General features: G+C 59.7%; 50 protein-coding genes and 1 tRNA gene (2 of these 51 cut by a window edge). 19 read left to right on the top strand and 32 right to left on the bottom strand.

The window, feature by feature from the left end; genetic code table 11:
• The 4 genes in view from RD1_RS04710 to RD1_RS04695 are tightly spaced (at most 30 nt apart) and all read right to left on the bottom strand, a layout consistent with a single transcriptional unit that may run on beyond the window.
• Window positions 1-2,371, bottom strand: partial view of a putative virulence factor gene (locus RD1_RS04710; RefSeq protein ID WP_011567308.1) — the 5' portion only. It extends 329 nt beyond the left edge of the window; the window shows 2,371 of its 2,700 coding nt (coding positions 1-2,371); its start codon is at window positions 2,369-2,371; the stop codon falls past the left edge of the window.
• Between the two features lie 30 nt (window positions 2,372-2,401).
• The gene (locus RD1_RS04705) at window positions 2,402-5,521 is read right to left on the bottom strand and encodes a virulence factor SrfB (protein ID WP_105880318.1); all 3,120 of its coding nucleotides are present in this window, start codon (window positions 5,519-5,521) and stop codon (window positions 2,402-2,404) included.
• The gene (locus RD1_RS04700) at window positions 5,518-6,807 is read right to left on the bottom strand and encodes a hypothetical protein (protein ID WP_011567306.1); all 1,290 of its coding nucleotides are present in this window, start codon (window positions 6,805-6,807) and stop codon (window positions 5,518-5,520) included. The genes RD1_RS04705 and RD1_RS04700 overlap by 4 nt, the downstream gene beginning before the upstream one ends.
• 12 nt (window positions 6,808-6,819) lie before the next feature.
• Complete coding sequence (locus tag RD1_RS04695; RefSeq protein WP_011567305.1) at window positions 6,820-8,661, bottom strand: trypsin-like peptidase domain-containing protein; 1,842 nt, start codon at window positions 8,659-8,661, stop codon at window positions 6,820-6,822.
• 397 nt (window positions 8,662-9,058) lie between these two features.
• Between RD1_RS04695 and RD1_RS04690 the strand changes: the two genes are divergently transcribed.
• A complete protein-coding gene (locus RD1_RS04690; RefSeq protein WP_011567303.1) occupies window positions 9,059-10,384 on the top strand; it encodes a peptidoglycan-binding domain-containing protein in 1,326 nt (441 codons plus the stop codon).
• Between the two features lie 196 nt (window positions 10,385-10,580).
• On the opposite strand, the gene mscL is transcribed toward RD1_RS04690, so the two are convergent.
• The 6 genes from mscL to RD1_RS04660 all read right to left on the bottom strand — a co-directional run bounded on the left by mscL (window position 10,581) and on the right by RD1_RS04660 (window position 16,472).
• On the bottom strand, window positions 10,581-11,009 hold the full coding sequence (gene mscL / locus RD1_RS04685; protein WP_011567302.1) for a large conductance mechanosensitive channel protein MscL: 429 nt from the start codon (window positions 11,007-11,009) through the stop codon (window positions 10,581-10,583).
• 169 nt (window positions 11,010-11,178) lie between these two features.
• On the bottom strand, window positions 11,179-11,628 hold the full coding sequence (locus RD1_RS04680) for a YtoQ family protein (protein WP_011567301.1): 450 nt from the start codon (window positions 11,626-11,628) through the stop codon (window positions 11,179-11,181).
• A gap of 56 nt (window positions 11,629-11,684) precedes the next feature.
• Window positions 11,685-14,084, bottom strand: a complete 2,400-nt coding sequence (gene pheT / locus RD1_RS04675) for a phenylalanine--tRNA ligase subunit beta (RefSeq protein WP_011567300.1) — start codon at window positions 14,082-14,084, stop codon at window positions 11,685-11,687.
• Window positions 14,085-14,140: 56 nt separating this feature from the next.
• Window positions 14,141-14,542, bottom strand: a complete 402-nt coding sequence (locus tag RD1_RS04670) for a hypothetical protein (protein ID WP_050759056.1) — start codon at window positions 14,540-14,542, stop codon at window positions 14,141-14,143.
• Window positions 14,539-15,612 carry a phenylalanine--tRNA ligase subunit alpha gene (pheS, locus tag RD1_RS04665; protein WP_011567299.1) on the bottom strand — a complete coding sequence of 358 codons (1,074 nt, stop codon included), beginning with the start codon at window positions 15,610-15,612 and terminating at the stop codon, window positions 14,539-14,541. The genes RD1_RS04670 and pheS overlap by 4 nt, the downstream gene beginning before the upstream one ends.
• A gap of 191 nt (window positions 15,613-15,803) precedes the next feature.
• Window positions 15,804-16,472 carry a PhoP regulatory network YrbL family protein gene (locus RD1_RS04660; RefSeq protein ID WP_011567298.1) on the bottom strand — a complete coding sequence of 223 codons (669 nt, stop codon included), beginning with the start codon at window positions 16,470-16,472 and terminating at the stop codon, window positions 15,804-15,806.
• On the opposite strand from RD1_RS04660, the gene RD1_RS21130 reads away from it, so the two are divergent.
• On the top strand, window positions 16,356-16,616 hold the full coding sequence (locus RD1_RS21130; protein ID WP_171960008.1) for a hypothetical protein: 261 nt from the start codon (window positions 16,356-16,358) through the stop codon (window positions 16,614-16,616). The genes RD1_RS04660 and RD1_RS21130 overlap by 117 nt on opposite strands.
• 280 nt (window positions 16,617-16,896) lie before the next feature.
• Here the strand turns inward: RD1_RS21130 and rplT are convergent, their stop codons facing one another.
• A complete protein-coding gene (rplT, locus tag RD1_RS04655; protein ID WP_011567297.1) occupies window positions 16,897-17,262 on the bottom strand; it encodes a 50S ribosomal protein L20 in 366 nt (121 codons plus the stop codon).
• A gap of 12 nt (window positions 17,263-17,274) precedes the next feature.
• Window positions 17,275-17,475, bottom strand: a complete 201-nt coding sequence (gene rpmI / locus RD1_RS04650; RefSeq protein ID WP_011567296.1) for a 50S ribosomal protein L35 — start codon at window positions 17,473-17,475, stop codon at window positions 17,275-17,277.
• Window positions 17,476-17,715: 240 nt separating this feature from the next.
• Here rpmI and RD1_RS04645 point away from each other — a divergent pair, with 240 nt between their 5' ends.
• Complete coding sequence (locus RD1_RS04645) at window positions 17,716-18,462, top strand: hypothetical protein (protein ID WP_011567295.1); 747 nt, start codon at window positions 17,716-17,718, stop codon at window positions 18,460-18,462.
• Window positions 18,463-18,496: 34 nt separating this feature from the next.
• On the opposite strand, the gene pyk is transcribed toward RD1_RS04645, so the two are convergent.
• Entirely contained in the window at window positions 18,497-19,945 is a 1,449-nt protein-coding gene (gene pyk, locus RD1_RS04640) for a pyruvate kinase (protein WP_011567294.1), read from the bottom strand.
• Window positions 19,946-20,167: 222 nt separating this feature from the next.
• Here pyk and RD1_RS04635 point away from each other — a divergent pair, with 222 nt between their 5' ends.
• Entirely contained in the window at window positions 20,168-20,479 is a 312-nt protein-coding gene (locus RD1_RS04635; RefSeq protein WP_011567293.1) for a DUF1244 domain-containing protein, read from the top strand.
• A 77-nt stretch (window positions 20,480-20,556) separates the two neighbouring features.
• On the opposite strand, the gene RD1_RS04630 is transcribed toward RD1_RS04635, so the two are convergent.
• From RD1_RS04630 to dgcN, 4 genes are all read right to left on the bottom strand, one after another.
• Window positions 20,557-21,006 (bottom strand): MaoC family dehydratase, encoded by a 450-nt coding sequence (locus tag RD1_RS04630; protein ID WP_011567292.1) that lies wholly within the window; start codon window positions 21,004-21,006, stop codon window positions 20,557-20,559.
• 65 nt (window positions 21,007-21,071) lie between these two features.
• Window positions 21,072-21,938, bottom strand: a complete 867-nt coding sequence (locus RD1_RS04625; RefSeq protein WP_011567291.1) for a D-amino-acid transaminase — start codon at window positions 21,936-21,938, stop codon at window positions 21,072-21,074.
• Entirely contained in the window at window positions 21,935-22,900 is a 966-nt protein-coding gene (gene dgcA / locus RD1_RS04620; protein WP_011567290.1) for an N-acetyl-D-Glu racemase DgcA, read from the bottom strand. The genes RD1_RS04625 and dgcA overlap by 4 nt, the downstream gene beginning before the upstream one ends.
• 38 nt (window positions 22,901-22,938) lie before the next feature.
• A complete protein-coding gene (gene dgcN / locus RD1_RS04615; RefSeq protein WP_011567289.1) occupies window positions 22,939-23,940 on the bottom strand; it encodes an N-acetyltransferase DgcN in 1,002 nt (333 codons plus the stop codon).
• A gap of 259 nt (window positions 23,941-24,199) precedes the next feature.
• Here dgcN and RD1_RS04610 point away from each other — a divergent pair, with 259 nt between their 5' ends.
• Window positions 24,200-25,156: an L-malyl-CoA/beta-methylmalyl-CoA lyase gene (locus tag RD1_RS04610; RefSeq protein WP_011567288.1), complete on the top strand. Its 957-nt coding sequence runs from the start codon at window positions 24,200-24,202 to the stop codon at window positions 25,154-25,156.
• Window positions 25,157-25,171: 15 nt separating this feature from the next.
• Here RD1_RS04610 and RD1_RS04605 read toward each other — a convergent pair whose 3' ends face one another.
• Window positions 25,172-25,624, bottom strand: coding sequence for an Lrp/AsnC family transcriptional regulator (locus tag RD1_RS04605; protein WP_011567287.1), 453 nt, complete (start codon window positions 25,622-25,624; stop codon window positions 25,172-25,174).
• A 72-nt stretch (window positions 25,625-25,696) separates the two neighbouring features.
• Here RD1_RS04605 and RD1_RS04600 point away from each other — a divergent pair, with 72 nt between their 5' ends.
• Window positions 25,697-26,293 (top strand): LysE family translocator, encoded by a 597-nt coding sequence (locus RD1_RS04600; RefSeq protein ID WP_011567286.1) that lies wholly within the window; start codon window positions 25,697-25,699, stop codon window positions 26,291-26,293.
• Window positions 26,294-26,351: 58 nt separating this feature from the next.
• A complete protein-coding gene (locus RD1_RS04595; protein ID WP_011567285.1) occupies window positions 26,352-27,314 on the top strand; it encodes an acetyl-CoA carboxylase carboxyltransferase subunit alpha in 963 nt (320 codons plus the stop codon).
• 32 nt (window positions 27,315-27,346) lie between these two features.
• Here RD1_RS04595 and RD1_RS04590 read toward each other — a convergent pair whose 3' ends face one another.
• Together RD1_RS04590 and RD1_RS04585 are read right to left on the bottom strand one after the other, a co-directional pair.
• Entirely contained in the window at window positions 27,347-27,997 is a 651-nt protein-coding gene (locus RD1_RS04590; RefSeq protein WP_044032947.1) for a GntR family transcriptional regulator, read from the bottom strand.
• Window positions 27,998-28,046: 49 nt separating this feature from the next.
• Window positions 28,047-28,736, bottom strand: coding sequence for a M48 family metallopeptidase (locus RD1_RS04585; RefSeq protein ID WP_011567283.1), 690 nt, complete (start codon window positions 28,734-28,736; stop codon window positions 28,047-28,049).
• 132 nt (window positions 28,737-28,868) lie between these two features.
• Here RD1_RS04585 and RD1_RS04580 point away from each other — a divergent pair, with 132 nt between their 5' ends.
• Together RD1_RS04580 and RD1_RS04575 are read left to right on the top strand one after the other, a co-directional pair.
• Window positions 28,869-29,195: a TIGR02300 family protein gene (locus tag RD1_RS04580; protein WP_011567282.1), complete on the top strand. Its 327-nt coding sequence runs from the start codon at window positions 28,869-28,871 to the stop codon at window positions 29,193-29,195.
• Between the two features lie 69 nt (window positions 29,196-29,264).
• Window positions 29,265-29,340, top strand: a tRNA-Ala gene (locus RD1_RS04575).
• A gap of 109 nt (window positions 29,341-29,449) precedes the next feature.
• Here RD1_RS04575 and RD1_RS04570 read toward each other — a convergent pair.
• Both RD1_RS04570 and RD1_RS04565 read right to left on the bottom strand, forming a co-directional pair.
• Window positions 29,450-30,652, bottom strand: a complete 1,203-nt coding sequence (locus tag RD1_RS04570) for an NADH:flavin oxidoreductase/NADH oxidase family protein (RefSeq protein ID WP_011567281.1) — start codon at window positions 30,650-30,652, stop codon at window positions 29,450-29,452.
• A gap of 74 nt (window positions 30,653-30,726) precedes the next feature.
• Entirely contained in the window at window positions 30,727-31,041 is a 315-nt protein-coding gene (locus tag RD1_RS04565; RefSeq protein WP_011567280.1) for an ArsR/SmtB family transcription factor, read from the bottom strand.
• A gap of 209 nt (window positions 31,042-31,250) precedes the next feature.
• On the opposite strand from RD1_RS04565, the gene RD1_RS04560 reads away from it, so the two are divergent.
• Window positions 31,251-32,579 carry a c-type cytochrome gene (locus tag RD1_RS04560; protein WP_011567279.1) on the top strand — a complete coding sequence of 443 codons (1,329 nt, stop codon included), beginning with the start codon at window positions 31,251-31,253 and terminating at the stop codon, window positions 32,577-32,579.
• Window positions 32,580-32,585: 6 nt separating this feature from the next.
• On the opposite strand, the gene RD1_RS04555 is transcribed toward RD1_RS04560, so the two are convergent.
• Window positions 32,586-33,524 (bottom strand): aminotransferase class IV, encoded by a 939-nt coding sequence (locus tag RD1_RS04555; RefSeq protein ID WP_011567278.1) that lies wholly within the window; start codon window positions 33,522-33,524, stop codon window positions 32,586-32,588.
• A gap of 218 nt (window positions 33,525-33,742) precedes the next feature.
• Here RD1_RS04555 and RD1_RS04550 point away from each other — a divergent pair, with 218 nt between their 5' ends.
• Window positions 33,743-35,836: a DEAD/DEAH box helicase gene (locus RD1_RS04550; protein WP_044032946.1), complete on the top strand. Its 2,094-nt coding sequence runs from the start codon at window positions 33,743-33,745 to the stop codon at window positions 35,834-35,836.
• 212 nt (window positions 35,837-36,048) lie between these two features.
• On the opposite strand, the gene RD1_RS04545 is transcribed toward RD1_RS04550, so the two are convergent.
• From RD1_RS04545 to RD1_RS04530, 4 genes are all read right to left on the bottom strand, one after another.
• Window positions 36,049-37,101 carry a fatty acid desaturase gene (locus RD1_RS04545; RefSeq protein ID WP_011567276.1) on the bottom strand — a complete coding sequence of 351 codons (1,053 nt, stop codon included), beginning with the start codon at window positions 37,099-37,101 and terminating at the stop codon, window positions 36,049-36,051.
• A gap of 227 nt (window positions 37,102-37,328) precedes the next feature.
• Window positions 37,329-38,597 carry an ABC transporter permease gene (locus RD1_RS04540; RefSeq protein WP_011567273.1) on the bottom strand — a complete coding sequence of 423 codons (1,269 nt, stop codon included), beginning with the start codon at window positions 38,595-38,597 and terminating at the stop codon, window positions 37,329-37,331.
• On the bottom strand, window positions 38,594-39,400 hold the full coding sequence (locus tag RD1_RS04535) for a taurine ABC transporter ATP-binding protein (protein ID WP_011567272.1): 807 nt from the start codon (window positions 39,398-39,400) through the stop codon (window positions 38,594-38,596). The genes RD1_RS04540 and RD1_RS04535 overlap by 4 nt, the downstream gene beginning before the upstream one ends.
• A gap of 112 nt (window positions 39,401-39,512) precedes the next feature.
• On the bottom strand, window positions 39,513-40,514 hold the full coding sequence (locus RD1_RS04530; protein ID WP_011567271.1) for a taurine ABC transporter substrate-binding protein: 1,002 nt from the start codon (window positions 40,512-40,514) through the stop codon (window positions 39,513-39,515).
• Between the two features lie 649 nt (window positions 40,515-41,163).
• Here RD1_RS04530 and RD1_RS04525 point away from each other — a divergent pair.
• Window positions 41,164-42,555, top strand: coding sequence for an aspartate aminotransferase family protein (locus tag RD1_RS04525; RefSeq protein WP_011567270.1), 1,392 nt, complete (start codon window positions 41,164-41,166; stop codon window positions 42,553-42,555).
• Between the two features lie 90 nt (window positions 42,556-42,645).
• Here the strand turns inward: RD1_RS04525 and RD1_RS04520 are convergent, their stop codons facing one another.
• Together RD1_RS04520 and ppk2 are read right to left on the bottom strand one after the other, a co-directional pair.
• Window positions 42,646-42,885, bottom strand: a complete 240-nt coding sequence (locus RD1_RS04520; protein WP_011567269.1) for a YdcH family protein — start codon at window positions 42,883-42,885, stop codon at window positions 42,646-42,648.
• A 23-nt stretch (window positions 42,886-42,908) separates the two neighbouring features.
• The gene (ppk2, locus tag RD1_RS04515; RefSeq protein WP_011567268.1) at window positions 42,909-43,799 is read right to left on the bottom strand and encodes a polyphosphate kinase 2; all 891 of its coding nucleotides are present in this window, start codon (window positions 43,797-43,799) and stop codon (window positions 42,909-42,911) included.
• Window positions 43,800-44,034: 235 nt separating this feature from the next.
• Here ppk2 and RD1_RS04510 point away from each other — a divergent pair, with 235 nt between their 5' ends.
• From RD1_RS04510 to RD1_RS04485, 5 genes are all read left to right on the top strand, one after another.
• Complete coding sequence (locus RD1_RS04510; RefSeq protein ID WP_011567267.1) at window positions 44,035-45,516, top strand: PLP-dependent aminotransferase family protein; 1,482 nt, start codon at window positions 44,035-44,037, stop codon at window positions 45,514-45,516.
• 93 nt (window positions 45,517-45,609) lie between these two features.
• Complete coding sequence (gene xsc / locus RD1_RS04505) at window positions 45,610-47,388, top strand: sulfoacetaldehyde acetyltransferase (RefSeq protein WP_011567266.1); 1,779 nt, start codon at window positions 45,610-45,612, stop codon at window positions 47,386-47,388.
• Between the two features lie 416 nt (window positions 47,389-47,804).
• Window positions 47,805-50,624: a molybdopterin oxidoreductase family protein gene (locus RD1_RS04495; protein ID WP_011567264.1), complete on the top strand. Its 2,820-nt coding sequence runs from the start codon at window positions 47,805-47,807 to the stop codon at window positions 50,622-50,624.
• Between the two features lie 85 nt (window positions 50,625-50,709).
• Complete coding sequence (locus tag RD1_RS04490) at window positions 50,710-51,468, top strand: 4Fe-4S dicluster domain-containing protein (protein ID WP_011567263.1); 759 nt, start codon at window positions 50,710-50,712, stop codon at window positions 51,466-51,468.
• Complete coding sequence (locus RD1_RS04485) at window positions 51,468-52,340, top strand: dimethyl sulfoxide reductase anchor subunit family protein (RefSeq protein ID WP_011567262.1); 873 nt, start codon at window positions 51,468-51,470, stop codon at window positions 52,338-52,340. The genes RD1_RS04490 and RD1_RS04485 overlap by 1 nt, the downstream gene beginning before the upstream one ends.
• 86 nt (window positions 52,341-52,426) lie before the next feature.
• On the opposite strand, the gene dapA is transcribed toward RD1_RS04485, so the two are convergent.
• On the bottom strand, window positions 52,427-53,302 hold the full coding sequence (gene dapA / locus RD1_RS04480) for a 4-hydroxy-tetrahydrodipicolinate synthase (RefSeq protein WP_011567261.1): 876 nt from the start codon (window positions 53,300-53,302) through the stop codon (window positions 52,427-52,429).
• 126 nt (window positions 53,303-53,428) lie between these two features.
• Between dapA and RD1_RS04475 the strand changes: the two genes are divergently transcribed.
• Window positions 53,429-55,402 (top strand): lytic transglycosylase domain-containing protein, encoded by a 1,974-nt coding sequence (locus tag RD1_RS04475; protein ID WP_044032943.1) that lies wholly within the window; start codon window positions 53,429-53,431, stop codon window positions 55,400-55,402.
• A 1-nt stretch (window position 55,403) separates the two neighbouring features.
• On the opposite strand, the gene mnmD is transcribed toward RD1_RS04475, so the two are convergent.
• Entirely contained in the window at window positions 55,404-56,105 is a 702-nt protein-coding gene (gene mnmD, locus RD1_RS04470; protein WP_011567259.1) for a tRNA (5-methylaminomethyl-2-thiouridine)(34)-methyltransferase MnmD, read from the bottom strand.
• 63 nt (window positions 56,106-56,168) lie between these two features.
• Between mnmD and RD1_RS04465 the strand changes: the two genes are divergently transcribed.
• Entirely contained in the window at window positions 56,169-57,200 is a 1,032-nt protein-coding gene (locus RD1_RS04465) for an NAD(P)/FAD-dependent oxidoreductase (RefSeq protein ID WP_011567258.1), read from the top strand.
• Between the two features lie 17 nt (window positions 57,201-57,217).
• Here the strand turns inward: RD1_RS04465 and RD1_RS04460 are convergent, their stop codons facing one another.
• On the bottom strand, window positions 57,218-57,671 hold the 3' portion of the coding sequence (locus RD1_RS04460) for an NADPH-dependent FMN reductase (RefSeq protein ID WP_011567257.1). 89 nt of this gene lie beyond the right edge of the window; 454 of the gene's 543 nt are visible here — the last part of the coding sequence; its start codon lies beyond the right edge, outside the window; the stop codon is at window positions 57,218-57,220.

Genomic DNA, 57,671 nt, shown 5'->3' with positions numbered 1-57,671 from the left:
GTGGTGCCTGTTTGTCAACAGTCAGCCCGTAGTCAATCGCCTTGAGCAGGGTTTTCATCTCCGATGCAACATCGGTGCGCCGGAAGCCGTGCACCAGTTCGCGCACCAGATCTGCCGCCGCCTCAGGCGTCAGGCTGAAGGTCGCCAAGCGGTCTGCATCCTCGCGCAACTGGCTCAGATGTTCGATCCAGATATCAATGGCGGTGTTGGCCTGAAAATCCTCTGACGACATGGTGCGGATCAGCGACGCTGTCTTGGCGGTTACATCGGTCTCGGCCTCAGCGGCTGCGGGCGCCGGTTTGCCCGGGCGGTTTGGCCTTCCGGGGCGCGAGGGGCGTGATGCGCCACCGGGGCGTGGCGGGGATGCAGCCCCGCCGCTGGATGTGCTTTCCATCGCGGAAGAACCCACCGCCTGACTGATCCGGATGGAGCTTGGCACCCGGCTGATCCGGTCCTCGATCGCGTCCTGATCCACACAAAGCGCGTTTATGAAGGCCCCGAAACGGTGACTTTGCAGCGTCAGCTCAAGGCAGTCGATGATCTGCGCGGCAGCTTCGCGCTTTTCTTCGATCCGCGTTTCGATATCGTCAGACACATAGAGATCGCGCAATTCCCCCAGAACGTCGTTGGTCATCTTGTCCAACTGGGCCGAGATTTGGCCCATCTTGCTTTCCGGCTTGCAAACCTTCGTCAACTCCTGCGTCAGATAGCCCACACCCCCATCATTCAGGGTCAGGGCCGCGTCCCAAGCGACTTCCGGCTCCTTGAAATGCGCGCGCACCGCATCCGTGGACAGACACCCTTCCTTGAGCTCCGCCACCCGATCCAGTTTTTCCGCGCGGATTTCCTTTTCCGTCTCATCCTCATTGTAATTGATCAGACCTTCGACGAAATAGTTCGGATTACGCAGCCAGTAGCAGTTCTGGAACGGCTGGCTGGGCGTCCATTTATGCACCCAACTGTCGCGTAATTTGCCAAACGCCTTGAGCAGGGAGGCATCCATCCGCCGCTCGAAGCGTTCGGTCGAAGAACCGCCCGACGCGCTTTCACCCAGATGTTTGTCAAACTTGGTCATGACAAAAAACAGGATGCAGTCGTTCTTGGCCCGTTCCTGCGGCGTGGCCCCATGAGTCATGGAGATCCAGTTTTCGACCAGCCCCGGCAGGCTGACCGTGTCCATATTGCTGTCGGGCACGCAGAGCAGCATGGAGGTGATTTCCTGATTTGCCACGTAGCGGTCAAAGAGATAAGCGACCTTGCCGCGCAACAGCATATTTGTCACGCCCTCTTCGGGGTTTTCCAGCGTCTTGGTCAGCGGCAATTCAAAGCGGTTGCGCGCCCCCGGAAAATCCAGCAGGTCCGTTTCGGCAAAGAAATCTGACGGCTGCTCCGCCATCGGAAAGACCAGTTCGGCCGCAAGCGCACAGACCACCGCGCGGTTCATCTGCGCCACTTTGCCCGAAGGCGTGCGGATCGGCAGCGTGTCCTCGTTTTCAGGCCCGAAGAGCCCGCCGAGCGTGTTGACGTCAATGATCGACGTCTCGCGCGGTTGCAGCGCCTCAAGCGGGGCGTAGACCTCTTCGGCGTTGTCGATCAGCGTCAGGGCCGAGGACAGTTTGACATAAAGGTCCGTCAGTGGCTGATACCCACCCCAGAGGATCGACAGAAAATCGCCACGGTCCTTGATCGACATATTGGGCGCAAGGCTCGCCGCCTCATCCCAGAACCCGCGCAGATGGCTGGCATAGGCGACCTTGCCGAATGTGTTTTCGACGTATTCGGCGATTTCATAGACCTCTTCGAACGACAGGCCCGGCACCTCACCCGCCCCGGCCTTGCCTGCATGGGCAGCAAAATGCGCCTTGAGGTCTTCGGGTTCGGGCGGCGTCTCGGACTGATCGCCATCCTCGTAAAAACTGTTGATGATCGTGCGCGCGATATCGGCCTCGGACAACAGGTTCAGCTGGATCGGAAATCCATCGGGTGTTGCGGCCTTGGTCATCGTGAACCGTGTGACCAGACCGGTGGATTCCCCATCCCCTGCCGGGTTCACCTGAGAGATGTAATCAAGTTGCCCGCCGGGGCCGTTGAAATCCGCCGTAAGCCGCCCGTCAGAAGGTCGCGCCAACACCGACACCAGAAAGGATTTACCCGCCTGCGAGGGACCGAAAACGCTCACCGACATATTGGTGCGGGCCGATTTGCCCAGCCGTTCGGCGCGCCGCGCGCTCTTGCGCAGCAGCTTGGTCAGGCTCTTGTGCCGCGGCCCTACAGTTTCGGCGTTTTCTGCGTGGTTGACCCAGGCCAGTGCGTCGCGTGTCAGTTGCGACACCTCTACGCAGCGCTCTGCAAGTATATTGTTCTCAGACATCGCACCGCACCATTTCAAGCTTGCACATTCTCATATTCTGTAGACCCCGGTATCGATCCAATAGTCATCGTCAAAGCCGAGGGTTTGCAGTTTCAGAACCAGTTCGCTGGCCTTCATCTCATCGCCCTCCCCATCCAGCACTTCGGCAATCTTGAAGGCCTCGCGCAGGCTTTCACGCCGCAGCTTGGCCACGGATGTCTGCGCCTCATCATCGTCGCCTTCATCCTTTTCCAACGTCACCTGATAGGGTGTTGGCCGTTTCTGCGCGCCCGGTGCATTGCTGTTGTTGAAATCCAGCCGGAACAGCGGCGTCGTCGTCCAGCGCTCCAGATCAAGCTGGCGTGACCCGATATGAACCGGCGAAAACATCTTGAGCGTCGCCGTCTGATCGCCGGACTTGCCCTTCTTATCCAGATCAATGTCGGAAAACAGCACGCGTTCGCGCAGGATTTGCCCGTTGCGGTCCATCTCGCCAATGAACCGCGCGGTGGAGCGCATCTGAAACGCTTCGGTCGTGACCTTGAAATTCGGAATGCGGCTTTCCGCCAGCGCAATCAGCATGGCCCCCACCGCAACGGTGGATTTCGGATCCCCGATGCGTTGCGTTACGGGATCGCGGAACGGATACCAGCGCCCGGTCTTGTATTTATGCATCGAAATCAGGCGGTGCGGTGGCACGACCATCATCTCCTCGACAATCGAGCGGACAGCCGGCAGTCGCGATGGCCGCCCGGTCAGCAGCACGATATCACAGCCCAGATGGTCAATGACCTCGCACATATTGCTGAGGACCTTCTGGAACACTTCACGCGAAATAGCATCCACATCCTCGCGCGACGTGCTGAGCACGATATCTGAAAGGCTCCAGTTGTCAGCGCCACATTCCGCCGCTGCGCGTTCAAGATAGCTGAGCACTTCCAGCGGGGTGAACGCCTCCAGCTCTTCTTCGCCCGCATCCTCGGGGGGCACCTCAAGGCCCAGCACCTCGGCAGGGTTCAGATCAATCCGGTCAAATTCTTCGGAGGCTTCCGAAACAGACAGAATGGCCTCGGCCAGCGGCACCAGCACACGCACGGAAAACTGGCGGCGCCGCTGCACCGCCTGTTGGTCCTGACCGCCACGGTCCCCGCCAAAGAGTTCCCGCATCTTTTCCGCGACATAAGAACCACCCGCCGCTTCGATGCTTTCCTGCAGGCGCGGGATCACGATGGCGCTGACCACCCGGTGGACCAGATCATCACCCGCCACCCGGAACCCCTCGCGGAAGGTCTGTTCGGGGTGCAGCACGCGGTTGGCCTCGCCCCGGTAGGTCGTGACCATCAGATCGGTCGTACCGCCGCCAATATCGACGCAGGCCAGCCTGAGCGTCGGCACCGCCTCCTTCTGGCCTTCAAGCTGGCGCTCCTTGCCTTTGAGCGTCAGGAAGGTGTCAATGCGGCCTTCGAATTTCTGCGTCAGCTCGCTGTAAAGATAGACAAGCTGCGTGCAACTGGCCTCGTCCCATTCGATTTTCAACTCGGGCTTGCCGGAAATCGAATTCTTGGTGCTGTCGGTGATGCCCAGCATGGACCAGACAAGCTGCAATGCGCCTTCCGTGCGGGACCGCATGATCGCCTGTTCCTGAATGGAGGTCGCGGTGGGCAGGCTGAGGATGATCCGGTTCAGCCTGCGCGGCAAATCGCTTTGCGCGCGGCGCGACCGTGACGCAGGATCGTTTACCTGAATAAGCGCATGCGCAATGATCTCCGCCAGCATGAACCCATAGAGCGACGAGCGCGAAAACCGGGGCCGGATCGCCGCCGTGGTGCTGGCGGTCCCGGCGGTGCGCAGACCGCTCTCAATGTCTTTTTGCAACTGCTTGATGACATCGCCTGCTTCATTCAGGTGGCGCATGGCCGCGCGCACCGCCTTGGGCAGGTTGTTGACATCCATGTGGTCATGAAACCGCCAGTCCTGCGAGACCGCCGCATCATCCCACAAATAGCGTTTGGGCGAGGAAAGACCCGATACCGTTTCGGTGCCTTCTTCTCCCTGCACCAGTCGAACGGCTTCGGGGCCGAGACGCACAAAGCTAGGCCATAAAAACCCGTTGCGCCGCCCCGACCGGCTGGCAAAGCGTTCATCGCCAAAGCGCAGTTCGGCAAACTCCACCCGGCTTTGGAACAGGCCGGAATACATGAATTCAGGGCGCGACAGATCGCGGATTTCCAGCGGAAAGGAGCGCGCCAGATCAACGCGGCTTTCGCCCGCGAACTGCTCGATCAGGATGCCGCAGGTGCGGCTGTTGCCGATGTCGAGCACCAGATCAACCGCGACCGGCGTGACCGCGTCCCGGTCCGCGACGGTATTCACAAACCGCATCTTGGGCGGCGACACGGCCTGCTGCACGAGGTTGAGATAGGCCAGATACCGCGCCCAGTGCTCAAACTGATGCGGCAGGTTTTCTTCCAGCACGGTACGCCCGGGACGCGCCGCGCGCTTGTAGCTCATGAAGAGTTCCTTGAGCCAATCCGATACCCAGACCTGCAAATCAATCAGGCTGCCGTCTTCGGCTTCCTCAAGGCGGCGCAGGAACCAGTCCATATGCGCAGGCTCCGACACAAGGCGGAAATCGCGCGGCTTTTCGGCATCCGCCACTTCGGGTGCGATGTAGTGCGAGGGCTGCCCACCCGCCATCAGGTTGGTATCAAGTGCGAGTTGCACGCGGTGGGTATGGCCCGTTTCGGGATCGGGGGTTTCAAGTTCAACAATCCGCATGCGTGCCCAGCTTGAGGGACCGGGATCAGAACGCTCTTCGCCGCTGGGTCCGCGCTGGCTTTTCATCCGCAGCACAGGCACCGGCACCCATTTTTCCAGGAATGGCTCCAGCGCCGCGATGGGCCGGATCGAATAGGCATCATCGGTTTCAAGTGCTGCCTCAAGGATGGGCAGGTCGCGTTCGTCATTGCCACTGAGCGGGATCAGCGTGCGTTCCACCTCGCCCGCTTCCTCGCGGGTCACGCGTTCAATAAATTTGGAGGCCTTGATCTCAAGCGCGTCCAGATCAAAACCGAAATCAAGCATCTGCACCCCGCTATAGGGCACAAGCGTGATCTCTTCCCCGAAATCAACCAGTTGCTTTAAACGACCGACACTCTCTTCAAACATCATTTTCCCCCGTACCGGTAGGTATACTGCCAGTTTTCCGCCCCTACCGAAACCGTTCCTTTTTGCGTGGTGACCCGGTCGCCTTCGCGGATCTGCAACGTGAAGCTGCGGGGCGCATCGCCATCGCGCTGGCGATAAAGGTTCACCCGCACACGGTAATCACCCGGCAAGGGATCGGTGAAATAGGTGTTTTCCACCGGGTCGGGCACGACCTGAAACCCGTTCATGTCCAGATCCATCACCCCGTTGCACGCCGCCTTATCAAGGAAAAACAACGTATCCCCCGCCGGGCAGGTGGTGTGCAGATCCAGATCGTCGGACCCTTCCCAGATCAGCGTGAAAGACAGATCCCCCCGCTGCGCACCGGCCCGGTCGGCACGGTCATCAACTTCCGGATCAATCGGCAGGCTTGGCTGCACGCCGGTTTCGGGCGGCACCACCGCATCAGGGTCCGGGATCGGCAGCAGGGCAAAATCAGGCTGGCAGAGGCGATCCTTGATATGGATTTCCTTTTGCACCTGCGTGATCTGATCCTCCAGCAGGAGACGTTCTTCATAGAGCGTGTCGGGGATTTCCTCGACCTGCGCGCAGGTGTTCGGCAGCCATGAAATACGCAAGGCGCAGGGTTCGATCATCAGGTAGATCACCGCCGCAATCAGCAGCGCCAGCAGCAACCAGCCGAGCCAGACAAGCCACCACCAAAAGGCGCTGACACCGGCCACAGCCGCCGCGCCCACGCCCGATGCCAAAGGCACCGCCGCAGCCGCCGCAGGAGGCGGCACATAGCCCGGGCGCTGCGCAGGCGCGCGGGTGTCCATGCCCGTCAGCACGCCGCGCACCGCAACCTGTGCGTCCTTGCTCCACGCCCAGTTCACCAAAACCGGCTGCGGTGGCGCACCATCCGCACTCTCTATGACGAAAATCGCGTCTTCGTCCGGGATTTCGAGCGCATTGGCCAGCGCTTCACCGAGGCGCTGTTTTTCCGCCAGCTTTGAGGCCATCAGCTCATCAGCCACATCCTTGACCTTGGCCACCAACCCGGAGAGCACCTCGCGCGCCGGTTCCGGATCCTCAAGCGAGGCCAGCGGCACCGCCTGCCCGTCTACCGTGGCGTACCAGTCAAACCGATCCCCATACTGCGTCGGCACCGGCTCCGCGAAAAGCGCTGCTGCCGCCTCGCCACAGGCGTCGCGGACCGTGTCGCTGACAAGTTCATAGGACCGCTGCGGGGCGGTGCCGAGCGGCTGCAACCCTTCGGTCGAGGTGTTGGTCAGAAAGGATCCATTCATACCACTAACCCGCTACTGTCCCGCCGAAACAGAAACAGGCGCAGGGCGGGCAACAAAGGGCTCGCAAACCTCGCTGGATATGGTCGGGGCCGCGGGTGTGTCGGCCAGAAACTCCAGCAAATCATCAATGGAAAGGGCAAAATTCAGGTTCCGCAACTCGCCCTGATAGACGAAGGTATTCACACCCACCACGCGGCCACACATATCAACCAGTGGTCCGCCGGAATTGCCCCCCGACAGCGGTGCCGAATGGATCACGGCATGCGCGCGGTCCGAAAGCGACTGTTCCGAATTCACCGAGCCGTCCGTTACAATCAAATCGGGGACATCAAAATTGTTGCTGCTGCTGAGGGACTGAAAATCGCTGTTGATCCGCAACACATCACCGGGGTAGCCCGCCGCGATCACCGATTGCAGCCGCATGGACTGGTCGCTCTGGCGCAGCGTGTAAAACGGCTGGTCCACGTCCAACACCCGCAGCAGCGCGAAATCCGCGCCCACGTCGGCCACTGGACCCAGCGATTTCAACACATCGACGCGTTTCGGCCCGTCCATCGCCTTGCTGACCACAAGGATATTCTGCGCATCCGCCCCTTCGACCACATGGAAGTTCGACACGAGCAGATCCGGCCCCACGAAAAAACCCGTCCCCGTGGCCGTGCCCTGATCGGACACCGCCACAACCATCGCCGTGCGATCATCAATGTGGTTGAGCAAGGTTGCCGTATCGGTGATGTCCCCATCCGCCGGAGGGATCATCACCCGGTCAGAGGCGGGCGGCAGGATCGGCGTGCGGTCTGCCTTGATGATCTCACCCGCACGCAGCGTGCCTTCGTCAAAACCGGGAGGCAGCAGCCCTTCGATGGTCAGCCCATCCGGCATCAGCAAGGTGCCATCGGCCCGACACACGGCGCCTTCGAGAGCCACGTTCAAATCAGCCAGCCGCTGTTCCAGCGCGCGGTTGATCTCGCGCGCAGCGCGTAAAGTGTCTTCATCCGTCACCGCCGGCTGCACACCATCATCCGCAAAAATGCGGTTGCCCGGCACCAGCAGCCAGGCCAGTGCCCCGCCGAAAAGCAGCAATAGCAGAACCAGCGGCACCCAGGCGACCAACGGCACCCGCCCGCGCGCCGGGCGCTCCCCGGGTACAGGTGCTGAGGGATCATCCGTTGCCCCGCCTGCGGTGGCGGTTGCACCGGCGGTCGTGCCTTGCGCTGCATTTGCGACAGGCTCCGTGGCATCCACCGTACCAGCGGTCGCTGCCGTACCCGCCGCCGCCCCCGCAATGGCCGAAGCCGCCGCAACCGCCGCGATCTTTTCCCCCCTGCGTTGTTCCTGCTCCTGCTGCGTCAGGGGTGGTGCGCCATCCATCGCCAGATACGGACCCAGCGTGCGGGCGTAATGTACTGACCGGGTTGCAGCGTCTGACCCTTCTGCGGGCATCAAACCCCAGTTCACAATGACCGGATGACCGCCTACCGCCCAGATATCGCCCGCACTGCCGATGTGCAGCGCAGCGGCGACCAAGGGCGCCGCTTCGTCATCATCCAACAGATCCTTTAACGTCGACAGACGCGCGCGCAGGGCCGTTGCAACCTCGTTCTGTTCCGCCGTATCGAGTTTTGACAAGGGCACGCCCTGCCCCGCCCGGTCGCAATACCATGACACCGTCGACGCGGCCTGATCATTGCCCTTGCTGACCAGCGGTTCGGCAAACAGCTTGGCAACATCCGGACCGGCCTTGGCCATCAGCAGCGCATTGAATGCCTCATATTGCTCAACGGCAGGTGCATCGCCCGCCGCAATGCATCGGCTCAAATCAATGCGCGTCTTGGTCAAAAAGTGTTCGGCCATATCAGGCTCCGCATAATAACTGGTGCACCGGCTGACGTCGGTGCAAAATCAAAACTGCGGTTTTTGACACTCCGGACTGTCGTCCACTGCCCAAAGCACCAAGAAAAACAGATGCATGTCACCCTACACCAGATCGCCCCGATGCGCCCGCGCTTCCAGATAACGGCATAAAAAAATCGAGGTCAATCACCCTGTGGCAATCAGGCGGCTCAATACGCGCACACTCGGCGTTTTGGACATGCGCGCTGTAAACCGTGCCCGGTTTTCTGTTCATTTCACACAAATCAAAGAACATTCGAGCAATCAAATCCCCGTATTTCCTGAAAAAAACCGTGCGACGCGGGCGCGAATCTGATTTAATCGTGCAAATTAAAGATTTTGACGTGGGGTATTGGCTATGAAAAAGCGGAATGGAATTGCGGCTGTTGTGGCAGCCACTTTGATGATCACAACAACAAGCGCAAAGGCGGACAGCACAATCGGGGGCTTTGTTGCCGGGGCCGCCTTGGGGGCTTTGCTAAACAACCAGATCGGCAAAAACCAACGTGCGCAACAACAGCAAAAGCAAAGGTCGTCGATCAGCAGCTATCAGCGCCAGCAAAACCGGGAGGTGCAGGCATCGTTGAACGGGTTCGGGTTCAACGTGGGCACCGTAGATGGATCACTCGGGCCACGCTCCCGCGCAGGGATTTCGGAGTATCAGAACTACATGGGCTGGCAGCCGACGGGCAGATTGGATGACTGGCAGCGCTCACAACTCGTCGGCGCGCATCAGCGGCTTCAGGCCGGTGGCGGTGCCGCCTTCCCTGAGGTTGTAGCAAATGAAGGGACACGCGGTCTTCTCAAGGCCTTCGCCGATCCGACCTATGCCAATCGCTACCGCAACAACGGCGGGCAGGTAGACAACGTACAGAACAACAACGGTATCGTTGCCCGCAACAACGCCAACACGGGCGGCTTCACCAACAACACGGGCACACAACAGGCCCAGGCCCCGCTGTCCATCGCGCCGATCACCTTTGGCGCGCAGCAAGCGGTGACCTCCATGGCCAGCCATTGCGAACTGGTATCTGGCATGACGCAAGCCAATCAGGGCGTGATCCTTGCCAACAACATCAATGATCCCGAACAGGCCCTCGGCGAACAGTTCTGCGAGGCGCGTGCATTCTCCATCACACAAAGCCAGGGGTTGATCAGCCAGACGGGCCAGAGCGAAGACGTTTTCGCCGGGCAGTGCAGTCAGATCGCGCAAGCGATGGCTCCGGCCATTTCGCAGATCGGAACCGGCGATGTGAAACTTGTCGCAACGCAAGCGCAGCAGGTGGCAAACAGCGTCTATCAGGGCAATATGCAGACCGCCGCAGCCTATGGTCAGATTTGTCTGGGCCTTGGCTATCGTCAGGATGACGCTCAGATGGCGCTTGGCGGGGCAGCTTCCATGCTTGCCGCTGGCCAGATGCCGTATAGCGAAATCATGGGTCATCACCTGCGCTGGGGCTTTGGCACCGCGAAATCACCCGCCGCATCAACCGGCTGGTATCAAACGGCCATCGCCTCAATGGAGCAAGGCGCGCAACCGGTATTTGTCCCAAGCAAGACAGCCGAGCGTAACGCCATCATCAAAGCCTCGATCACCAGCGCACCTGTCGTCGGCGTGGCACCGCTTCAAACCTCTGGTCAGGGTGGGCTTGCCTTGCCTGCGCTTAACCTTGGCGGGAACTGACACGCCGGTTTTGCACGAACAGAACCCCATCACATAACAAAGGGCCTGCCGGTAGATGCCGGCAGGCCCTTTTTTAATCGTATATAGAACGTCTGACGAAATACCTGGAACATCAAGCATCGCGCAACGCGTTGAAACCCCGGGTTTCAGGCAGCGTTGCGTGATCGAGGTTTTTTGCATGACGCTTCAGAAGCGATCAGCCTTGTTTGGCCAAGGCGTCGCGGATTTCCTTGAGAATATCCAACTCGGTCGGGCCTGCGGGTTCTTCGGCAACAGCCTCTTTTTCACCTTCGGCGGCGTCTTTGATGCGGTTCACCGTTTTGACCAGCATAAAAACCACAAAGGCGATGATCAGAAAATTGATCACGGCCATGATGAAATTGCCAAAGGCAAAGACCGGCGCACCCGCATCGGTTGCCGCTGCAAGTGACGCATATGTTTCGCCGTCAAGCGCATAAAACCACCCCGAAAAGTCGATGCCACCGGTGAAAAGCGCGATAAACGGGTTCACAAGGTCTGCGACCAGAGATGAAACGATGGCGGTAAATGCGGCACCAATGATGATACCGACCGCCATATCCATGACATTTCCCTTTGAAATAAAGGTCTTAAATTCGTTGAGCATTTTTCCCTCGTACTGTTGATGACGGCCCTGAACATGGCCGTTAACCTTTCGTTAACACATAAGAGCCGTGTTGTAAGGCGCATCCACGGGGGAAAAACACGCCCGGCACGTCAAGGAGCGCCGGGACCCGAAAACAGAGCGCAGATCACCTGCGCCTCGGGAGGGTCAGTTACGAAGGCAAAGTGCCGGTCAGTACATACCGCAGAATATCAACGACCTGCTTGGGATCTTCCGCAACCGCAAGGGCTGCCGCATCGACCTCTTTCAAGGCATGCGCGTGGTCTGGCCCATGCAGGATAATCAGGGATTTTCCCAAGGCTGACGCATAGCCCGCGTCAAAGGCTGCGTTCCACTGTTTGTATTTCTCGCCAAACCGCACGACAACCACATCGGCATCTGCAATCCCCTTGCGCGTCCGGATCGCATTGACCATCGCACCCTTGTGGTCGTGCCAGTATTTGTTGTCCTCTGCGCCAAGGATCGCAACGCCGCAGTCGTCGCTCGCCGCGTGGTCGGTCACCGGGCTGTCAAAAACCACATCAAGATCCTGCGCCCCCGCCACGATCTGCTCGCGCCAGTCAGTGTGGATTTCACCCGACAGATACACTTTCAATGTCATGCTGCATCTCCTTTGAATTCAATTACATGCTGCAGCGCCCAACCGGCGCGGACGTATCAGGCGCGCAGCGTTCCACCCGTGGCCTTGATCACCTTTTCCACGACCTTTGCGCTGACCGCTTCGATGTCTTTATCGGTCAGCGTCTGGGTCGCGGGTTGCATCCGCACTGTCAGCGCAAGGGATTTCTTTCCTTCCCCCAAAGAGCCGCCGATAAATTCATCAAAGACGCGCACATCCTCGATCAGCGCCTTATCAGCCCCCATTGCCGCGTTGACGAGGGTCAGTGCCTCCACACCGCTATCGACAACAAAGGCGAAATCGCGCTCCACCGCCTGCAGGTCGCTAATCTGCAATGCGGCACGGGTCGCGCCACTCTTGCGGGGCAGCGGCACCTCGGCCGGCCAGATGGTAAAGCCCATCGCGGGCCCTTTGACGTCCATCGCCGCCAACACACGCGGGTGGATTTCGCCGAATACACCCAGAACTTTCTTGGGCCCCAGACAGATCATCCCATGCCGACCGGGATGCCACCACGGGGCGGCACCGCGCAAAATCTGTACCTTGGCAGGTGCACCGATGGCCGCCAGAACCGCTTCCGCATCCGCTTTGACATCATAGACGTCAACAGCGCGGGACGCACCATGCACATCCTTGGGTTCCGTCCGCCCGATCAGCACCCCACTGACCAGCAAATGCTGCTCTCCGGGTTCGCCGCCGTGAAAGGCAGGGCCGACCTCAAACAGCGCGAGGTTCATATTGCCCCGCGCCTGATTGCGCGCTGCCGCCTGCAAGAGACCGGGAAGCAATGCGGGACGCATGTGGCTCATGTCGCTGCTGATCGGGTTTTCCAGCCGGGTGACGTCCTCTCCGCCACCGAACAGCTTGGCAGAGGCCTGATCAATAAAGCTGTAGCTGACACATTCGTTGTACCCCAAGGCCGCGCAGGTCCGCCGTGCCATGGCTTCGCGCCGCTGGATCGGCGACAGGATCGGGCGCGACACGCCTTCATCCAGCCGGGGCAGCGGTCTGCCTTTCAGCTTGGTAAGCGAGGCAATCCGCGCCACTTCTTCGACCAGATCCGCTTCGCCCTGCACATCCGGGCGCCAGCTTGGCACATGGGCCATGTTGCCTTCAAGGCGGAACCCCAGCGCGGTCAGCGTCTGGCGCTGACTGCTTTCGGGGATGTCCATGCCCACCAGCGACTGCACCCGCGCGGCATCCAGTTTATAGGCCCGGTTGGTGTCAGGTATCTTGCCCGCCACGATGACCTCGGAGGGCTCACCGCCTGCATGCTCAAGGATCATATGCGTTGCATGTTCGATCCCGTAGGGCGTCCATTCCGGGTCGATGCCCCGTTCAAACCGATACCGCGCGTCGGAATTGATCTTCAGCGCGCGACCGGTATAGGCCGTGCGGACCGGATCGAAATAGGCCGCTTCGATAAAGACATTCGTGGTCTCTGCGGTGCAGCCCGTCGCAAGGCCGCCCATGACCCCCGCGATGCTTTCCACATTGGCCGCGTCAGAGATCAGCGTCATGCCTTCTGCAAAGGTATATTCCTTTTCGTCCAGCCCCACGAGGGTTTCGCCACCCTTGGCGCGATGGACCCGCAGGGTTTTGCCTTCGATCTTGTCGGCGTCAAAGACGTGCAGGGGGCGGTTGCGATCATAGGTGAAGAAGTTCGTCACATCGACGAGGAACGAAATCGGGCGCAGACCGATGGCGCGTAGTTTGTCCTGCAGCCACTGCGGGCTTGGGCCGTTCTTGACACCCCGGATCACCCGGCCAAAGAAAACCGGACACTGCTCCAGCGTATCCGCCTCGATGGTGATGCTCACCGGACAGGGGAAGACCCCTTCGACGGCGGCAACATCGCGCGGCTTCAACGTGCCAAGGCCGCGCGCCGCCAGATCACGCGCGATCCCGCGCACACCGAGCGCATCGGGCCGGTTCGGGGTGATCGCGATCTCGATCACCGGGTCAACCTTGGCCGGGTCATGCTCTGCCAGCCAGTCGACGAAAGACCGCCCGACCTCTCCGCTCGGCAATTCGATGATGCCGTCGTGTTCTTCGGACAGCTCCATCTCGCGCTCGGAGGCCATCATGCCAAAGCTTTCGATCCCGCGAATTTTGCCCACGCCGATGGTGGTATCAATACCGGGCACATAGACGCCGGGTTTCGCCACGACGACGGTGATGCCTTCGCGCGCATTCGGGGCGCCGCAAATGATCTGCTTGTCGCCCTCATCAGTCGCTACCTGACAGACCTTGAGGCGGTCCGCATCCGGGTGTTTTTCCGCTGATTTGACGTAACCGATAGTAAAGTCCCGCAGCTTGCCCGCACGGTCCTCGACCCCTTCGACCTCAAGACCAAGGTCGGTCAGCGCATAGGTGATCTCGTCCAGCGTGGCAGAGGTATCAAGATGCTCTTTGAGCCAAGAGAGTGTGAATTTCATTCTAAGGTCCTATGCTGTGTTCAAACCAAAAGCTTCGGGCAGTAACAGACTACAAATCAGTCAAAATTAAAGTCTAGTTTTACGCCGAAATGTCCCTCGGACTCATGGTCTTTCCAGCCACCAACGATTTCTGCACTCACAGCAACACCCAAAAGCCCTAAATCTTGTTCTGCAAACCATTTTCGAAAGTGGCGAGCATCCGCTCTAGAAAGGTAACCAACCGTTTTGCTGTCAATAACAACGCGTACGGCTTCAGGGTCGTGACGATTATTGTCTTCGATGACCATCGCAGCATGACAACGAAACTGCTTGCTCTCTTTGGTTTTTTTTCCAGCGATCGCTTCCAACTCAATTTGGTAAGATGCTTCACCCACAATATCGAATTGGTATTGCCCGCCACAATCAAGCAACGGCAAATTCACAGTTTCGGCTTTCTTCTTTTTGAACCAACCAATCACCTACTCAGCCCCCCATGCAGCGTCGGCTGATCCAGCGAGGCAAACCCGTAATGCCGCAGCCACCGCAGGTCGGAATCAAAGAACGCGCGCAAATCCGGGATGCCGTATTTCAGCATGGCGATGCGGTCGATGCCCATGCCAAAGGCGAAGCCCTGCCACTGGTCGGGGTCAATCCCGCCGGCGGCCAGCACCTTGGGATGTACCATGCCGGAGCCAAGAACTTCGAGCCAGTCGTCCCCTTCGCCGATGCGCAATTGCCCATCAATCCACGAACACTGGATATCCACCTCCGCCGAGGGTTCGGTGAAGGGGAAGTGCGACGCGCGGAACCGCGTCTTGATCCCGTCGATTTCAAAGAAGGCGGCAAAGAACTCCTCCAGCACCCATTTCAGGTTCGCCATGGAGATGTCCTTGTCGATCGCCAGTCCTTCGACCTGATGGAACATGGGCGTATGCGTCTGGTCGTAATCCGCGCGGTAGACGCCACCGGGACAGATGATGCGCAAGGGCGCGCCCTGCGCCTCCATCGTGCGGATTTGCACAGGGGACGTATGGGTGCGCAGCACATGGGGCGGGCGGTCGTCGCCTTCGGCGCGCGTCATGTAAAACGTGTCCATCTCGGCCCGCGCCGGGTGGTGGCCCGGAATGTTGAGCGCGTCAAAGTTATACCAATCGGTATCAATGCGCGGCCCTTCGGCGACCGAAAACCCCATTTCGCCAAAGATGGCCGTGACTTCTTCGGTGACCTGACTGACCGGGTGGATCGTCCCGCGCGGACGTCCGCGCGCGGGCAGGGTCACATCCAGCCACTCGTCGCGCAAACGCGCATCCAGCGCGGCATCCGCCAAGCCCGCTTTCTTGGCAGCCAGCGCCGAATTGATCTCATCTTTGAGGGCATTGAGGGCCGGGCCAGCGACCTGTCGTTCTTCCGGGGTCATCTTGCCCAACTCGCGCATTTTCAGGGCGACCTCACCCTTCTTGCCGACAGCCGCCAGGCGGATCGCTTCCAGCCCCGCCTCGTCCTGCGCTGCCGCTATCTGGCTTAAGTATTTTTGCTTGAGATCGTCCATATTCCGCGCGTCCCTTGATTTGCCCTGTTTCCTAGCAGAACAGTCCCTGATGGCAAGCCAGCAGTTGTGCGGGGCTGAGGCGTTGACGGCTGAGGCACATGCACACGCAGCTGTGCGCATCCCGCACAGGACGGCGATCAAAAGACGCGCCCGGACCCCTTACGCCTGCCCTTTCGACAGCCGGTAATCACCTACCCGGAATTTGAAAAAGCACGCTGATCCGAATGCCACGTGAGACCTGTCTTTCGTGCGATCGTCGCAAACTGTCGGTCCAACGAACGATCATTCATTCGCCTGGACATGCTGCGAAAGGGGATCAGGTTGCGCTCACCATATCCGTCGATCAGGAAACAGGCCGCGCCCGCACCGCGTGTCCCGTAGACAATATTGGAAAAATTGATGTCGCGCGCCACGATGTGCAGGTCGAACATTCTGCCGACGAAAACATTCAGCGCTTCCAACACCGGTTCGTCCATGCGCCCACGCCGGCAAAGCCGATTGAGCCGTTGCGCCAGATCACCGTCCAGCCCATCAATACGTTCCACGACAACACCGACGCCCCGGTCGGTCTGCACAATACCCAGCATTCTGGAAATCGGCATGTTCTCGATATCCGCGCCAAGCTTGAGCGAAGCGAGTAGCTCACATTTCAACTCATTCAGAATGGTGCGGAATTTCAGCATGGGGAATAACCTCCAGGCGAGGCGCTTGAGTGGCCTGCGCGAGGAACGTTCTTCAAACGCATGGAAAACCTTGATCAAGAGGTCGGGTTGACCGGGAAACGCGTAGACAATGCGCACGGTGCCGTTTGCAATGCTGTGATCGTCGGAAAGCTTGATAACGCTTGCTGTGAACAACATTTTTCACCTTTATCGAACCGCGGCTCTTTCCGCGCTGGCCGTTTTGCGATCGTCACCGGTGACCCGCAGGTTTCCACCGCTGCGATGATGGGCGCCAAAAGGCAGTTTTTGCGCCTTTGCATGACCCGGAGCCCGGCTGAATGACCCGTGCCGCACAGGCGATGCTTTAGCGTTGTTTATGAAATCAAGGCAAGTGCTTTGCTTTACAAGCCGACGGTGGGTGCATCGCAGCTTCAGCGCGACGACAGGCTTTGTGTTCGTCGCTGCGCGGGCCACCAGAACCTGTTTTGCCGATGCATATTTGCACAGGATGATCCCGCGATGGGCTGGAACAGGTCATGAAACACGCGCGCAATATGTTGCCGTCCAACAAAAAAGCCGCCCTCCGGGAGAGCGGCTTTGAACTGTTGATCATGCCCTAGCGTTATGCGGCCAGCGCATCCTGCGCTTGCTTGACGATTGCGCCAAATGCTTCGGGTTCGTGTACGGCGAGGTCAGCAAGCACCTTGCGGTCCACTTCGATACCGGCAAGGTTCAGACCGTTGATGAAGCGGCTGTATGTCAGCGCTTCGTCATGGCTGCGCACGGCTGCGTTGATCCGCTGAATCCACAGGGCGCGGAAATTGCGCTTGCGGTTCTTGCGGTCACGCGTGGCGTATTGGTTGGCCTTGTCGACTGCCTGACGGGCAACTTTGAAGGTGCTCTTGCGGCGACCGTAGTAACCTTTGGCGGCCTTGATGACTTTCTTGTGACGGGCGTGGGTGACTGTTCCACCTTTGGTACGGGACATCTTCGGCTCTCCTTAACGGTCGTAGGGCATGAAGCCCTTGATGATCTTTGCATCTGGCTCGGACAGAACTGTCGTGCCGCGTGCGTCGCGAATGAACTTCTTGGTCCGCTTGATCATGCCGTGGCGTTTGCCCGCCTGGCCGCCGATGACCTTGCCAGTGGCCGTCACCTTGAAGCGCTTCTTGGCGCTTGATTTCGTCTTCATCTTGGGCATTTCCGTCTCCTTGTCTCAGATCGGTTTAAGCGCGACTCGGCATGCCGCTTTGGCCGGTCCCGCGTTCGAGAAATCGCTCTTTAGGGGATCAAACCGACTATGGCAAGACATCTTCGGCCTAATCCCCGGTTTCGTCGCCGGACTGTGCATATGAGACCCCCTCACCAAGGCAACGCCCTACATTGAAGTTGCAAAACGTGATACGCTTTTGATCTCTGACATGGTTTCAGGTCAAAAAATGTGAATTTCATCAAGTTTTTCGAATTAGAGAAATTTTCCCTCGGCGATCTGCTTGATACGCTCGGTCTGGCTATGACCCGCCCATGGAAATTAGCAGATGCGGTCTACCGTGGGGGCAACTCGGTACAAAATGCCCTTGTTTACTATTTTTTGCTCTTTTCCGTATCGCTGATGGCGTTCCTTCCGTTCGGATTGAACGATGAGTTTCGCAATTTCGCGCAGCATTTCACGGTGACGGCTTTCCTTATTCTCGCCGTGACATCCGTGACACTGTTTTGTGGGCTTCGTCTCGCCGGCGTAGACCTGCCATTTCATAAAGCCCTGTCACTCAAGGCTTTCATCGCAGGTGCTTACGTGTTGGTCGTCAATGCGTTGGTCGCCTTGGCACTGGGCATCATGTCGATCTTCATGCCTGAAGAAGTCCCGACCTTCAGCGCATTCGCCATGGGGTGTCTTCCGGTTCTGGACTTCGGCTCCGGCACCCCTCGGTTTACCGTGTCGCAGCCTACCCTCTCGATCTACCTATGCCTCACTCTGCTGAGCTTCTTGCTCAATCTCTTTCTCTATGTTGGAATCTTCGCAGGACTCGCCCCGTTTCGCAAACGCAGCCGCCCGGCATTCATCATGATTGCCACAATGATCTACCTGATAGATTACACGATTTCGGCCGCCTATGCCGGGCGCAATCTCAACGTATCTTCCGAGTATTGCGCCAGCGCGCGGGCCGCCGAAGGCATCGCAGGTTAGCAAAGACGCCTGTGTTGGGTCAGTCTGCCAAGCCCTATTCCGGATCCGTGTTAAAGATCAGCCGCTCGTCACAAGGCGCCACGCGCAGGATGTTGGTACTGCCCGGCACGTTGAAGGGTACGCCAGCCGTGACCACGATCAGGTCCTCTTTGGTGGCATAGCCCTGACGGGTCGCCACGCGCGCAGAATTGACCACCGCCTGTTTGAAACGCTCAAGCTGGTCTGTCATGACGCAGTTACACCCCCAGGCCAGTGTCAGCCGCCGGGCCGTGCGCGCCTTGGAGGTCATGACAATGATCGGCACCCGCGGGCGTTCGCGCGCGGTCAGCATCGCCGTTGTCCCGCTTTGGCTGAAACAGCAGATCGCCTTGATGTTGGTCGTCTCGGCAATTTCGCGCGCCGCCGACACGATCCCGTCTGCAACGGACCGTCCCTTGGCCTCGCGGGAGGCTTCGATGATCTGCGTATAGGTCGGGTCCTGTTCGACCTCGATGGCGACGTTGTTCATGGTGGTCACCGCCTCAACCGGATAGGCACCGGCGGCGGATTCTGCGGACAACATCACTGCATCCGCACCCTCATAGATTGCAGTGGCCACATCGGAAACCTCGGCGCGGGTGGGCACGGGGCTTTCGATCATGCTTTCCATCATCTGGGTCGCGACGATGACAGGCTTGGCGGCACGGCGGCATTTGCGCACCAGCCGCTTTTGAATGGGCGGCACGTTTTGCACGGGCAACTCCACGCCCAGATCACCGCGCGCGACCATGATCCCGTCGCTGACTTCAAGGATTTCATCGAAGTTATGCACCGCTGCGGGCTTTTCGATCTTGCTGAGGATCGCCGCGCGGCCATTGGCCAGATCCGAGGCTTCCAGCACATCATCCGCACGCTGCACGAAGGACAGCGCAAGCCAGTCAACGCCCAGCTCGCAGGCGAACTCCAGGTCCTTGCGGTCCTTGTCCGAAAGCGCGGCGAGGGGCAACACCACATCAGGCACATTGACTCCCTTGCGGTTCGAAATCACGCCGCCCGCAATCACGGTGCAATTGGCGTGGGTTTTGCTGCAATCCTCCACCTTGAGGCGAATTTTACCATCATTGACCAGCAGGCTGGCACCGGGTTCGAGCGCTTCGAAAATCTCCGGATGGGGCAGGTTCACACGCGTCTTGTCCCCGGGCGCTTCGTCCAGATCCATGCGGAAAGCCGCGCCTTCCTCCAGCATTTCGCCCTCTTCATTGGCAAAGACACCCACGCGCAGCTTTGGCCCTTGCAGGTCCGCCAGAATACAGATGCTGCCGCCCGTGTCCTCTTCTATCTGGCGGATAATCCGGTGCCGCTCGCGCAGTTCGTCGTGGGTGCCGTGGCTCATGTTCAGGCGAAACACATCCGCACCCGCGTCATGCAAAGCCCGGATCATGTCGTAATCACTGGACGCAGGCCCCAGAGTGGCAACGATTTTTACATTGCGATGGCGTCTCATAAAGGTCCGGTCCCTCTTCTTTTCAATTCATCAATCCGCTTGAGTTATCGCTAACGGCTTTTGGGCTTTATGGGTCATGCCGCACCCAAGGGCAACCATGACACCCTGTAAGTGCACCAAATAACATCTTGATGACATGACATTCCGCACAACTGCAATGGTTGACAGCAGGTCCGTCAGAACCAATCTGTAAGATCAGCGTTGATGTCAAGGAGTACCCCCATGCCGACCCAGACCGAGATCGAACTGCAAGCCGCCGCTTTTCGTCGCCTGCAAAAGCACCTGATGGAAGACCGCATCGACGTGCAGAACATTGACATGATGAACCTTGCGGGTTTCTGCCGCAACTGCCTGAGCCGCTGGTATCAGGAAGCGGCGGGCGAAAAGGGCATCGAAATGAGCAAGGACGAAGCCCGCGAACTGTTTTATGGCATGACGATGGATGAGTGGAAAACCAACCACCAGACAGAGGCATCGCCCGCCAAACAGGAAGCCTTCAAGACCGCCTTTGCCGAGAACGTCGGCAAGGGTTGACCTGCGCGACCTCACGCTTGGGGCCGGAGGTCGGGCCGAAACCATACATGACGCGGAGCGCTGCCCCACGCGCGCCATCAAAACAGGTAATAGGCCAGCCAATCCGCCGTCAGCGCCGGTTTATCCGCGCCCTCGATTTCGACGTTGGCAGCCAGTCGCAGCATCCAGCCCTCACCCCGTGGCCCGGCCTCGACAAGGTCAAAATGCGTCCGGATACGCGCACCAGCGGGCACCGGCGCAATAAACCGAACGCGGTCGAAGCCATAGTTGATCGAAGCACTCTCCCCTTTGATCCTGGGCAACACGTCGTAGCTCATCGCCGAAAGCATCGAGAGGGTCAGAAAGCCATGCGCCACGGTGCCCGCGAACCCCGCTGATTGCGCGGCGTCGGGGTCAAGGTGGATGGGCTGCCAGTCTTCGGTCAGATCGGCAAAGGCGTCAATGCGCGCCTGCGAAATCTGAACCCATTTCGATGTGCCCAAGGGCTTGCCGACAGCCTGCGGTAGAGTCTCGCGTGTCAGCATCATGCGCTCCATCTGATGGACCAGGGCCGCGTTGCGCGACCGGGGCCGCAAAGGCGCAGGGCCAAGCGTCAGATCGCCTTCTTCAGGCTCTCTTCGAGATAGATTTCGCGCAACCGCTGCGCCACGCGTCCCGGCACGCCATCGCCCAAGGCTACGCCGTCGATCTCAACCACGGGCATCACGAAAGTGCTCGCCGAGGTGATAAAGGCTTCATCCGCCTCCTTTGCCTCGTCGATGGTGAAGTTGCGCTCTTCGACTTCCATCTGCGCCTCACGCGCAAAGCGCAGTACAGAGGCGCGCGTGATTCCGTGCAAAATGTCATTGGACAGGGCGCGCGTGATGATCTTGCTGCCCTTGACGATATAGGCGTTGTTGGATGTCCCTTCGGTCACGTAACCGTCTTCGATCATCCATGCGTCGTCAGCACCGGCTTTCTTGGCCATCATCTTGCCCATGGAGGGGTACAACAACTGCACCGTCTTGATGTCGCGACGGCCCCAGCGGATGTCTTCGATGCTGATCACCTTGATGCCCTTCCTGGCCGCCGGGCTGTCTGCCAGACCGGGCTTGTTCTGCGTGAACAGCACGATCGTCGGCTCGGTTGTTTCAGGGTCCGGAAAGACGAAATCGCGATCGCCGGGCGCGCCGCGTGTGATCTGCAGATAAATCATGCCCTCCTCGACCTCGTTCACGCGAACCAGTTCGCGGTGCACTTCCAGCAGATCTTCGGTCGAGATCGGGTTCACCATATCCAACGCATCCAGTGAGCGTTGCAGGCGCACCGCATGGCCGTCAAAATCAATCAGCTTGCCATCCAGAACCGACGTCACCTCATAGACACCGTCCGCCATCAGGAATCCGCGATCAAAGATCGAAACCCGTGCTTCATTCTCTGGCACGTATTCGCCGTTCACATAGACAGTCCGCAATGTCATCCCCAAAGCTCCTTTTCAGGCGGGTGAACGCCCTTGTCATCAAATTCCAACGGGTGGTCCCGATCCTCGGCCAAAAGCAGCGGCCCATCAAGGTCCACTACTGACGCACCCTGCGCCACAAGCGTTGCCGGGGCCATGGCAAGGCTGGAGCCGACCATGCACCCGACCATCACGCCGTAGCCCATTGCTTCCCCTTCGCTACGCAAGGCAAGCGCCTCGGTCAAGCCGCCGGTCTTGTCGAGCTTGATGTTGATGACATCATATTTGCCTTTCAATCCGGCGAGGCTGGCCCGGTCGTGACAGCTTTCGTCCGCACAGACCGGCACCGGGCGGTCCATGCCGATCAACGCCGAATCCTCGCCCGCAGGCAAGGGCTGTTCAACCAATGCGACCCCCAATGCCACCAGATGCGGGGCCAGTTCCGCGTAAACCTCGGCAGACCACCCTTCGTTTGCATCCACGATGATCTTTGACTTCGGCGCACCGGCCCGCACAGCCTTGAGCCGTGGCATGTCATCAGGCGTCCCCAGCTTGATTTTCAACACAGGTCGATGCGCATTTTTGACCGCCTGCTGACGCATGGCTTCGGGGCTGTCCAGCGACAGCGTATAGGCCGTGATCTGCGGCACCGGCGCCGCCAGACCGGCAAGCGCCCAAACCCGTTTGCCCGCGCGTTTCGCTTCCAGATCCCAAAGGGCGCAATCCACCGCATTGCGCGCAGCCCCTGCCGGTAACATGTCTTGCAAGGTCGCGCGGTTAATCTGCGGCGGAAGGCCGAGGATTTCGTCTGTCACACTGTCCAGTGTTTCGCCGTAGCGCGCATAGGGTACGCATTCGCCCCAGCCGCTGTGGGTGCCATCGCTCACACGCACGGTCAGGACATGCGCTTCGCTGCGCGATCCACGACTGATGGTGAACACCTGAGCCAGCCTGAACACGTCACGCGAGACGTCAATCTTCATTGTATTCCCTTCCGGGGCTGAGAAACCGCTGGCAATACCTACAGGGCGGCCAGCGCTTCCGCCAGACGATCTGCCCCATGGCGGAAAGGATCAACCGTGGGCAATCCCAAACGCGCTTCGACCTCCTTACAATAGGCGGTCGCCTCCGCGTCACCGAGATGCTGGGTATTGATGGAAACCCCGACAACCTTGCAAGCCGGGTTGGCCACATGGGCCAGTTGCAACGTGATGTCGCGCACCGACTCGATCGTGGGAACCGCGAAATCCGGCAAGCCACGCATGTGTTTGCGCGTCGGCTCGTGGCACAGGATCAGCGCATCTGGCTGCCCGCCATGGATCAAGGCCAGCGTCACCCCCGAATAGGACACATGGAAAATGCTGCCCTGCCCTTCGATGATGTCCCAATGGTCCGCGTCATTGTCTGGCGTCAGATATTCGACGGACCCGGCCATGAAGTCAGCAATGACCGCATCCAGTGGCACACCTGAACCAGTGATCAGAATACCCGTCTGCCCGGTGGCCCGGAACGTGCTTTTCATGCCGCGCGCGCGCATCGCGGCATCAAGGGCCAGTGCCGTGTACATCTTGCCGACCGAACAATCGGTTCCGACGGCCAGAACACGCTTGCCGGAGCGTTTGACGCCGCTGGCAATCGGATAGGCATCCGTGGGCACGCGCACGTCATGCAAGGTCCGGCCATGCACCTGCGCCGCAGCAACGAGGTCGCCCTCATCGCGCAGCAGGTTGTGCAGCCCGCTGGCCAGATCGAACCCGGCCTCGATCGCCTCGACCAAAACCGCGCGCCATTCCTTGGAGATCACGCCACCCCGGTTCGCCACCCCGATCACAACCGTTTGTGCGCCCGCCTCCCGCGCCTGTTGCAGCGTCATGTCCTGCAAGCCGACGTCCGCCTTGCAGCCCGGCAGCCGCAACTGGCCTACGGCGTTTTCAGGACGCCAGTCCTTGATGCCCTGCGCGACTTTGGCCGCAAGCTGGTCCTGCGCATCGCCCAGAAATAGAAGATATGGTGTCTCGATCATCGCGATGGCCCCCTGTGATCCTGATTCACTGCAATTTCCCCGGTTTGGGCTGCAAAGGCATCGCATAATTGGGTATGCAGCGATTTATTGTGCAAGATTCTTCGACATTTGCACGGAAATTTCGAAGTTTCATGCATCCGCTTGGATCCGCACATCTGATTTGTTTTGCTGCAACTGCGAAATGCACTTGCAGCATCTTGCGCAATTTAATATCAGAACCGCGATAGTATTTGACATAAAATTACCCATGAGGTCCCAAATGAGCTTTCGCCTTCAGCCCACTGCCCCTGCACGCCCGAACCGCTGTCAGCTTTTTGGCCCCGGGTCACGTCCCGCCATTTTCGAGAAAATGGCAACTTCCGCGGCGGATGTCATCAATCTTGACCTCGAAGACAGTGTCGCGCCCAGCGACAAGGACACCGCGCGTGCCAATATCATTCAGGCGATCTCCGACATCGACTGGGGCACCAAGACGCTTTCGGTCCGCATCAACGGGCTGGACACGCCCTATTGGTACAAGGACGTGGTGGACCTGCTGGAACAGGCGGGCGAGCGGCTGGATCAGATCATGATCCCCAAGGTCGGCTGCGCGGGCGACATTTATGCCGTGGATGCGCTGGTCACAGCGATTGAGGCCGCCAAGGGCCGCAACAAGAAGATCACCTTTGAGGTCATCATCGAATCTGCGGCCGGCATCGCCCATGTGGAAGAAATCGCCTCCGCCTCCCCCCGCATGGCCGCGATGAGCCTCGGGGCTGCCGATTTTGCCGCCTCCATGGGCATGCAAACCACAGGCATCGGCGGCACGCAGGAGAATTACTACATGCTGCGCGAGGGCCAGAAATACTGGTCAGACCCCTGGCATTGGGCGCAAACGGCCATCGTGGCCGCCTGCCGGACGCATGGCGTTCTGCCGGTGGATGGCCCCTTCGGCGATTTCTCGGACGACGAAGGGTTCCGGGCGCAGGCACGGCGGTCTGCCACGCTGGGCATGGTGGGCAAATGGGCGATCCACCCCAAGCAGATCGCCATCGCCAATGAGGTCTTTACCCCCTCCGAGGACGCTGTGCGCGAGGCGCGTGAAATTCTGGCGGCCATGGAACAGGCCAAAGCCAATGGCGAAGGGGCGACCGTTTACAAGGGGCGGCTGGTTGATATCGCCTCGATCAAACAGGCCGAAGTGATCGTGCGCCAGTCGGAGATGATCGCCTCCTGAGCGGGGCGATCACCCTCAGGCGCGTTCGTCCTTGGGGGAGCCCATCACAACATAAGAGGTGATGGCGCTCACCTGCGGAATGGCGCCCAAAGTATCGGTGTGGAACGATTTGTATTCCGGCAGGTCGGCGCATTCCACCCGCAGCAGATACTCGATCGTGCCGGTGGTGTTGTGACATTCGCGCACTTCGGGCGCGCGTGCGATGGCGCGCTCGAACGCTTCCTGGCTGGCCTTGGAATGTTCTCGCAGGCCGACACCGATATAGGCGACAAACCCGCGCCCCAATGCGGTCCGGTCAAGCACGGCGCGATACCCTTTGATCAGACCCGCGCGCTCCAGTTCCTGCACGCGACGCAGACAGGCAGAGGGTGACAGCCCCACACGGTCGGCGAGTTCGATATTGCTGATGCGTCCGTTGGCGGTCAGTTCACGCAATATATGTTCGGTTTTCTGGTCAAGGCTGGTCATTAATTGTGATTATTCCGCAAAATCCGAAAATTTTGCAATCCACATATATTTCGAATGCGCCATTCTTTGCGCATGCCTTATGAAACACTCTCCGCCCTCGTGGTTTTCGCCTTTGTCAGTTCGGTAACGCCCGGGCCAAATAACCTGATGCTGATGGCCTCTGGTGCCAACTTCGGTTTTTCCCGGTCCGTGCCGCATATGCTGGGTATCGCCATCGGCTTTACGCTGATGATCGTCGCCGTGGGTGCCGGGCTGATCAGGCTTTTTGACGCCTGGCCGCCCAGCTATACGGTGCTGAAAGTCTGCTCCGTCGCCTATATGACATGGCTGGCATGGAAAATCGCGCGCGCAGGCCCGGCCAAATCGGGCGAGGCGCAGGGCAGGCCGATGACATTCCTGCAGGCCGCCGCCTTTCAGTGGGTCAACCCAAAGGCATGGGCCATGGCCCTGACCGCCCTGTCGGTCTATGCAACGGATGCCACGCTGGTTGCGTTCAGCCTTGTGGCCTTGGTGTTCGGACTGGTGAACCTGCCGTCGATCACGCTCTGGGCGGTTCTGGGCCAGCAAATGGCGCGCATCCTGACGAACCCGCTGCGCTTGCGCGTTTTCAACTGCACCATGGCCGCCCTGCTGATGGCCTCTCTCATTCCGATGCTCTGGCCCGCGTGATCCCGTTGCAAAGCCCCGCAATGCCCGCCATATAGGACCCGTTCAATCGGAGTGGCTCATGACGCAATATATGGATTTCGAAAAACCTCTTGCCGAGATTGAAGGCAAGGCCGAAGAGTTGCGCGCCCTTGCACGGGCCAATGAGGAAATGGACGTCACCGATGAAGCCTCCGCACTGGATGCCAAGGCGCGCAAAATGCTCGAAGAGCTTTATGGTGCGCTGACGCCGTGGCGCAAATGTCAGGTGGCGCGCCACCCGGAACGCCCCCATTGCCAAGATTACATCAACGCGCTGTTCACCGATTATACGCCGCTGGCAGGCGACCGGAACTTTGCCGATGACCACGCCATCCTCGGCGGCTTGGCCCGCCTGCAGGACCGCCCGGTCATGGTGATCGGACATGAAAAGGGCAATGATACGAAATCCCGAATTGAACGGAATTTCGGCATGGCCCGGCCCGAAGGATACCGCAAGGCGATCCGTTTGATGGAAATGGCGGACCGTTTCAACCTGCCGGTGGTGACGCTGGTGGACACCCCCGGCGCCTATCCCGGCAAAGGGGCCGAAGAACGCGGCCAGTCCGAGGCCATCGCCCGTTCCACCGAGAAATGTCTTCAGATTGGCGTACCGCTCGTCTCCGTCGTCATTGGCGAAGGTGGCTCGGGCGGTGCGGTCGCATTTGCCACGGCAAACCGTGTCGCCATGCTCGAACATTCGGTCTATTCGGTGATCAGCCCCGAGGGCTGTGCGTCGATCCTATGGAAAGACGCCGAAAAGATGCGCGAAGCCGCCGAAGCGCTGCGCCTGACCGCGCAGGACCTTAAGCAGCTTGGCGTGATAGACCGCATCATTCCCGAACCATTGGGCGGTGCGCACCGTCACAAAGAAACCACCATCGCATCCGTGGGCGCCGCGCTTGGCGAGATGATCGCGGAGCTGTCCGCCATGGACCGCGCGGCGCTCATCACCGAGCGGCGCAACAAATTCCTTGAACTGGGTTCAAAAGGCCTCGCCGCCTGATACCGGCACCGTCAGGGACAAGGCTTGAATCCTCAGCTTGCCAGCATCCTGAGGCCTTGCGTGACATCCGAGCGCACCGCAAGGCGCAAACCCGGCTCATCACCCGCGCGCAGGGCCGCGATGATCAGACGGTGATACTGCGGCGGTTCCTTGCGCCGCAAACGACCGTAAAGCGCGCGCATGGTCGGACCCATCTGCAACCAGACCGTTTCCGCCATGGCCAGCATCGCCGGGGCTTGCGCGCGCAAATAGAGGGTGCGGTGAAACTCCAGATTTGTGCGGATATAGCTGACCGCGTCCCGGTGGGCGACCGCCTCGGCCACGGTGGAATTTATGGTCTGCAACCGTTCGATCAGCGCCATATGTGCGCGCGGCAGGGCCCGGCTGGCCAATTCGACCTCGATCAGGGCGCGCAAGGAAGCAAGCTCCTCGATACGTTCGTTGCTGAGTTCCGGTGTCGAGACGCGCCCGGATGACGACAGGGTCAACGCCCCCTCAGCCACCAGCCTGCGCACCGCTTCGCGCGCCGGGGTCATCGAGACATCATAGTCCTTGCCGATCCCGCGCAGCGTCAGGGCCTCCCCCGGGGCGATGGCACCCTGCATGATACGCCCCCGCAAGGAACGATAGACACGGTCATGGGCAACGGGCGTCGCATCTGCGGGGCGTGGATTCAAGATCATGCTGCATTTGTGATCACGTGACCCGGGCCGTCAAGTCCCGGCCTGAAAATCACCCGAACCGGTAGCGATGCAGCGCGCCCCCTTCGCGGCGCAGCCAGGTCCTTGCAGCAGCGTAATCGCCGTAAATCCGCTCGACCTCCGCCCAAAAGGCAGGCGAGTGGTTCATCTGTGCAAGATGCGCCACTTCATGGGCGGCCACATACTCCAGAACCTCCGGCGGGGCCAGAATCAGACGCCATGAATACATCAACCGCCCCTGCGCCGTGCAGGAACCCCAGCGCGACCGTGTGTCCCGCAGCGTGATCGCGGCATAGGGTTTTCCCAGCCGCGCAGCATAGTGATCCGACGCTTGCGCGAGGCGAGTTCTGGCAAGCGCCTTGAGATGGCCGCCAAGACGCCGGCCCACACGATCAGACGCGCCGGGCACATGCACTTTACCCGCCGCAAAACTGATCCTGCGCCCCGCGCCTTCAGTCACCTCATGCGGCACACCACCGATCGGCAGCACGACACCATGGCCCACGTCGACATTTTCCGCCCGGTTGGCCAGATGCTTGCGAATCCATGTCTCTTTTTCCTGCGCGAATCCGATGGCCTCGCGTTCCGGAACATGATTTGGCAGCGTCAGCGTCACACGACCGTCCAGTTGCGAAATGCGCAGGGAGATTCGCCGCGCCCGCCCAGAGCGGCGCAGGATCAGCGGGACAGGCGGGTCGCCGGGCAGAAACGGATCGTTCATATGCTTGCTCTAATTACGATAATCACGGGTCACGGGCTGTGCCACACGCGGCAGGTCTTTACAGACCCCGCCTCATATGGCACTTGCGCTCCAATCATCTACACCTTAACCGCAAATTCAAAGGGGGTTTTCATGCCCAAGGAAGAATGGGGAACGAAACGCCTCTGCCCGACCACCGGCAAACGTTTCTACGATCTGAACGCCAGTCCGATCATCAGCCCCTATACTGGTGAAGTGGTCGAAGTGGACCTGAGCAAGTCACGCATGATCGCAGCAGACGCCGAAGACGCTGCATCCGCCAAAGCGAAAGAAGCCGATACCGAAGAAGAAGCGGTACTGGACGATGATGACGTGGATGTGGATCTCGACGATGATCTGCTGGATGATGACGACGATGACACGGACAGCGTTCCGCTTGAGGAAATCGCTGACGTTGCGGCGGACGACGACGATAACTGACCCAATTGCGCAGCGGGTTCGCTTTTACTCTTGATCCCGCTTCGCACTGCCGCTATCCAGCGGCGCAATGGGGCCTTAGCTCAGCTGGGAGAGCGCCTGCATGGCATGCAGGAGGTCAGCGGTTCGATCCCGCTAGGCTCCACCATCCTTCTCAAATTTGCGATGATGCGGCCGCGCGAATTCGTGCGATGCTGAAGCGTTTGCGCTTTCGGGCGCGAAACGGCGCACGACTTAATCCCGCGCAAAGTCAATGATCACCTGTCGGGCGGGCGGGCACCGAAACACTTGCGCCAGATGTCACAGCGCTGCGCATCGCGTTGCTCATAGGCATCAAGGGCCGCCAGCGGACTTGCATCAAACAGGTGCTCACTGTCCGTGCCGAGCGCTGTCAGGCGCATGGAATACCATGCGGTAACACCACCACGTGGCGGCAAAACGAATGTCGGAAAGACCGGATCACCCCCCGCAGCGCTTTGCCACACATTCGCAATCGCAGGGTTCAGCACCATGGCACGACCGAGGCTGATGGCATCTGCCGCGCCGCCTTGCAGCGCTTTCAGCGCCTGATCGCGCGTTTCAAACCCACCCGACAGAACGATCGGAACAGACGTCACTGATTTGGCTTTCTTGCCAAACTCGCTGAAATAGGGGCCGGAGGTCGCTAATTCATCCGAACTTGATGCGGCGCCGGGGAAATACGTACCACCACTGATGTCGATCAAATCCACGGATGTGTCATCCAACAAACGCACGACGTCCAGCGCGTCGTGATGTGTCAGCCCGCCTGCCAGTTTGTCGGTGGCGTTGATCCTGATCCCGACCGGATAAGCCGCCCCGACCGCTTGCCGAACGGCGCTGAGCACCTCTCGTATTATGCGGAAACGCCCGCTAATCGAGCCGCCATAGGAATCCGTGCGGTGATTGAACAAGGGTGACAGGAACTGGCTCAGGAGGAATCCGTGACCTGCATGGATCAGCACGCCGCCAAAGCCCGCGCTCTGTGCCAGCATCGCGGCCTGCGCATAGGCGTGGGGCAGGTTGTGAATGTCATCCACGGACATTGCGTCGCATTTCAGACCCGCAACATCCAGTGCCGAGGGGCCTCTGGGCCTGCTGATCGGCGCATGTGACAGCGCCCCCGCGTGGCCCAGCTGCGGCCAGATATGCGCGCCGTTGACGGAGCCGCGCCGTGCCAGTTCCCGCAGGGCCGGAAGGTCCGCATCCGATCCGAAAACCAGATTGCCGGGCTTCTCGGGGAAATCCGGGACAACCTGCACTTCACCAATCAGCGACAGCGCAGCCCCTCCCTCGGCCCATCGTTCGTAAAGACGCATCTGCGCCCCGGTCGGATTGCCCGCACCATCACCAAGGGAATCAGACATGGCGGATTTGATAATGCGATTCTTGAGCCGAACGCCGCAGGGCAGAAAAAGCGGTTGGGCCAATGGGTTCTTCATATCATTATCTTTCTATCGGCATATTTCGATATATCACTTTATAGGCGCGTGTTTCGATGTGATATGCTGCACCTCTACTTCCGTGGATTCAACAGTTCATCCTGAACCGCCGCGAGAAACGCGCGAATGTTCGCTTCCTCACGCCGGTAAAACGTCCATTGCCCATGGCGTTCTGCGCGCACGAAACCGGCCTGTTTCAACACCCCCATGTAATTTGATATCGTGGATTGAGACAGCTTTGCCTTCTCCTGAATATGCGCGACACAGACGCCCTCAAGGTCTTCATGCTCCGGCAGGGCGGGCGGAAAGTTTGACCGGTCTTTCAGCCATTCCAGAATCTGGCGACGCAGCGGGTTGTTCAGCGCTGATATTGATCTCTCGATGTCCATAAATCGAGATATCTCGATATAAAGGCGAAAGTCAACACCCGTGCCCGCCCCCCCGCGCAGTCGCGAAAACGAACTGACATGAGAACCCGTGTTTGCCTCCCAATCCATGCAGCGCATGGGAATAGACGCATTCACGGTTTCTCTGATATGGTGTCACAACATCGGTGCCACCTTTTGTAAATGCGCCAGTCAGGAAGCCGACACGTCGAATGAAGAAGCAACACACCCTCTTTGCTGCCCGCCATGGGTTGCTCTTCGGCCTTGTTACCTGCGGCCTTTTCCTGTCATCACCGACGCAAGCGCAGGAGGCTTTTACCCTCAACGGCCACGGCGGGCCGGTCAAGGGGATCAGCACGCAGACCGATGGCACGATCCTGACCGCAAGTTTCGACAACTCGGTCGGCATCTGGACAGACGGCACACCGCAGTGGCTGGAGGGGCATGAAGCGGCGGTGAATGCGGTCGTCCCCGTGGCCAATGATCAGATCGTATCCGCAGGGGATGACTATTCAGTCCGGCTCTGGTCGCCGCAAAACGGCACGGTGCGCGAACTTGGCAGACATAATGCCAAGGTCATCCGCCTTGCCGCCGCCCCGGACGGGCAAAGCGTCGCCTCCGCCAGTTGGGACCGGACCGTGCGTATCTGGCCGATCGACGGCGCAGCCTCGCTGCTGATCGAAGGGCATGACAACACGGTCAGCGATGTGGCCTTTTCCCCCGATGGAACGCGCGTCTATACCAGCTCAGCCGATGGCACGATCCGGGTCTGGGACGCGCAAACCGGGGCCTTCCTGAAACGTCTGGTGGAACATGGCTTTGGCATCAACACCCTGCTGGTCGCGCCTGATGAAAGCTGGCTGGCCTATGGTGCCGTCGACGGGGGAACGCGGCTGGTCTCCCTGCCCGAGGGCGTTGACATCGGCGACTTCACCGCTGATCGCCGCCCTATTCTGGCCATGGCCCATAGCGACAAGACGGACCGGATCGCGATTGGCGACGCGCAGGGCTACATCATGATGATCGACAGCAGCGCCCTGCGCATCACCGATGATTTTCAGGCCACCCCCGCCGGGCCGGTCTGGGCGCTGGCATTTTCACCGGACGGCCAGAACATCCATGCCGGTGGGATTTCTGACGTGGTACACAGTTGGCCCGTAGGCAGCCTTGACAGTGCCACGCAAATGACCGGCACCACCCGCGCCTTCATGACCGACCCAGATCAGATGACCAACGGCGAGCGCCAGTTCAAACGCAAATGCTCCATCTGTCACACGCTGGAACCGGATGGGAAACGGCGCGCAGGGCCCTCCCTTTATGGGCTGTTTGGCCGCGCCGCGGGCGCGATCAAGGATTATCCCTACTCCCCCACACTGGCCACATCAGACCTGGTCTGGACCGAAGAAACCGTTGATCTGCTGTTTGACCTTGGGCCGGATCACTACATCCCCGGCTCCAAGATGCCGATGCAACGGATCACGGGCGCGCAGGACCGCGCCGACCTGATCAGCTTTCTGCAATCGGCCACAACGCCCGAATAGGCGCGCTCAGGTCCAGCGATGGGCCTGTTCGGCCACGTCCTTGGCGATCCATTGCTTGTAGACTTCGCGAATGCGCTGCGTAACGGGCCGCGTGCCATCCCCGATCGGCTTGCCGTCAATTTCCGCAACCGGGGTCTGCGCCCCGAATGTCCCGGTCAGAAACGCCTCCTGCGCGCCATATGCCTCATAAAGCGAATAGTTCTTTTCGAAAACCGGGATGCCCTCGGCGCGGCAGATATCAATCACCGTCTGCCGGGTAACGCCGTTCATGCAGTAATCACCGGTGGAGGTCCACACCTCGCCCCGCCGCACGATAAAGAAATTGCAGGCATTGGTGGTGTTCACAAACCCATGCGGGTCCAGCATCAGCCCCTCATCCGCCCCCGCCTGCTCCGCCTGCAAACAGGCGATGACGCAGTTCAGCTTGGAATGACTGTTGTACTTGGCATCCTGCGACATCGGCAAACCGCGCACCTGCGGCACGGTGGCCAGACGAATGCCGCGATCCTGCAAGGCGGTCGCGGGCTTGGAATGTTCCATGATGATGACCAGCGTTGGGCCGGTGCGGCTCAGGGACGGGTGCTGAAAGGGTTTCGCCTTGAGGCCCCGCGTCAGCATCAAACGGCAATGAACATCCGTGACCATATTGTTGGCCCTGGCCGTCTGTTTGAGCGCCTCCATGATCCCGTTGCGGTCCATCCCCACATCCAGAGAGACCGCCTTGCAGCTGTCAAAAAACCGATCCATATGCGCGTCGAAAAAGCTCCAGACCCCGTCATAGAGCCGCATGCCTTCCCACATCCCGTCGCCCAGCATGAAGCCCGCATCATAGACCGACACCTTGGCGGCATCACGGTGCAAAAGCTGCCCATTGATGTAGATCTTGATGTCGCGGTTGCGCGGGTCATCATCGGCATCATGGGTGGTCAGGGTCTCTGTATCCATATCGGTGTCCTCGGCTCATTTTTGCGCACGCAATCAGAATGCAAAGGGTTGCGCAAGCCCAGCCCGGCGCGCCACCAGAGTGTCGTTGCCCTGCGACACCTGCGGGCGTGATCCGAAAAGGTGATCGACTCTCGACCGTCAAAGGCATAACGACGCCTCAACAGGTCGCAAGCGACCGACTGAAGCCACCTCCCGTGGCTCTACCGATAGGATATTTCGTGCTCAAGACCCTTTCAGATGCGCTGGCCGAACAAGGCTATGACACCCTCACCCCGGTTCAGGAAGCCGTCACCGCACCCGAACTGGCAAAGGCCGATTTGCTGGTCTCGGCACAGACCGGGTCCGGCAAAACGGTCGGCTTCGGGCTGGCGATTGCGCCCACACTGCTGGGGGAGCAGGAACATTTTGGCCCCGCAGGCACCCCGCTGGCGCTGATCATCGCCCCGACACGCGAGTTGGCACAGCAGGTCGCGCGCGAACTGTCCTGGCTCTATGCCAAGGCGGGGGCGGTCGTGATCTCCTGTGTCGGCGGCATGGACACGCGCACCGAACGGCGTGCCCTTGATCGCGGGGCTCATGTGGTTGTGGCCACGCCGGGGCGGCTGTGCGATCACATCAAGCGTGGCAATATCGAACTGTCCGGCCTGCGCGCCGTGGTTCTGGACGAAGCGGATGAAATGCTCGACCTCGGGTTTCGCGAAGAGCTTGAATTCATCCTCGATGAAGCGCCCACGGACCGCCGCACCCTGCTGTTTTCCGCAACCGTGCCAAAGGCCATCGCCAAGCTGGCCGAAAGCTATCAGCGCGATGCGCAGCGCATCGAAACCGTCTCCGAAACCCGCCAGCACGCAGATATCGAATACCGCGCCCTCAACACACATCCGCGCGACGTGGAAAACGCGATCATCAATGTCCTGCGCTTTTACGAGGCCAAGAACGCGATCGTCTTTTGCAACACGCGCGCCGCTGTTGCGCGGCTTACGACGCGCTTTACCAATCGCGGATTTTCGGTCGTCGCACTCTCGGGTGAGTTGACCCAATCCGAACGCAGCAACGCCTTGCAAGCGCTGCGCGATGGGCGCGCGCGCGTCTGCGTTGCCACCGATGTGGCCGCGCGCGGCATTGATCTGCCCAACCTCGAACTGGTGATCCACGCCGATCTGCCGAGCAATTCCGACACGCTGTTGCACCGCTCCGGGCGCACGGGGCGGGCCGGGCGCAAAGGGGTCTCGGCGCTGATCGTGCCCCCGAAACTGCGCACAAAGGCGAACCGTCTGCTGGGCTGGGCGAAACTCAAAGCGGAATGGGGCACACCGCCTTCTGCGGCTGAGGTCAACGCGCAGGATACCGCGCGCTTGCTGTCGGATCCGCTGTGGAATGCCACCGTCAGCGAGGAGGCCGAAGAGCTTGTCGCGCAACTCGCGCAGGATTTCTCCGCCACGCAATTGGCGCAGGCGGTGGTGAGCTTTTATCAGGCGCAACGCTCCGCACCCGAGGAATTGACCGATCCCACAACCCCGGATGACCGGCCTCGCAAGACCTTTGGCCCCTCGGTCTGGTTCTCGGTTTCAGTCGGGCGCGACGCGGGTGCCGAACCCCGCACACTCCTGCCGATGATCTGCAACAAGGGCGATATGACAAAGGATGACATCGGCGCCATCCGCATCCGGCAGGACCAGAGTTTTGTCGAAGTGCTGGCGTCACGGGCGGATGGGCTGGTTGCCGCGCTCGGCAGCGACATGACGCTCGAAGCCGGGGTTGTGCTGACCCGTCTGGCCCAAGCACCCGATCTGGGGCAGGACCGTCCCGGCACCAGCAAGCCCGGTGCCAAACCACACCGCAAAAAACGGCCCGAGGACCGCGATGCCCGTCCTGAACGCGCCGCAAGACCTGCCCGCGCTGCAAGCCCCGCGCAGGACGCACGCAAGGACAAACCGCACAAACCGGCGGCCGCCGCCAAAGGCAAAAAGCCACCCAAATCACACAAGACCGAACGCTCCCCCATGAAACCGGGGGCCGCGCCCAAACCCAAAAGCACCAGAGGCGAAAACCCGGATCGCAAACCCGGCAAGGCCAAAGCGGTCTGGACAAAGGACGCCCGCGACACCGCCAGAGCGGAAAAAGTCACCCGCGACAAGGCTCACCGCGAAGACAGCGGTGCCGGGCGCCCCACAGCAAAAGGTGGCCCCAGAAAAGACCCAAGCGCATCGAAAAAGCGCGCCGCAGATACATCAAAACGCTTCGTGCCCCCGCATAAACGCGGCAAATCAACCGGCAAGGGCCCGAATGCGCGCCCTCAGCGCAAAGGCTGAGGCGCACCTGAAGCGTCATGCGAAAAACATGAATCACGCAACGCTGCCTGAAATCCAGGATTTCAACGCGCTGCGCGATACTTGATGTTCGAGGTATTTCGTCAGACGCCTGAAGCGTCATGCGAAAAACATGAATCACGCAACGCTGACTGGAATCAAAGATTTCAACGCGCTGCGTGATACGTGATGTTTCAGATATTTCCTCAGACGCGCTAGGCGGCCCGGTAGACCCGCTGCGCCTCGGCGAATGACAGCAGACGGCGCTGCTTTTCGTCCCACAGATGCAGGCGCGCGCTCGCCAGGCTTTCCGAAATACTCAGGCGTTGCGCCTGCGCCAACTCGCGATGATCGCGCAGCACTTCGGTCAGGCGGTAAAACGGGATCCGGCTATAAAGGTGATGCACATGGTGGATGCCGATATTGGCGGTAAACCACTGCAGCCATGTGGGCATCACGTAATGGGACGATCCGTGCAGCGCTGAATCGTACATGTCCCAGTCGTCGTGCTGATCCCAATGTGTCTCTTCAAACTGGTGCTGCACGTAAAACAGCCACACGCCCAAGGTCGCCGCAACCATGGTGGTCGGCACAAAAATCAACAACACAGGCAGCAAGCCACCAAACCAGACAATAGCCGCCAGCAGCAAAACCGCCAGCAGCGTCGTGCCCAAAGAACTGACCCAGACGCGCCAGCCCCCATCCATCTGCCCCAGGGGCAGGCGGTTTTCCACGTAAAACACATAGGCCGGCCCCAGCAGGAAAAGCACAATCGGGTTGCGATAGGCCCGATACCGCAGGCGGCCAAAAACAGAACGGGCATGGTATTCATCAACGGTCAGGGTCATGACATCGCCAATGCCGCGCCGTTCCAGATTGCCGGCACCGGAATGATGCATGGAATGCGACTTGCGCCAGACATCATAGGGCGTCAGCGTCAGAACGCCCAAGCCCCGGCCCAGCCAGTCGCTCAGGCCTCGATGCGCAAAGAAAGACCCATGCCCGCAATCGTGCTGAATGCAAAACAGCCTGACAAGGAAGAGACCGTTCAGACAGGCCAGCGCAAAACTGGCCAGATAGCTGACAGGGATCAGCAGCCATGCCACGGCCCATATGGCGATAAAGGGTGCAAGCGTCACAATGACTTCGAAAATCGACCTGCCCAGCTTAGGTTCTCTGTATTGCGCGAGGATACGCACCCAGCCCGCAGAAGTGCCCGGCGAAGGCGACACCGGCGTGGCCTCCCTAAACGGAGTTTCGGATGTCATTGGTGTCTGCCTCTTCGCGATCGTTTCTTACATCTGTCTTGAGTGGGATGATCACACAAGGGTCCTGACCATCTCCCAACACAGCCGCGTTTTCGATGCCCCGATACCTATGCCCCGAAAAAGCCCCTCAAGTCACCCGTTTTTCGCATCAAACCGGCGTGACACATTCACTTTTGCGAAAACAGGGCCCAAAAGGCCCCGTTTTTTCTTGTCTGACACCGACCGGGTCAGCCTTTGCCCTTCCACGGCACAAGGATGCGTTCGGCCCAACGCATCAGCATATCAATGCCAAAGCCGATCACGCCGATCAGGATAATCCCCATGATCACGATATCCGTATTCTGGAATTTGGACGCGGTCATGATCATCATCCCCGCCCCTTGTTCGGCCGCGACAAGTTCGGCGGCCACAACCGTGCCCCAACAAACCCCCATCGCAACACGCGCGCCGGTGAAAATTTCGGGCAGGGAGTTGGGTACGATGACATATCGCATGATCTGCCATTTGCTGGCCCCCAGGCTATAGGCCGCGTGCACCTTTGATATCTTGACCCCCGACACGCCTGAGCGCGCCGCAATCGCCATGATCCATAAGGCAGCAAGGAAAAGCAGTATGATCTTGCCCGACTCCCCGATGCCCGCCCAGATGATGACCAGCGGGATCAGCGCCAGGGGCGGCACCGGTCGCATGAATTCAACGATTGGGTCAAACCAGCCACGGAACCAGTCCGACAGGCCCATGGCATAGCCCAGCGGAATGCCCACCAAAGCGCCCAGCATGAAGCCGACAACCACGCGAAACAGCGAATATCCAAGGTGCTCCACCAGCGTGAAGTTGCGAAAACCGTCCTGAACAATCTCGATGGAGCGGGTCCAGACGGCCTCCGGCGACGGCAGATAAAGCGGCTCCATCTGCCAGCCCCTGGTCGGCGCAAAATTCGGCGTGCCCTTATCCGTCAGCGTGACCGAACCACCCTCCACATCCACAGTTTCCCCCGGCGCGATCTTCTCCCCGTTGATGGCAATGACCCGCGCGCCGTCCTGTTTGGTCAGATCATCGTTACGGGCAACATTGATCAGGCCCGTGCGCCACTGCGCAATCGCGGCAGAATCGTTCTTGGCAAAGCCATCCCCCGGTTCAACCTCCGGCGCATCGGTATCAACCTCGCGCGGGTGAACCACGACCGTGACCGTTGCATCATCCGGGGCCTGCCCTTCGACCTGTGCGGTATAGGTGAAGGTCGATGTGCCCACGAAAGGCCCCGGCGCATGCAGAAAACCCGGCAAGAGGCTGGACCCGGTGAAAATCCCCCACAACAGAAAAATCGTAAGGATCGAAATGACGCCCGCCGCCCGGTTGGGCCGCACCGCACTTTCATCCCCGAAGGTCACGGTCTTGAGCGAGGTGTAATCCTTGGCCGCCGCGCGATGCACGACTTTGGTGACGATGAAAAAGGCGGCCGTGAAAATACAGATATAGATAAGGAGAGGGATCATGCCGCGTCCTCCTTTCCGCCCATGATTTCTTCTTCCATGTCCCAGATCATGTTCAGGATTTCCTCACGACGCGGCCCGAATTCCGGGTGCTTCTTGACCTCGCGCAGATCGGAATCAACGCCAAGATCGGCAAATGGCAGGCGGTATTCCTTGTGAATGCGCCCCGGGCGCGGGGCCATCACGATCAAACGCTCGCCCAGCAGCAAGGCTTCTTCGACCGAATGGGTGATCAGGATGATCGTCTTGCCCGTCTCTTTCCACAGCTTCAGCACAAGGCTCTGCATCTTTTCGCGCGTCAAGGCATCGAGCGCGCCCAGCGGTTCATCCATCAGGATCACATCCGGGTCATTCGCCAGACAGCGGGCAAGGGCCACGCGCTGCTGCATCCCGCCTGACAATTCGTAAACCGCCTTTTCCTTGAAATCCTGCAAACCGACAACGTCCAGCAGGTGATCCACCGTCTTGTCCTTGTCGACCTTTGGCGTGCCCTTCATCGACGGGCCAAAGGCTACATTCTCGCGCACCGACATCCACTCGAACAGCGCGCCTTGCTGGAACACCATACCGCGTTCGGCATCCGGCCCGGTAATGCGGTGGCCGTTCAGGATCAACTCACCCGAGGTCGGGGCCAGAAAGCCCGCAACGATGTTCAGCAATGTGGTCTTGCCGCAGCCCGACGGCCCGAGCACGCTGAGCAATTCACCCGCCTTGAGGTCCAGCGATACGTCCTGCAATGCCTGTACGTGATCACCGTTTGGCAATTCAAAACGCATCGACAGATTATTAATGGAAAGTCCGGTCATCGTGTCCCTACCTGTTCCCTTGGTCAGAGCGGCCGGCCGGACAGGCCTGGACCTGTCTGCGGCCCCCGAAAAAGAAACGGCGCAGGTTGGTCCTGCGCCGTTTCCAACCGTCTTACATGCTGCTCGCGGCAGTCAATGGACCGGTGTTCACGGCATCCTCGTAGCTGTCCAGCGCGGAATCGATGGAGCCCGCCTCGACAAAGACATCCGCAACACCCTTCATGAAGCTGGCCGCATTGCCACCAAGCCACGCCTCGGAAAGCTGCTCTTCGACCGATGGGAACTCAAAGGTGGAAATCGAACTGCGCGCAGCCTCGATGTCCATACCGGACTGCTCCGCGATCACGGCGAGCATCTCATCGCTGCCATTTGCTTTCCACTCCGCGTTGGCCGCGGCGGTGACGGCGGCGAATTTCGCCACGGTTTCACTGTTTTCCGCGATGTAGGACGCAGGCGCGGATGTCACATCGAATACCAGAATGCCCAGTTCCTGCTTTTCCGCACCGGTCAACAGCACGTTGCCGTATTCCTTCATACGCGCAAGACCACCGCCCCAGCCGCAGGCGAAATCAACCGCGCCCTGGCTCAGTGCCGCAGCCCCTTCTGGCGGGGCCATATCGACAATCTGCAAAGAGGCCAGATCGACACCGAAATGGTCCATCTGACGCAGGAAACCATAATGCGCGGCAGTCCCCAGTGGCACGGCCACTTTCTTGCCCGCCAACTCGCCCGCGCTGTCCTTGTCGATCTCCAGCGCTTCGGCAACCACGCAGTTGTCGTTTTCCGAATAGGACACGGCGACGTCGATCACCTGAATATCCTGCCCGCCCGAGGTCGCAACCACGAAGGGCGGCACACCTTGCGACACGGAAATCTGCACATCACCCGACGCCATCGCCGCAGACATCGCCGTGCCGGTTTCGAAAGACACCCAGTTCACCTTCATGCCCAGCGCCTCGTCATATGCGCCCGATGCCTTGGCGGCGAGGAATGGCATGGGCCATTCAAGGAAATAGCCGACGGTGATTTCGCCATGGCCGTCTGCTGCCGCAGTTTGCGCGCCCAGGGCCATGACGGCCCCTGCTACAAATGCACATGCTGTTCTTTTGATCATTCGTATTTCTCCCGTTGATCGTTGCCCGATCCTGTTTGATCGGCGTTTTTTGTCGTGCGTCCCGGTTTTCCACCGGTCTTGTTTTTCGAACACAGCAGTATCCAATGTCAGAATGTCTGCTCCTGCAAGGCAATTATTGCGGCCAGAACTCAATTGGGACGAAACTGCGCGGAATTTGAACTCCTCTGATCCTGTGGCCTGATCCGGCACGAACGTGTTTGACTGCGCAGGCTCAACGCCGCAGTCGGCCCGCGCACTGTGAGGCGCAGGATCACGCGAGTGGAATGACCACTTTCGCACTCTCCATGAGTCCAGTTGCCGAGAATACACCGCTGTTTGCGCGCCCTGCCCTTGAGATGTGAAACCCCCGCATTCTGTGCGTCTTCTCAGTGCAGACCCGCAAAAATACAGCATCCGCAAGGTGCGGTTCACCCACGGGACCATGCACGCCCTGTCACAGCACAGGATGATTTCATCAGGATCACACCCTAAGTTGTGATACTATGCAGAAATACACCTTTAATTTGGCACTATACTCACGGCCAAACTGGACCTACTGACAGATGTTAAAATTCTGTCACCTTCTGCTAACCTGTGGCAGCGTGACCGAATCCCACGACACCGAAGCACCATACGAGAGGTCTTAATCATGGACGGCAATTTCAATGAAAATGATATCTCCCGCGTCGTCGAAGCAGACCGCGCGCATATCTGGCACCATCTGAGCCAGCACAAACCTTACGAGACAACAGACCCGCGCATCATTGTCGAAGGCAAGGGCATGAAGGTTTGGGACCAGAAGGGCAAAGAGCATCTTGATGCCGTCTCCGGTGGGGTCTGGACCGTCAATGTCGGCTATGGCCGCGAACGCATCGCCAACGCCGTGCGGGACCAGTTGGTCAAGTTGAACTATTTCGCCGGCTCCGCAGGCTCCATCCCCGGTGCCATGTTCGCCGAGCGTCTGATCGAGAAGATGCCGGGGCTGAGCCGCGTTTATTACTGCAATTCCGGCTCCGAGGCGAATGAAAAAGCCTTCAAGATGGTCCGCCAGATCGCGCACAAACGCTATGGCGGCAAAAAGCACAAGGTGCTTTATCGCGAGCGTGACTATCACGGCACCACCATTTCCGCCCTTTCCGCAGGCGGGCAGGACGAACGGAACGCACAATATGGCCCCTTCACGCCCGGTTTCGTGCGCGTGCCCCATTGCCTTGAATACCGCGCCTTTGAACAGGAAGGGGCGCCACAGGAAAACTACGGTGTCTGGGCGGCGGATCAGATCGAAAAGGTAATCCTCGCCGAAGGGCCCGATACCGTGGGCGGCCTGTGCCTTGAACCGGTCACTGCAGGTGGCGGGGTGATCACGCCCCCCGATGGCTACTGGGAGCGTGTGCAGGAAATCTGCCACAAATACGACATCCTGCTGCATATCGACGAGGTCGTATGCGGCGTCGGTCGGACCGGCACATGGTTCGGCTATCAGCACTACGGCATCCAGCCGGATATGGTCACGATGGCCAAGGGTGTCGCGTCCGGTTACGCGGCGATCGCCTGCCTTGTGACCAATGAAAAAGTCTTCGACATGTTCAAGGATGACGCCTCGGATCCGCTGAACTACTTCCGCGACATCTCGACCTTTGGGGGCTGCACGGCGGGTCCGGCAGCTGCGCTGGAAAACCTGTCGATCATCGAAGAAGAAGGCCTGCTGGACAACACCACGGAACAGGGGGCCTATATGCTCGACTGTCTGGGCGGCTTGATGGACAAGCACAAGATCATCGGCCAGGTGCGCGGCAAGGGGCTGTTCCTCGGTGCCGAACTGGTCGAGGATCGCGACACGCGCAAACCGGTTGACGAAAGGCTCGCGCAAGCGGTGGTCGCGGACTGCATGCAACAGGGTGTGATCATCGGCGTGACCAACCGCTCTCTGCCGGGCAAGAACAACACGCTGTGTTTCTCGCCCGCCCTGATCGCCAGCAAGGATGACATTGACCACATCTGCGACGCGGTGGACGGTGCGCTGTCGCGCGTTTTCGGCTAAATCGCACTCTGCCGGACAATTTGCGCAACGTTACATGAAAAAGCCCCGGCACTGCCGGGGCTTTCCTTTTACCGATGACGGGACAGTATTTCAGGCCAGCGTCAGACAGGCCGCGATCTCATCCTTGAGCTGCAAGCGTTTCTTGCGCATCTCCAGCATGTGAAAATCATCTGTCGGCTCGACGTTTGTTTCCGCCCTGTGGATCGCACGGTTCAGCGTGTGATACTCATCAAACAGCTTCGCGAAATGGCCATCTCTGGCTTTCAGATCGCTGATTTCCTGCTGCATATGCGGAAATTCCTCGGCCAGCTCGTGTGGGACATGTGTCATTCTTTTCTCCATGTGTTGGGATGTCAGGTCCTGCGGGTGTCAGGATGCAATGAGGATGCAAGAATATGATCGGCATCCGTGACCACATGACTGGCCGAACGCACGATCAATGGGTCCGGCGCGCAGGCCACGGATGTGTCCTTGTCCGGATACTCAAAGGTCGACAAAAAGTGCCGCATGCAATTCAGCCGCGCGCGTTTCTTGTCGTTTGAGCGCACCACCGTCCAGGGCGCATCCTTGGTGTCCGTGTAAAAGAACATCGCCTCCTTTGCTTCGGTATAGTCATTCCATTTGTCCAGGCTGGCGCGGTCGATCGGCGACAGCTTCCAGCGCTTCAAAGGGTCCGTTTCGCGCGATTTGAACCGCGCGCGCTGCTCATCCTGCGTGACAGAGAACCAGTATTTGCGCAGATGGATGCCGCTGCGGGTCAGCATCCGTTCGAATTCCGGCGTCTGGCGCATGAATTCGAGGTATTCTCCGGGCTCGCAGAAATTCATGACCCGCTCCACGCCGGCACGGTTGTACCAGCTGCGGTCATAGAGCGTGATCTCCCCCGCCGTGGGCAGATGTTTGACGTAGCGCTGGAAATACCACTGACCGCGTTCCTCGTCCGACGGCTTGTTCAACGCCACGACGCGCGCCGCCCGCGGGTTCATATGCTCGGTAAAGCGCTTGATCGTGCCCCCCTTGCCCGCCGCATCCCGCCCCTCGAACAGAATAACCGCCTTTTGCCCTGTCTGCTGAATCCAAAGCTGCGCCTTCAGCAACTCGACCTGCAACTCTGCCTTTTGCTTTTCATACGCCGCCCGGTTCATTTTCTCCGGGTAGGGGTATTCGGATTGCTCAAAAACGGCTTTCTGACCGTCGGCGACTGCGACATCTTCGGGCAATGCGTCCTGTGGGGCATCTTTCATCATGGACTCCTTGACTATATCTGCCCCAATTATCGCCACTCTGCGGCCCGCGCGCCCTGACTCAGATCAAATCAACGCGCTTTTCACTTGATTTTACGGCTATTATTGATACTTCTGGTTTCAATAATCGAACAGCGCGGCGCGGCGGCCTTAGACACCTGTTCCGACATCGGGGATTTTGGACCTGCTATAATACCAGATTGCATCGCTTATAAGTCCAGTGTAGGCTATCCCCATGGCGCTTCCCGTCGAAACGTTCTTTCTGCACCCTGACGCACAGGGCACGCTGCAATCGCAGATCCAGCAGATGATCGCGCAGGGAATCCTGTCCGGGCGGTTCCAGAGGGCTGAAAAACTGCCCTCAACGCGCAGGCTGGCCGCGCATCTGGGCGTCAGCCGGATTACCGTGACAATCGCCTATACCGAACTTCTGGCCAATGATTACCTGGTCTCGCGCGGTCGCTCGGGCTACTACGTCTCGGACAACGCGCCGGTCCCGCCCGCCTTTGCCCCCGGGCCCACCAGAACCGATGCGGTGGACTGGACCCGCGCAATCGGCCAGCGGTTTTCCGGCGGGGACACCGTGCGCAAGCCCCCGGACTGGGAATCCTATCGCTTCCCCTTCATCTACGGGCAGGCGGATCCCGCGCTCTTTGATCATGCAAACTGGCGGCTATGCGCCCTCAAGGCGCTGGGGCAAAAGGATTTCACCGCCCTGACCACCGATTACTATGACCAGGACGATCCGCAGCTGATCGAATTCATCGCCCGCCACACCCTGCCCCGGCGCGGGATTGCCGCCCGCCCCGAACAGGTGCTGATCACGCTTGGCGCGCAGAACGCGCTCTGGCTCACCACGCAGGTGTTGCTGACACAGCGGCGGCGCGCCGCCCTGGAAGACCCTTGTTATCATGCCCTTAGGGATATCCTGTCACAGTCGCGCTGCCATGTGACTCCTGTGCGCCTTGATGCCGACGGCTTGCCCCCCGATGCCATTCCGCCGGATGCGGATGTGATCTTCACAACCCCCAGCCACCAGTGTCCGACCACCGGCACGATGCCCATGGCGCGCCGCCATGACCTGCTGAAACGCGCCGCAGAGATGGATGCGATCATCGTCGAGGATGACTACGAATTCGAAATGTCCTTCCTGAAAAGCCCCTCGCCCGCGCTCAAGAGCCTGGATGCAGACGGGCGCGTCATCTATGTCGGCAGCTTTTCGAAATCCCTGTTTCCCGGCCTGCGTCTGGGATATCTCGTTGGCTCCGAACCCTTTATCCGCGAAGCGCGCGCGCTCAGGGCTTCCGTGCTGCGCCACCCGCCCGGCCATATACAGCGCACCGCCGCCTATTTCCTGTCGCTCGGCCATCATGATGCGCTGATCCGGCGCATGGGCGCCACGCTGCACGAACGCCGGCAGGTGATGAGCGACGCGATCGCACAGAACAGGCTTCAGATCGCAGGGCAAGGCGCGCATGGCGGCTCCTCTTTCTGGATGCGCGCGCCCGAAAACATCGACACGCAGGACCTTGCCCGCAGGCTGCGCGCCCGCGATGTGCTGATCGAACCGGGGCATTCGTTTTTCGCCGGGGCGGCGCAGCCCCGAAACTTTTACCGGCTGGCCTATTCGTCCATTCCCGCAAGCCGAATACTGCAGGGCGTCAGCCGGGTTGCCGAAGAAATCAACACCTTGTCAAATCTGGCATTAAATGGCTGATCAATCTGGCCCTAACACAATGTAAGCGCATACATTAGATAACAAGCAACCCTAGATTCGCGCATGGATTTCACCCCCGGAGGAACACCCGCCATGAAAATGACCACTGAAGAAGCCTTTGTAAAAACCCTGCAAGCGCATGGTATCGAACACGCCTTCGGGATTATCGGCTCGGCCATGATGCCGATCTCCGACATTTTCCCCGATGCGGGCATCAAATTCTGGGACTGCGCGCATGAAGGTTCCGCAGGCATGATGTCTGACGGTTACACCCGCGCCACCGGCAAAGTGTCGATGATGATCGCGCAGAACGGCCCCGGCATCACCAATTTCGTGACCGCCGTCAAAACCGCCTACTGGAACCACACGCCGCTTCTGCTCGTGACGCCGCAAGCCGCGAACAAGACCATCGGTCAGGGCGGTTTTCAGGAAGTCGAACAGATGAAACTCTTCGAGGACATGGTCGCTTATCAGGAAGAGGTGCGCGACCCGACCCGTGTGGCCGAGGTCCTGACCCGCGTGATTGCCAAGGCAAAACGCCTCAGCGGCCCGGCGCAGATCAACATCCCGCGTGATTTCTGGACGCAGGTGGTCGACATCGAAATCCCCGACCCGATTGAATTCGAAGCCTCCCCGGGCGGTGAAAACTCCGTTGCGCAAGCCGCCGAGATGCTCTCCAACGCCAAGAATCCGGTGATCCTGAACGGGGCGGGCGTGGTCCTGTCAAAAGGCGGCATCGACGCCTCCCGCCTTCTGGCAGAACGTCTGGATGCCCCCGTCTGCGTGGGCTATCAGCACAATGACGCCTTTCCCGGCAACCATCCGCTCTTTGCCGGACCACTTGGATACAACGGTTCCAAAGCGGGCATGCAGCTGATCAAGGAAGCCGACGTGGTTCTGTGCCTCGGCACGCGTCTCAACCCGTTTTCGACCCTGCCCGGCTATGGCATCGACTATTGGCCCGCAGATGCGAAAATCATTCAGGTGGACATCAACCCCGACCGGATCGGCCTGACCAAGAAGGTCTCGGTCGGGATCGTCGGCGATGCAGCAAAGGTGGCCAAGGGGATCCTGTCGCAGCTCTCGGACACCGCAGGCGACGAGGGCCGCGAGGCGCGCAAAGCCCATATCGCCCAGACAAAATCCGCATGGGCGCAGGAGTTGACCTCGCTCACCCACGAGCAGGACGATCCGGGCACCGACTGGAACGTGCGCGCACGCGCGGCCAAGCCTGACTGGATGAGCCCCCGCATGGCGTGGCGCGCAATCCAGAGCGCGCTGCCGGTGGAGGCGATCATTTCATCCGACATCGGCAACAACTGCGCCATCGGCAACGCCTACCCGGCCTTCGAAGAGGGGCGCAAGTATCTCGCGCCGGGTCTCTTCGGTCCCTGCGGCTACGGCCTGCCCGCCATTGTCGGCGCCAAGATCGGTCAGCCCCATGTGCCGGTTGTGGGTTTCGCAGGTGACGGGGCCTTTGGCATCGCCGTCAACGAATTGACCGCCATCGGCCGTGGTGAGTGGCCCGCGATCACGCAGATCGTGTTCCGCAACTACCAGTGGGGCGCTGAAAAGCGCAACTCGACCCTGTGGTTCGAAGACAACTTCGTCGGCACCGAGCTTGACGAGGAAGTCTCCTACGCTGGCATCGCCAATGCGTGCGGCCTCAAAGGCGTCGTCGCCCGCACGCAGGAGGAACTGACAGATGCCCTCAACGAGGCGATCAAGGACCAGATGGAAAACGGCATCACCACGCTGATCGAGGCCATGATCAATCAGGAACTCGGCGATCCCTTCCGCCGCGACGCGATGAAAAAGCCTGTTCAGGTTGCTGGGATCAGCAAATCCGACATGCGTCCACAGACTGTCTGATATCGGGTGCATCAAAGCATCCGCATAAAAGGGAACAGGCCGTGAGTGTCTTGCGTGATTTGAAAAATCGCGCCGCCCCACGGCCTGCCCACATCGTGACGAGCGCGGGCACTGCCCCCCGCGTTGTCGGGCGGGTGGTCGCAGCACTCACGCGCACCACCCCAACCGGCCCTAAAAACGCGGCGCAGGCCGCACCCATGCGCACCGGGCTCCCCAGCGCCGCGCCCACCACAATCAAATCCTCCGCCCTGACAGTGCGCTCAGCCCCTTCCAAAGCCCCGCTCGGCGCCGCTTTGCACATGATATCCGACACCGTCCGCGCCGCCCTGCAAACAACCAAAACACCATTCACCGCAGGACTTGTCTTTGCGCGAATGAATGACTTAGCCTGATCCAACAGGCCAACGGGAGACCAGATGACATTTCAGCAACCCAAGGTCGATACATCACCCCACGTCTCTGACGAGGTCCGCAAGACCACCTGCTACATGTGCGCCTGCCGCTGCGGCATCAACGTCCACATGAAAGACGGCAAGGTCGCCTATATCGAAGGCAACAAGGACCACCCGGTCAATCAGGGCGTCCTGTGTGCCAAAGGCTCGGCAGGGATCATGCAGGTCAACGCGCCGTCCCGGCTGCGCAAACCACTGAAACGGGTCGGCGAACGCGGTGCGGGCGACTTTCAGGAAATCGAATGGGACGAGGCGCTGCAAATCGCCACCGACTGGCTGGCACCGCTGCGCCGCGACAACCCCGAAAAGCTTGCGTTTTTCACCGGGCGTGACCAGTCGCAGTCCTTCACCAGCTTCTGGGCGCAAAACTTCGGCACCTGCAATTACGCAGCCCACGGCGGCTTTTGCTCGGTCAATATGGCCGCGGCGGGCATCTATACCATGGGCGGTGCCTTCTGGGAATTCGGCCAGCCGGACTGGGACCACACCAAACTCTTCATGCTCTTTGGCGTGGCCGAGGATCACGACAGCAACCCGATCAAGATGGGGATCGGCAAGATCAAGAAACGCGGCGCGCGCGTCATTGGCGTCAACCCGATCCGCACGGGCTATAATGCCGTTGCCGACGATTGGGTGGGCATCACGCCGGGCACGGATGGCCTGTTCATCCTCTCGATGATCCACTGCCTGATGAAAGCGGGCCGGATGGATCTGCACTACCTTGCGCAATACACCAATGCGCCGGTGCTCGTGAACAACAACCCCGGCGGGGCTGACCACGGCCTGCTGATGCGCGACGAGAACGGCAAGGAACTGGTGATCGACCGCGCCACCGGCAAGCCGACGCCTTTCGATCAACCCGGCGTCAAACCCGACCTCGCCGCGACCTACGAGGCCAATGGCCAAACCCACCGCCCCGTCTTTCACCAGATGGCGGAGATGTATCTCGATGAACAATACGCCCCTGAAAATGTCGCCGAGTGCTGTGGCATTCCAGCCGGGCGCATTCGCACCATCGCCGCCGAACTGGCCCGTGTCGCCTTTGACGAAGCCTTCGAGCTTGACCACCCATGGACCGATTTCCGGGGCGAGAAACACGACAAGATGATCGGGCGGCCTGTGTCCTTTCACTCCATGCGCGGCATCTCCGCCCATGCCAATGGCTTTCAGACCTGCCGCGCGCTCCACACCCTGCAGATTATCCTCGGCACCGTCGAAGTGCCCGGCGGTTTCCGCTTCAAGCCGCCCTATCCGAAACCGGCCACCGCACACCCCAAGCCCCACTGCAAGGTGACACCGGACGCACCGCTCGATGGCCCGCATCTGGGGTTTGTGCACGGCCCCGAAGATCTGGCGCTGAAAGACGATGGCACCCCGGCCCGCATCGACAAGGCCTTCACCTGGGAAAACCCAATGTCCTCGCACGGGTTGATGCATATGGTCATCTCCAACGCCCACGCGGGGGATCCTTACAAGATCGACGTGCTCTTCATGTATATGGCGAACATGTCGTGGAACTCCTCGATGAACACGCGCGGCGTGATCGACATGCTGACCGACAAGGACGAAAACGGCGACTATGTGATCCCCAGGATCATCTATTCCGATGCCTATTCTTCGGAAATGGTCGCCTATGCCGATCTGATCCTGCCCGACACCACCTATCTGGAACGTCACGACTGTATCTCGCTGCTGGATCGCCCGATCTGCGAAGCGGATGCGGCGGCCGATGCGATCCGCTGGCCCGTGATCGAACCTGACCGCGACGTGATCGGGTTTCAATCCATGCTCTGCACCCTTGGTGCCAAACTGGGACTGCCCGGTTTTGTGAACGAAGACGGCAGCCAGAAATACGCCGATTATGGCGACTATATCGTCAACCATGAACGCAAACCGGGGATCGGGCCTCTTGCGGGTTGGCGGGGGGGCGATGGCACGTCCGTAGGACGGGGCGAGTCCAACCCCAACCAGCTCGACCGCTATATCGAAAACGGCGGCTTTTTTGTCGAACACATCCCCGCCGGGGCCAATTACTACAAACCGTGGAATACCGCCTATCAGGACTGGGCCGTGGGCATGGGCCTTTATGACAGCCCTCAACCCTACCTCTTCTCGCTCTACTCGGAACCGATGCGCAAATTCCAACTGGCCGCCGAAGGTCATGGCGCGCGTCAGCCGCCCGATCACCTGCGCGCCCAATATGCGGAAAAAATGTCACCGCTGCCGATCTGGTATTCCTGCGCGGCAGAGAACAAGGCGGATGACTTCCCGGTTACGGCCCTCACGCAGCGCCCGATGGCCATGTATCATTCCTGGGGCTCGCAAAACGCGTGGCTGCGGCAGTTGCACGGGCATAACCCGCTCTATGTCCCCACCAAACTGATGCGCGAAAACGGTCTGTCCGATGGTGACTGGGCCAAAGTGACCTCCCCTCACGGAGAGATCACCGTGCCGGTGCTGGAAATGGCCGCGCTGAATGAAAACACGATCTGGACATGGAACGCGATCGGCAAGCGCAAGGGCGCATGGGCGCTTGAGGAAAACGCGCCCGAGGCCACCCGTGGATTCCTGCTGAACCACCTGATCCACGAATTGCTGCCACCCAGGGGCGATGGCCTTCGCTGGGCCAACTCCGATCCGATCACGGGGCAGGCCGCGTGGTTTGACCTCAAGGTCCGGATCGAAAAAGCCGCCGCACCGGTTGAGGCACAACCCGCCCTTGATCCGATCAAGTCTCCGGTTGGCACAGGTCCCAAGAATGTAACGTGGAAGGTAGGTAAATGATGCGCGCGCCTGCCACCGACGTGATACCGACGCAATACCGACGCCGAACCGACGTCGAAAAACCACTCCGGAATGAGGGCCACGCATGACCACTCTGCCAGCCAAAACCGACAAGAAACTCGGCCTCGTCATCGACCTTGATACCTGCGTCGGCTGCCATGCCTGTGTGATTTCCTGCAAAGGGTGGAACACGGAAAACTATGGTGCGCCCCTGTCGGATCAGAACGCCTATGGCGCGGACAACAGCGGCACCTTCCTCAACCGCGTGCATTCTTACGAGGTGCAACCGGACGTCGGTGCCGCGCAGCTGATCCATTTCCCGAAATCCTGTCTGCATTGCGAGGACGCGCCCTGCGTGACGGTCTGCCCAACCGGGGCCAGCTACAAGCGCGTCGAGGATGGCATCGTGCTGGTCAATGAAAGCGACTGCATCGGTTGTGGCTTATGCGCCTGGGCCTGTCCCTACGGCGCGCGCGAGCTGGATCAGGCCGAAGGTGTGATGAAGAAATGCACCCTCTGCGTGGACCGTATCTATAACGAAAACCTGCCCGAGGAAGACCGCGAACCTGCCTGCGTGCGCACCTGCCCGTCAAACGCCCGCCACTTCGGCGATCTGGGCGACCCGGACAGTGCCGTCAGCCAACTGGTGGCAGAACGCGGCGGCATGGATCTGATGCCCGAACAGGGCACCAAGCCCGTCAACCAATACCTGCCACCGCGCCCGAAGGATACATTGCCCGACGCAGGCCATGAATTCGATGTCCTCGCGCCCTTCCTCGAACCCATCGCCACGGAGCCGAAGGGCTTTCTCAGCTGGCTCGACAAAACGCTGGAGAAGTTCTGATGCACCCCGCCCCTTCTGTTATCTTCTTCACGACGTTCAGCGGCCTTGGCTTTGGCCTTCTGATCTGGCTGGGCATTGGCATGCCCGCTGTCACAGGCTGGACAGCTTTTGCTTTCTTTGCAATCGCTTACGTCATGGCGGTTGGCGGACTACTGGCCTCGACCTTCCACCTCGGGCGGCCGGAACGCGCGATCAAAGCCTTCAGCCAATGGCGTTCCAGCTGGCTCAGTCGTGAGGCATGGTGCGCTGTCGGCGCGCTGGTCTTGATGGGGCTCTACGGTGCCGGTCTCGTCTTTCTGGAAACCCGTTTCGCCCTGCTCGGGCTGATCGGGGCCGCCTTGTCGCTGGCAACCGTCTTTACCACTTCAATGATCTATACCCAGCTCAAAACCATACCGCGCTGGAACATGCCGCTGACACCGGTCAAGTTCATTTCGTTTTCCATCGCCGGGGGCGCATTGCTCGCCGGGCAGGTCAGCATTGCAATCGTTCTGCTCCTCCTCGCAGGTGCCATCCAGCTTTTGACATGGATGCAAGGCGACAAGGCCTTCGCCGCCTCAGGCACGACAATGGCCACCGCAACGGGCCTCGGCGCAACAGGAAGCGTGCGCGCGTTTGAACCGCCGCACACCGGCACCAACTACCTGCTGCGCGAATTCGTGCATGTGGTCGGGCGCAAACACGCGGCCAAGCTGCGCATCATTTCGCTGCTCTTGATGGTCGTCGTGCCGGTCATCCTGCTGATGCTGCCGTTTTCGCACATCCTCGGCGTTCTCGCACTTGTCTCGCATGTTGCAGGCGTTTTGACGGCCCGCTGGCTGTTCTTTGCCGAGGCGGAACACGTCGTCGGTCTCTACTACGGCAAGCGCTGAAAACCCTGGCTCACGTAACGCTGACTGAAATCAAAGGTTTCAATGCGTTACGTGATATTGATATGTCAGGTATCTGGTCAGACGCCCTAGTTCATCAGACCGGCATGCCTCAGCCCCGCATCGACCAGTGCGCGGGTTTCATCGGACAAGGCCGTCAGCGGCAGGCGTACCTCTTCCGAACACAGATCAAGCTGTGACATCGCATATTTGACCCCCACAAGGCCGGGTTCGATAAAGATCGCCTTGTGCAGGGGCATCAACCGGTCCTGAATGCTCAGCGCGGTTGCATAATCACCGGCCAGACACGCCGCCTGCATCTGACTCAACAGTTTGGGCGCAACATTCGCCGTCACCGAAATGCAACCAACGCCGCCTTGTGCATTAAACCCGTGCGCTGTTGCGTCTTCACCGGAGAGCTGCATGAAATCCGGGCCACAGGTGCTGCGCTGATCGCAGACACGCGCCAGATCACCTGTCGCGTCCTTGACGCCGATGATGCGCGGCAGTTCGGCCAGTTTACCCATGGTTTCCGGGCTCATATCCACGACTGAGCGGCCCGGAATATTATAGATAATGATCGGCAGATCCGCGCAGTCATGCAGCGCCGTGAAATGCGCAATCAATCCTGATTGCGTGGGCTTGTTGTAATAGGGCGTCACCACGAGCGCGGCATCCGCACCGACGGCCTCCGCATGGCGCACAAGGCGGATCGCCTCAAGCGTGTTGTTGGACCCGGCACCGGCAATCACGGGAACACGGCCTGCCGCAGCCTTGACCACTTCTTCGACGACGACCTCATGTTCCTTGTGCGTCAGTGTCGGGCTTTCACCGGTTGTACCGACCGGTACCAGACCGTTGCTGCCCTCACCGATGTGCCATTCCACCAGCTTTTTAAGCGTTTCCAGATCCAGCTCGCCGTTCCGAAACGGCGTGACGAGGGCAGGCATAGAACCTTTGAACATATTCACGCTCCTTTAGCATTATGGCCGGCAAATGGCCTGGGTTAACCCGATGTAAGCAGGATCGTGATTTGATCCCTATCATCGACGCAATAAGTATGAGAGCCTCTAGCCTTCAAACCCTAGGAAATGCAAGTGATCAGGCGTTTATTCATCAGTCTTTTACTGGTTTTGCTCACCGCTTTACCTGTGTCCGCCGACAGACCGCGCCCACTGGGGTGGGCATTGGATGCGGCGCGCAACGGGAATTGGCAGGCTGCAGCGCAGATCGCGGCACGCGATGGGCAAGTGGCCGCTGATGTCATTGAATGGATGCGCCTGCGCGATGGGCTTGGCACCTATGATGAGGTGGCGGCATTCCTTGAACGTCGTCCTGACTGGCCGGGCGAGCGGTATTTGAGGCGGCAATCCGAAACCACGCTGATGGCGCAAAGCGATGACCGGGTGATCGCATTTTTCGAGGAAACACCTCCGCAATCGCCTCAAAGCGCGTTGCGTTTCGCAAAGGCCCTCAAAGCGCGCCAACGCACCGAAGAGGCGGAGGCCATCATCACAGGCGCGTGGCGCAACATGCCGATGGGTGCTTCGGATCAGGCGGAATACATTGCCGCTCACGGGCGCATTTTGACGGCGCATCACGACGCACGCCTTGATTCGATGCTCTGGCAAGGCGCTGTCGGAAATGCGCGCAGGATGTTTGATCTGGCCTCGAAAGGGGCGATTGCAGCAGCCAAGGCGCGGCTGGCCCTGCGCGAAGAGACCCCCGGCGTCGATACCCTGATCGCGGCTGTGCCGGCCAGCAACGCAAAGGATGGTGGCCTGCAGTATGAGCGGTTCATGTGGCGCATCCGCAAAGGTCGCCGCGATGATGCCAAGGAGTTGATGCTGGCCACCTCGGTCAGTGCCGACCGTTTGGGCCGCCCCGAAGCATGGTCGAATCGCAGACGTGCACTGGCGCGGTTTGAAATGCGAAACGGCAGCGCCGAACGGGCATATGAACTGGCGTCGCGGCATTTTCTGACAGGCGGGTCTGCCTATTCCGATCTGGAGTGGTTGGCGGGCTACATCGCCTTGCAAAAGCTGAAGGAACCGCAGACCGCCCTGAAACACTTTGAAAACCATGATGCGGCTGTGCGCTCACCAATATCGAAGGGACGCGCGGGGTATTGGCGTGGTCGCGCCTATGAAGCCATGGGCAATGTCGCAGCAGCTGATCAGGCCTACGCGTCTGCTGCGCAATACCAAACATCTTTCTATGGTTTGCTCGCGGCAGAGCGGGCAGGGCTTCCCTTCGACATTGAACTCGCCGTTTCCGAACCGGAAACGGATTGGCGCAGTTCGGATCTTGCAAGAACACCCTTGTTCGAAGCCGGTTTGCTCTTGCAAGCCTCAGGGGAGCTCAATCTCGCTGAACGGTTCTGGACACATCTTGCGGAGAGCCTCGATGCGCAAAACGGCGCGTTACTGGCCAAGGCCGCCGTTGATGCCGGGCAGCCGCACCTGGCCGTCATGATTGGCAAACGCCTTGCCCAGCGGGCCATCGTCATACCCTACGGTTACTACGCCTTGCACCCGCTGGCAGAGCGCGCTCTGCCGATGGCACCCGAAATGTTGCTGGCAATTGCCCGCCGGGAAAGCGAGTTCGACCCCCGCGTCCAAAGCGGCGTAGGCGCAAGGGGACTGATGCAAATCATGCCCCGCACCGGCACTGAAGTTGCCCGCAAACTCGGACGCGCCGCAGAACATAGCACGGAACGTCTGATCTCGGACCCGGTCTATAATGCCGAGTTGGGTGCGGCCTATCTGGCAACGCTGGCGCGACGGTTCTCGGGCAATGTGATCATGATGTCGGCGGGGTACAACGCTGGTCCCAGCCGACCGGACCAATGGATGGACGTTTACGGTGATCCGCGTCGCGGTGATGTGGATATCGTGGATTGGATCGAACACATTCCGTTTCGCGAAACGCGCAACTATGTCATGCGTGTCTCGGAAAGCTTACCGATCTACCGCGCCCAGCTAGGAAAAAATCCGCTTCCCATTCCCTTCAGCAAGGAACTGACGGGGTCGACCCTATTAGACTACGCACCGAAAGGAGAGTGACTCACCAACCGGTGGCCCGTTGAGCGGGATCGCGCAAAACCCCGCAACTCATGTGCCTTTTCCGGCCATATCCCGCGATGCGCTGCACATCAAAACCCGCCGCACCCAGCGCGCGGCGAACAAAACCGGCGGCTGTATAGGTCGCGAAAGTGCCACCGGGCGCGGTATGAGAAGCGACATCATGCAAAAGCGCCTCACTCCATAATTCAGGGTTTTTCGCGGGCGAAAAACCATCCAGAAACCATGCATCCGCGTGCCCCTGCCACTGAGCCACAGTGTTTCGCGCATCCCCGATTATGACCTCAAGCTGGATGTCGGGCGCAAACTCAAAAACACCCCCCTCCGGCGACCACATGTCAATAAGGCGATCAACAGGCAGATCCGTTTCCCTATAAACGCTCAATGCCCTGAACATATCTGCCCGTGCCATCGGATAGGCTTCAAAGCTGGTGAACCGCATCTGCCCACACACCCCCTGCGCCTGCCACATCTGAGCTGCGGCCAGAAAATTCATCCCCGTGCCAAACCCAAGCTCAGCGATACGAAACGACCCACCAAACCGTTCAGGCAAACGGTTTCCGGCAAGGAAAACATGACGTGTTTCAGCCAAGCCATTTTCCAGGCTGTAGTAGGGATCATCAAATCTGGTCGATACCGGAACATCTTCCGACTGCCAGGTTACATCTGCGGTCTGGTTCTGCATGCGCGCGCCTTGTAAAGGGGTCCAAGACAAATACAACGCCGAGGCAGGAAGCACAAATTGGCAATGATTGATATCACCATTCGCGGGGCGGGTATTCTTGGATTATCAATCGCTTGGGTATGCGTGCAGCGCGGCGCACAGGTCCGAATTGTTGATCCGTTTGGCGCAGGTGCAGGCAGCAGTGGCGGCGTGGTCGGCGCGCTTGCCCCCCATGTGCCAGAAAACTGGAACCCCAAGAAAGCGTTTCAGTTGGACAGCCTGCTTATGGCGCAGGGGTTTTGGTCTGACGTGGCCGATGCAAGCGGCAAGAACCCCGGCTACATCAGAAGTGGCCGCCTGCAACCGATTGCGGATGAACATGCCCTCACGCTTGCACACCGCAGATGCGATACCGCCAAAGAGCTTTGGGGCGCGCATGCAAAGTGGCGCGTCGAGCCTGCAACACCTACCGAATGGTCACCCCCAAGCCCGACAGGTTGGCTGATAAGAGACAACCTGAGCGCCTTGATACACCCGAGGCTGGCCACAAACGCGCTTGCAGCCGCGCTCAAAAGCCGAGGGGTCAGCATTGAAACAGATGCCGCAGACCACGGGCAAACTGTCTGGGCTACCGGCGTTCATGGCCTGCAAATGCTCTCTGCGGCCCACCACCGTTCCGTTGGCAATGGGGTGAAAGGCCAAGCCGCCGTTTTTGATCATGACGCGGCGGGTCAGCCACAACTGTTTATCGACGGATTGCATATCGTGCCCCATGCAAACGGCACCGTTGCCATCGGATCGACCTCCGAAAGGGAGTATACCACCCCTGATCAAACCGACACGCAGCTTGATGCCTTGATCGAAAAGGCACGCGCGGTTTTTCCAACTCTGAAAACTGCCAGAGTGATCGAGAGATGGGCCGGCGTGCGCCCTCGCAGCCGCAGCCGCGCCCCGATGCTCGGCGCATGGCCGGGCCGGGACGGGCATTTCATCGCGAACGGCGGCTTTAAAATCGGCTTTGGCATGGCCCCAAAGATCGCCCATGTGATGGCCGATTTGCTTTTGGAGGGCAAAGATACCATTCCCGAAGGCTTTGAAGTCAGCGCATCCTTCTGAACCGCGACAAGCCCGGCCTATCGCGCGATTTCGTCACGCAGGTTTTGCATCAGTTGGGTAAGTGTCTTTTGATAGAACTCAGATACCAACTGCCCGTTGTCATCAAACTGGTTGCTGCTATCGGCCAGGTGCATTTCGGGGCCTTGCAGGATGCGCGGCTGGAAGGGCACCATAAACCCGCGCAGCACCATCTGCGCGCGTTCCCCGCCCGCGCGTCCCGCAGCGGCAGACATCACGGCAACAGGTTTGGATTTCCACGGCGCGTCCTTCGTACGCGACACCCAATCCAAAGCATTTTTCAGGACACCTGATGGTCCCTTGTTGTATTCCGGGGTCGAAATGACAACCGCATCGGCTGAGGCAATCTGTTCTGCCAGAACGGCAACTTCACTCGGAATGCCCTGCGCCGATTCTGCGTCACCATCATAGAGCGGCAGCCGAAGGCTGGCTTCGACATAGGTGCATTCGCCA

The sequence above is a fragment of the Roseobacter denitrificans OCh 114 genome (assembly GCF_000014045.1).
GTDB classification, from domain to species: Bacteria; Pseudomonadota; Alphaproteobacteria; order Rhodobacterales; family Rhodobacteraceae; genus Roseobacter; species Roseobacter denitrificans.
Note: the sequence above shows the minus strand (reverse complement) of the source record. Positions and strands in the feature narration are given on the sequence as shown.

Bases quoted from the DNA above. Each gene is read 5' to 3' on its own strand.
- RD1_RS04585 (WP_011567283.1), bottom strand. From the start codon at position 28,736: ATGAACGATCCGTTTCTGCCCGGCGACCCGCCTGTCCCGCTGATCCTG.
- RD1_RS04605 (WP_011567287.1), bottom strand. From the start codon at position 25,624: ATGACCAGCCTTGACCAGAAAACCGAACATATATTGCGTGAACTGACC.
- RD1_RS04700 (WP_011567306.1), bottom strand. From the start codon at position 6,807: ATGAATGGATCCTTTCTGACCAACACCTCGACCGAAGGGTTGCAGCCG.
- RD1_RS04635 (WP_011567293.1), top strand. From the start codon at position 20,168: ATGCCGACCCAGACCGAGATCGAACTGCAAGCCGCCGCTTTTCGTCGC.
- RD1_RS04540 (WP_011567273.1), bottom strand. From the start codon at position 38,597: ATGATCCCTCTCCTTATCTATATCTGTATTTTCACGGCCGCCTTTTTC.
- RD1_RS04680 (WP_011567301.1), bottom strand. From the start codon at position 11,628: ATGACATTGAAAGTGTATCTGTCGGGTGAAATCCACACTGACTGGCGC.
- pheS (WP_011567299.1), bottom strand. From the start codon at position 15,612: ATGGACGATCTCAAGCAAAAATACTTAAGCCAGATAGCGGCAGCGCAG.
- RD1_RS04590 (WP_044032947.1), bottom strand. From the start codon at position 27,997: ATGATCTTGAATCCACGCCCCGCAGATGCGACGCCCGTTGCCCATGAC.
- RD1_RS04695 (WP_011567305.1), bottom strand. From the start codon at position 8,661: ATGGCCGAACACTTTTTGACCAAGACGCGCATTGATTTGAGCCGATGC.
- RD1_RS21130 (WP_171960008.1), top strand. From the start codon at position 16,356: ATGGAAAACCTTGATCAAGAGGTCGGGTTGACCGGGAAACGCGTAGAC.
- RD1_RS04475 (WP_044032943.1), top strand. From the start codon at position 53,429: ATGCAAGTGATCAGGCGTTTATTCATCAGTCTTTTACTGGTTTTGCTC.
- RD1_RS04660 (WP_011567298.1), bottom strand. From the start codon at position 16,472: ATGTTGTTCACAGCAAGCGTTATCAAGCTTTCCGACGATCACAGCATT.
- RD1_RS04570 (WP_011567281.1), bottom strand. From the start codon at position 30,652: ATGAAGAACCCATTGGCCCAACCGCTTTTTCTGCCCTGCGGCGTTCGG.
- ppk2 (WP_011567268.1), bottom strand. From the start codon at position 43,799: ATGAAAGATGCCCCACAGGACGCATTGCCCGAAGATGTCGCAGTCGCC.
- pheT (WP_011567300.1), bottom strand. From the start codon at position 14,084: ATGAAATTCACACTCTCTTGGCTCAAAGAGCATCTTGATACCTCTGCC.
- dapA (WP_011567261.1), bottom strand. From the start codon at position 53,302: ATGTTCAAAGGTTCTATGCCTGCCCTCGTCACGCCGTTTCGGAACGGC.
- dgcN (WP_011567289.1), bottom strand. From the start codon at position 23,940: ATGATCGAGACACCATATCTTCTATTTCTGGGCGATGCGCAGGACCAG.
- RD1_RS04485 (WP_011567262.1), top strand. From the start codon at position 51,468: ATGCACCCCGCCCCTTCTGTTATCTTCTTCACGACGTTCAGCGGCCTT.
- RD1_RS04630 (WP_011567292.1), bottom strand. From the start codon at position 21,006: ATGATGCTGACACGCGAGACTCTACCGCAGGCTGTCGGCAAGCCCTTG.
- rplT (WP_011567297.1), bottom strand. From the start codon at position 17,262: ATGTCCCGTACCAAAGGTGGAACAGTCACCCACGCCCGTCACAAGAAA.
- RD1_RS04490 (WP_011567263.1), top strand. From the start codon at position 50,710: ATGACCACTCTGCCAGCCAAAACCGACAAGAAACTCGGCCTCGTCATC.
- RD1_RS04625 (WP_011567291.1), bottom strand. From the start codon at position 21,938: ATGACATTGCGGACTGTCTATGTGAACGGCGAATACGTGCCAGAGAAT.
- RD1_RS04610 (WP_011567288.1), top strand. From the start codon at position 24,200: ATGAGCTTTCGCCTTCAGCCCACTGCCCCTGCACGCCCGAACCGCTGT.
- RD1_RS04600 (WP_011567286.1), top strand. From the start codon at position 25,697: ATGCCTTATGAAACACTCTCCGCCCTCGTGGTTTTCGCCTTTGTCAGT.
- RD1_RS04510 (WP_011567267.1), top strand. From the start codon at position 44,035: ATGGCGCTTCCCGTCGAAACGTTCTTTCTGCACCCTGACGCACAGGGC.
- RD1_RS04495 (WP_011567264.1), top strand. From the start codon at position 47,805: ATGACATTTCAGCAACCCAAGGTCGATACATCACCCCACGTCTCTGAC.
- pyk (WP_011567294.1), bottom strand. From the start codon at position 19,945: ATGAGACGCCATCGCAATGTAAAAATCGTTGCCACTCTGGGGCCTGCG.
- rpmI (WP_011567296.1), bottom strand. From the start codon at position 17,475: ATGCCCAAGATGAAGACGAAATCAAGCGCCAAGAAGCGCTTCAAGGTG.
- RD1_RS04555 (WP_011567278.1), bottom strand. From the start codon at position 33,524: ATGGATACAGAGACCCTGACCACCCATGATGCCGATGATGACCCGCGC.
- RD1_RS04525 (WP_011567270.1), top strand. From the start codon at position 41,164: ATGGACGGCAATTTCAATGAAAATGATATCTCCCGCGTCGTCGAAGCA.
- mnmD (WP_011567259.1), bottom strand. From the start codon at position 56,105: ATGCAGAACCAGACCGCAGATGTAACCTGGCAGTCGGAAGATGTTCCG.
- RD1_RS04465 (WP_011567258.1), top strand. From the start codon at position 56,169: ATGATTGATATCACCATTCGCGGGGCGGGTATTCTTGGATTATCAATC.
- RD1_RS04565 (WP_011567280.1), bottom strand. From the start codon at position 31,041: ATGGACATCGAGAGATCAATATCAGCGCTGAACAACCCGCTGCGTCGC.
- RD1_RS04705 (WP_105880318.1), bottom strand. From the start codon at position 5,521: ATGATGTTTGAAGAGAGTGTCGGTCGTTTAAAGCAACTGGTTGATTTC.
- RD1_RS04530 (WP_011567271.1), bottom strand. From the start codon at position 40,514: ATGATCAAAAGAACAGCATGTGCATTTGTAGCAGGGGCCGTCATGGCC.
- xsc (WP_011567266.1), top strand. From the start codon at position 45,610: ATGAAAATGACCACTGAAGAAGCCTTTGTAAAAACCCTGCAAGCGCAT.
- dgcA (WP_011567290.1), bottom strand. From the start codon at position 22,900: ATGAAGATTGACGTCTCGCGTGACGTGTTCAGGCTGGCTCAGGTGTTC.
- RD1_RS04520 (WP_011567269.1), bottom strand. From the start codon at position 42,885: ATGACACATGTCCCACACGAGCTGGCCGAGGAATTTCCGCATATGCAG.
- RD1_RS04560 (WP_011567279.1), top strand. From the start codon at position 31,251: ATGAAGAAGCAACACACCCTCTTTGCTGCCCGCCATGGGTTGCTCTTC.
- RD1_RS04595 (WP_011567285.1), top strand. From the start codon at position 26,352: ATGACGCAATATATGGATTTCGAAAAACCTCTTGCCGAGATTGAAGGC.
- RD1_RS04545 (WP_011567276.1), bottom strand. From the start codon at position 37,101: ATGACATCCGAAACTCCGTTTAGGGAGGCCACGCCGGTGTCGCCTTCG.
- RD1_RS04690 (WP_011567303.1), top strand. From the start codon at position 9,059: ATGAAAAAGCGGAATGGAATTGCGGCTGTTGTGGCAGCCACTTTGATG.
- RD1_RS04535 (WP_011567272.1), bottom strand. From the start codon at position 39,400: ATGACCGGACTTTCCATTAATAATCTGTCGATGCGTTTTGAATTGCCA.
- mscL (WP_011567302.1), bottom strand. From the start codon at position 11,009: ATGCTCAACGAATTTAAGACCTTTATTTCAAAGGGAAATGTCATGGAT.
- RD1_RS04580 (WP_011567282.1), top strand. From the start codon at position 28,869: ATGCCCAAGGAAGAATGGGGAACGAAACGCCTCTGCCCGACCACCGGC.